Below are 57,671 nucleotides of genomic sequence, written 5' to 3' on the forward strand. Positions count from 1 at the left end.
AAGGTCGCCTACGGCAAGATCCAGGCCGTCAAGGGCATCTCCTTCACCGTCGAGGAGGGCCAGGTCGTCACCCTGATCGGCACCAACGGCGCCGGCAAGACCACCACCCTGCGCACCCTCTCGGGCCTGCTCAAGCCCCTCAGCGGCAAGATCACGTTCGCCGGCACCCCGCTCAACCAGGTCCCGGCCCACAAGATCGTCTCCATGGGGCTCGCCCACTCCCCCGAGGGCCGCCGCATCTTCCCCCGCCTCACCATCGCGGAGAACCTCCAGCTCGGCGCCTTCCTCCGCAAGGACACCGCGGGCATCCAGAAGGACATCCAGCGCGCCTACGACCTCTTCCCCATCCTGGGCGAACGCCGCAAGCAGGCCGCAGGAACCCTCTCCGGCGGCGAGCAGCAGATGCTCGCCATGGGCCGGGCCCTCATGTCCCAGCCCAAACTGCTCATGCTCGACGAGCCCTCCATGGGCCTCTCCCCGATCATGATGCAGAAGATCATGTCCACCATCTCCGAGCTGAAGGCCCAGGGCACGACCATCCTCCTGGTCGAACAGAACGCCCAGGCGGCCCTCTCCCTGGCCGACCAGGGCCACGTCATGGAGATCGGCTCCATCGTCCTGTCCGGCAGCGGCCAGGAACTCCTCCACGACGAATCGGTCCGCAAGGCCTACCTCGGCGAGGACTGATCCCGTACACGCCTGTACGTGCGTGAGGCCCGCCCCCTTCTCCAGGGTGCGGGCCTCACGCATGGGTCGGAGGGGCTCCGGATCAGCCCTTCGCCGCCTTCTTCTCCTCGGCGTCCTCGATGACCGCCTCGGCGACCTGCTGCATCGACAGGCGCCGGTCCATCGACGTCTTCTGGATCCAGCGGAACGCCGCCGGCTCCGTCAGCCCGTACTCCGTCTGCAGGACCGACTTCGCCCGGTCCACCAGCTTGCGGGTCTCCAGGCGCTGGGTGAGGTCCGCGACCTCCTTCTCCAGCGTCTTCAGCTCCGTGAAGCGCGAGACGGCCATCTCGATCGCCGGGACGACATCGCTCTTGCTGAACGGCTTCACCAGGTACGCCATGGCACCGGCGTCACGGGCCCGCTCGACGAGGTCGCGCTGCGAGAACGCCGTCAGCATCAGCACCGGCGCGATCGACTCCTCGGCGATCTTCTCCGCCGCGCTGATCCCGTCCATCTTCGGCATCTTCACGTCGAGGATCACCAGGTCGGGCTTGTGCTCACGGGCCAGCTCGATGGCCTGCTCACCGTCGCCGGCCTCACCCACGACGGTGTAGCCCTCTTCCTCGAGCATCTCTTTGAGGTCGAGGCGGATGAGGGCCTCGTCCTCGGCGATGACGACACGGGTCGTCAGCGGCGGGACGTGCGACTTGTCGTCGTCGGCGGGCTGGGTCGACTCGGGGCCGGTCACGGGGGCGCTCCTTGGGTGAGCAGGGCGGGGGTACTGCTGCGATACAGGGTACCTAGCTGCGGGTCAGCGGCATGAACCGGTACACTCACCGCAGTGCTGAGCCGGGTTGGTGGAACGGTATACACGGAGGTCTCAAACACCTCTGCCTGAGAGGGCTTGCGGGTTCGAATCCCGCACCCGGCACCCTGAAGCGGATGCTCACGTTCTCGTGAACATCCGCTTTTTGCTGCGTGGCGTCATCATCGGTCACGCAGTGTGCTCAGGTGAACCACCACAGCACAGAGGTACGACAGCGGGCCCTGATCCTGCTCAGGGGCGGGGCCAAGAACGCGGACGTGAGCCGGACGCTCAGCATCCCGCTGGGCACCATCGGCTACTGGAAACACGTGGACCGTGCCAAGCGCGGGGAGTGCCCCGGCGCACACAATCCAACGTGCCCACGGTGCGACGGCCGCGCCCTCGACCCGACCGCGTACTCCTACCTGCTAGGTCAGTACCTCGGGGACGGCCACATCAGTCACTACTCACAGCATCGCGTTCCCAGCCTCACCATTGCCGCCGCCGACGACTGGCCCGGCATCGCCGATGAGATAGCGCGCACCATGCGGGCAGTCTTTCCGGACAACGGCGTGCATCGCCTCCAGCGCACCGGATGCCAGAACATCAAGCTCTATTCGAAGCACCTGTCCTGCATGTTCCCCCAGCACGGGCCCGGCAAGAAACACGACCGCAAGATCGCCCTTGCCCCTTGGCAACAGGACATCGTCGACGCTCACCCCTGGCGCTTCATCGGCGGCCTGATCCACTCCGACGGCTGTCGTGTCACCAACTGGACGACCCGCCTCGTCGGCGGCGAGCGCAAGCGCTACGAGTATCCGCGCTACTTCTTCACCAACAAGTCGGACGACATCAGGCAGCTCTACACCGACACCCTCGACAAGCTCGGTCTCACCTGGACCCACTGCACCCGTCACGGCAACCCGTACAACATCTCGGTCGCCCGCAGAGCGGATGTCGCCCTCCTCGACCTCCACGTAGGCCCCAAACACTGACCCCGCACAGCGCGAGGGCCGCCCCGGCGAACGGGGGCGGCCCTCGACCACGTACGGCAGGCGCGCTACTTGGGGCTGTCGTCCTCGCCGATGTGGTGGACGCGGACCATGTTCGTCGAGCCGGAGACGCCGGGCGGGGAGCCGGCGGTGATGACGACGATGTCGCCCTTCTTGCAGCGGCCGATCTTGAGGAGCTGGTCGTCGACCTGGGCGACCATGGCGTCGGTGGAGTCGACGTGCGGGCCGAGGAAGGTCTCGACGCCCCAGGTCAGATTGAGCTGGGAGCGCGTCGCGGCGACCGGCGTGAAGGCGAGGAGCGGGATGGGCGAGCGGTAGCGGGAGAGGCGCTTGACAGTGTCGCCGGACTGGGTGAAGGCGACGAGGAACTTGGCGCCGAGGAAGTCGCCCATCTCGGCGGCGGCGCGGGCGACGGCGCCGCCCTGGGTGCGGGGCTTGTTGCGCTCGGTGAGGGGCGGGAGCCCCTTGGCGAGGATGTCCTCCTCGGCCGCTTCGACGATGCGGCTCATGGTCTTGACGGTCTCGATGGCGTACTTGCCGACGCTGGTCTCGCCGGAGAGCATCACGGCGTCGGTGCCGTCGATGACGGCGTTGGCGACGTCGCTGGCCTCGGCCCTGGTGGGGCGGGAGTTGTCGATCATCGAGTCGAGCATCTGGGTGGCGACGATGACCGGCTTGGCGTTGCGCTTGGCGAGCTTGACGGCGCGCTTCTGGACGATCGGGACCTGCTCGAGGGGCATTTCGACGCCGAGGTCGCCGCGGGCGACCATGATGCCGTCGAAGGCGGCGACGATGTCCTCGATGTTGTCGACCGCCTGGGGCTTTTCGACCTTGGCGATGACGGGGAGGTGGCGGCCCTCCTCGGTCATGATGCGGTGGACGTCCTCGATGTCGCGGCCGCTGCGGACGAAGGAGAGGGCGATGACGTCGGCGCCGGTGCGCAGGGCCCAGCGCAGGTCTGCTTCGTCCTTGTCGCTGAGGGCGGGGACGGAGACGGCGACGCCGGGGAGGTTGAGGCCCTTGTGGTCGGAGACCATGCCGCCTTCGACGACGGTGGTGTGGACGCGGGGGCCGTCGACCCGGGTGACTTCGAGGCTGACCTTGCCGTCGTCGACGAGGATGCGCTCGCCGGGGGTGACGTCGTCGGCGAGGCCGCTGTAGGTGGTGCCGCAGGTCTGGCGGTCGCCCTGGACGTCGTGTTCGACGGTGATGGTGAACTCGTCTCCGCGTTCAAGGAGTACGGGTCCTTCGCTGAAGCGGCCGAGGCGGATCTTCGGGCCTTGAAGGTCGGCGAGGACGCCGACGCTGCGGCCGGTCTCGTCGGAGGCCTTTCGCACGCGCTGGTAGCGCTCCTCGTGTTCGGCATAGGTGCCGTGGCTGAGGTTGAAGCGGGCTACGTCCATTCCGGCTTCTACGAGTGCCTTGATCTGCTCGTACGAGTCGGTGGCGGGGCCCAAGGTACAGACGATCTTTGCTCGGCGCATGATTCGAGCCTAGGCCCTACCGGTGGGTAGGGAATTGGATGGGTATGACTACTCAACGTCCTTTGCGTGAAGGGTTATTGACAAGCGTCGTTATTCTTTGAATTTGGGCGGCGCACTGCTCTGATGAGCATTTCACTCGCTCATTGCAGGTGGGGCGGGTGAAGGGTGAAGCGGGCGTTGACGGCGGCGTGGATGTGCTGGCGTTCGGGTTCGAGATCGAGGGCGGGCGCGGCGCTGTCGTCGACGGGGCCGCGGACCATGGCGGCGCGGGACATGCCGTAGGACATGGGGCGGTGGGTGTCCTCGGCGCCGGTGTCGGCGAGTTCGACGAGGGCGGCGAGGGTGGTGCCGAGCGCTTCGGCGTATTCGCGGGCGCGCTGGACGGCTTCGCGGACGGCTTGTTGGCGTGCGGCTGCGTGGAGGGGCGAGGTGGGGCGCAGGGACCACCAGGGGCCGTCGACGCGGGTGAGTTCCTGGTCGGCGAGTTTGGTGGTGAGTTCGCCGAGTGCGGTGAAGTCGGTGAGCTGGGCGGTGAGGTGGACGCTGCCGTGGTAGGTGCGGATGCGTTCGCCGCGGCCGTGTTTGGTGAATTCGGGGGTGAGGGAGAAGGCGCCGGTTTCGAGTGTGTCGATGGCTTCTCCGTAGGACTTGATGAGGTCGAGGGTGGCGGCGTTGCGGCGGGTGAGGTCGTCGAGGGTGGTGCGGCGGTCGGTGCCGCGGGCGGTGACGGTGACGCCGATGCGGGCGAGTTCGGGGTCGGTTTCGAGGTGGGCCTCGCCGCGGACGGCCAGGCGCGGGGCTTCGGGGGTTCCGTAGGGGACGCTGGGGCCGCTGAGGGGGTCGGTGTGGGTCATGGGTCCCACTTTGGCACTGTTCGTGTCGGGTGTTCGTGTTCGGCGGCGGGTCATCAGATAGAAACCTGCGGGGGCTGTTGCGAAGGGGGTGGGCTGGGCCAGAATCTACGCGCGTTGCCACTGAACTTCCCTGTAGGTCAGGAGCTTTCCCATGCCGTTGAACCGCAGATCTTTCCTGGGCAGGACCGCAGCGACCGGTGCCGGTGCGGCGCTGGCCGGTGCGGTGGCCGCGCCGTCGGCGGAGGCCCACGCGGGCAGGCCGCCCAAGAAGCAGAAGCGGTACGCGTTCACCGTCATGGGCACGACGGATCTGCACGGTCACGTCTTCAACTGGGACTACTACAAGGACGCGGCGTACACGGACTCGGCGGGCAACGCCCAGGGTCTGTCGCGGATCTCGACGCTGGTGCAGCGGATCCGCGCGGAGAAGGGCCGGCACAACACGCTGCTGATCGACGCCGGTGACACGATCCAGGGCACGCCGCTGACGTACTACTTCGCGCGGGTCGACCCGATCACGGCGGCGAACGGTCCGGTGCACCCGATGGCGCAGGCCATGAACGCGATCGGGTACGACGCGGCGGCGCTCGGCAACCACGAGTTCAACTACGGCATCGACACGCTGCGCAAGTTCGAGTCGCAGCTGCGTTTCCCGCTGCTCGGTGCGAACGCGGTGGACGCGAAGACGGAGCGGCCCGCGTTCAGGCCGTACGTCATCAAGAAGATGCGCACGCCGCACGGCAAGGATGTGCGGGTGGCGATCCTGGGCCTGACGAACCCGGGAATCGCGATCTGGGACAAGGCGTACGTGCAGGGGGTGCTGAAGTTCCCCGGGCTGGAGGAGCAGGCGGCCAAGTGGGTGCCGAAGCTGCGGTCGATGGGCGCGGACGTCGTGATCATCTCGGCGCACTCGGGCGCGTCGGGCACGTCGTCGTGGGGTGATCAGTTGCCGTACGTGGAGAACGCGGCGGCGAGTGTGGCGGCGAAGGTGCCGGGGATCGACGCGATTCTCGTCGGGCACGCGCATGTGGAGATCGCGCAGCAGTTGGTGACGAACGAGAAGACGGGGAAGACGGTCGTTCTCGCGGAGCCGCTGTGCTACGCGGAGCGGCTGGCGCAGTTTGACTTCGAGCTGGTGTGGGAGAAGGGCCGCTGGTCGGTCGAGTCGGTGTCGTCGAAGCTGCTGAACTCGAATGCGGTGGCGGACGACCCGAAGATCACGAAGCTGCTGAAGGCGGACCACGACCTGGTCGTGAAGTACGTGAACCAGGTGGTCGGGCAGGCGACGACGACGCTGACGACGGAGGACGCCCGTTACAAGGACGCGCCGATCATCGATCTGATCAACAAGGTGCAGGCCGATGTGGTGACGGACGCGCTGAAGTCGACGCAGTACGCGTCGCTGCCGGTGCTGTCGCAGGCGTCGCCGTTCTCGCGCACGTCGGAGATTCCGGCCGGGGACGTGACGATCCGGGATCTGTCGAGCCTGTACGTATACGACAACACGCTGGTCGCGAAGTTGATGACGGGTGCGCAGGTGCGGGCGTACCTGGAGTATTCGGCGGAGTACTTCGTGCGGACGGCGGCCGGTGCCGTGGTCGACGTGGAGAAGCTGACGAACGCGGGCAACCGGCCGGACTACAACTACGACTACGTGTCGGGGGTTTCGTACGACATCGACATCGCGCAGGCGGCGGGTTCGCGGATCAAGAACCTGAAGTTCAACGGTGTGGATCTGGACGACAGCGCGCAGTTCGTGTTCGCGGTGAACAACTACCGGGCGAACGGTGGCGGCGCGTTCCCGGGTGTGGCGACGGCGCAGGAGCTGTGGTCGGAGTCGATCGAGATCCGTACGCGGATCGCGGAGTGGGTGACGGCGAAGGGCGTCCTCGACCCGGCCGAGTTCGCGTCGGTGGACTGGCGGCTGACGCGGGACGGGACGCCGGTGTTCTCGTAGGGGCGGTGGTCAGCCCTGGAGTTTGACCATGGTGCCGCGCTCTCCTGCCTGGTTTCGTACGGGCTGGAGGGCGCGGTTTTCGTGGGCGAGGAGGCCGAAGCTGGTGAAGGCGGTGCGGTGGGGCTGCGGGTAGGGGTCCTTGCCCGTGAGGTTGTTGAGGATGGTGGCGCTGCGCCAGGCGGCGAGGCCGAGGTCGGGGGCGCCGACGCCGTGGGTGTGGCGTTCGGCGTTCTGTACGTAGACGTGGCAGCCGGTGGAGCTGACGGAGTCGTCGAGGACGAGCCGGAAGTGCTGGTCGATGCGGGGGCGTTCGGCCGAGTCGCGGCGGATGTAGGGGTCGAGTCCGGCGAGGAGCTGGCCGAGGGGGCGTTCCCGGTAGCCGGTGGCGAGGACGACGGCGTCGGTGGTGAGGCGGGAGCGGGTGCCCTGCTGGCGGTGTTCGAGGTGGAGTTCGACCTTGGTGGTGGCGACGCGGCCGGCGGTGCGGACGCTGACGCCGGGGGTGAGGGTGGCGTCGGGCCAGCCGCCGTGGAGGGTGCGCTGGTAGAGCTCTTCGTGGATGGCGGCGATGGTGTCGGCGTCGATGCCCTTGTGGAGCTGCCATTGGGCGGGGACGAGGCGGTCGCGTTCGCGTTCGGGCAGGGCGTGGAAGTAGCGGGAGTAGTCGGGGGTGAAGTGTTCGAGGCCCAGTTTGCTGTATTCCATGGGCGCGAAGGCTTCGGTGCGGGCGAGCCAGTGGATCTTCTCGTGGCCTGCGGGGCGGTTCCTGAGGAGGTCGAGGAAGATCTCGGCGCCGGACTGGCCGCTGCCGATGACGGTGACGTGGTCGGCGGCGAGGAGGGTGTCGCGGTGGGTGAGGTAGTCGGCGGAGTGGATGACCGGGACGCCGGAGGCTTCGGCGAGTGGTCTGAGCGGTTCGGGGACGTAGGGCTCGGTGCCGACGCCGAGGGTGACGTTCTTGGTGTAGGTGCGGCCGAGGGCTTCGGCTTCCCCGTCGGCGTCGAGCTGGGTGTAGTCGACTTCGAAGAGGTTGCGTTCGGGGTTCCAGCGGACGGCGTCGACCTGGTGGGAGAAGTGCATTCCGGGCAGGTTCTCGCTGACCCAGCGGCAGTAGGCGTCGTATTCGGCGCGCCGGATGTGGAAGTGCTCGGCGAAGTAGAACGGGAACAGGCGTTCGCGGGTCTTGAGGTAGTTGAGGAAGGTCCACTGGCTGGTCGGGTCGGCGAGGGTCACCAGGTCCGCGAGGAAGGGGACTTGGAGGGTGGCGCCGTCGATGAGGAGGCCGGGGTGCCAGTGGAAGGCGGGGCGCTGTTCGAAGAAGGCGGTGTCGAGTTCGGTGAGGGGGTGTGCGAGGGCGGCGAGGGAGAGGTTGAAGGGGCCGATGCCGATGCCGACGAGGTCGCGGGGTGCTTCGGTGGGCGGGGCGGGGTGCGGGGTGGGCGCGGCGCTCATCGGGGGGTGTGTCCTTCCACCAGTTTCAGCAGTGCGGTGAGGTCGTCGGGGGTGGTGTGCGGGTTGAGCAGGGTGGCTTTGAGGTAGAGCTGTCCGTCCATGCGGGCGCGGCCGAGGACGGCGCGGCCTTCGGCGAGGAGGGTGCGGCGGGTGGCGGCGAGGTGTTCGTCGGTGGCGCCGGTGGGGCGGAAGAGGACGGTGGAGAGGGTGGGGGTGTCGTAGAGCTCCAGGTCGGGGTGGGTGTCGACGAGGTGCGCCAGGTGGTGGGCGAGGGCAATGACGTGGTCGACGAGGGCGCCGATGCCGGTGCGTCCGAGGGCTTTGAGGGTGACGGCGGTCTTGAGGACGTCGGGGCGGCGGGTGGTGCGCAGGGAGCGGCCGAGGAGGTCGGGCAGCCCCGCTTCGGTGTCGTCGTCGGCGTTGAGGTAGTCGGCGGTGTGGGTGAGGGCGCGCAGGTCGTCGGCCGACCGGACGGCGAGGAGTCCCGCGGCGACGGGCTGCCAGCCGAGTTTGTGCAGGTCGAGGGTGGTGGTGTGGGCGCGGTCGAGGCCGCGGAGCAGGGGGGCGTGGCGGGTGCTGAAGAGGAGTCCTGCTCCGTAGGCGGCGTCGATGTGGAGGCGGGCGCCGTGGTGGTCGCAGAGGTCGGCGATGTCGGGGAGGGGGTCGATGAGGCCGGCGTCGGTGGTGCCTGCGGTGGCGGCGACGAGTTTGGGGCCGGGGAGGTCGGTGAGGGCTTCGTCGAGGGCGGCCGGGTCGAGGGTGCCGGTGGGGGCGGGCAGGACGACCGGTTCGGGCAGGCCGAGGAGCCAGGTGGCGCGGGCGAGGCTGTGGTGGGCGTTCTGTCCGACAAGGAGCTGGACGGGCTCGGGGTGGGGGTTGGTCTCGCGGGCGAGGAGGACGGCGAGCTGGTTGGCCTCGGTGCCGCCGGTGGTGACGAGGGCGTCGGGGCGGGTGGCGGTGGGGTAGGTCTCGCGGGCGAGGGCGGTGGTGAGGGCGGCTTCGAGGGCGGAGGCGGCGGGGGCCTGGTCCCAGGAGTCCATGGAGGGGTTGAGGGCGCTGGCGGCGAGGTCGGCGGCGGTGGCGACGGCGAGCGGCGGGCAGTGCAGGTGGGCGGCGCAGAGCGGGTCGGCGGGGTCGGCTGCGCCGGCGGCGAGTGCGGTGACGAGGGTGCGCAGTGCTTCCTCGGCTCCGGTGCCGTCGTGGGGCAGGAGGTCGCCGGTGGCGGCGAGGAGTTGGGTGGTGACGTGCTCGGGTCCGCCGGCGGGGAGGGGGCCCGCCCGGTGGAGGGCGCCTTCGTGGAGGGCGTCGAGGACGGTGCTGAGCAGGGGCCGCAGGGCGGCGGGGCCGTGGGGGCCACCGGCGAGGGGCGGGATGCTGCTCATGCGGGTCCTTCGCTGCGTCGGGGAACGGCTCCGGGCCCGCACGCGTGTGTGGCGGCCGGCTGACCGTGGTCGTTCTCAGCGTGGCCCGCTGTGTCCCGAAGCGCCCGGGGTACGAGGGAAGGGCACCCTAACGAGGGATGTGGCCTGTGGTGGCGGGAGTTGGTGTGGTATGGCCGCGCGGGGCGGGGCGGGAACGGACGCGCCCCCGGGTGCCGCTCGTGGCGGGCCGGGGGCGCGGGTGGTCGTGGGGCGCGGGGCTGTCGTGGGGCGCAGGGCTGTCGTGGGGCGCGGCGCTGTGTGGGGCTAGGGCTCCAGGGTCTCGCGGGCCTTCAGGACGCGTGTCAGGTCGTCGAGTTGGTCGGCGAGGCGGCGGCGCAGGGCCGGGGTGGGGTCGCCGTCGGCCAGGCACTGTTCGCCGAGGCGGAGGATGTCGGTGTCGACGGTGTGCTCGGGGAACGCGTAGCGGCCGACGGCGGCGGCGATGGCGGGGCCGCGCCGTTCGGCGAGGGCGGTGGCCTCGGTGAAGTAGCGGGGGACGTAGGAGCGCAGCAGGTCGGCCTGTTCGGGCTGCCAGAAGCCCTGGGCGGTGGCGGTGAACAGGTAGTTGGACAGGTCGCGGGCGGGGTCGGTGGGGAACAGGGCGTCCCAGGCGGCGGCCTTGGCCTGCGGGTCGGGCAGTGCGGCGTGGCAGCGGGCGGCGCCCTCCTGGCCGACGGCGCTGGGGTCGTGGGCGAGTTCGGCCTCGATGACGGCGTCGTCGACGGCGCCGAGGACGCTGAGGCGGCCGAGGATGCGCCAGCGCAGTTCGGGGTCGAGTTCGGGTCCGCCGGGCACGGCGCCAGAGTCGTACCAGTCGCGGATGACATCGGCGTACTGGGCGGCGTCGATGAGGTGGCGGACGGCGGTCAGGCGCAGGCCGGGGTGGCTGCCGTCCTCGGTGCGGCGGATGAGGGTCTCGCACAGGGTGGTGATGAGGGTGAGGGCGGCGGGGCGGTCGGCGGGGGCCGTGCAGCGGTCGGCGACCTGGGTGTGGGCGAAGGCGAGGACGCCCTGGACGACGGCGAGGTCGGTCTCGGCCGGCAGGTGGTCCTTGGCGGCCGCCAGGTAGGCGGCGGGTGCCAGTTGGCCGTCGCGGACCATGTCGCGCAGGGTGTTCCAGACGACGGCGCGGGTGAGGGGGTCGGGGATGCCGGACAGGCCGCGCAGGGCGGCTTGCTGGGAGGCCGTGTCGAGGCGGACCTTGGCGTAGGTGAGGTCCTGGTCGTTGGGGACGATCAGGGCGGGGCGGGTGCCGTGGAAGGTGCGGGGCGCGCCGGGCACGTCGACGTCGATGCGTTCGCGCAGGACGAGGGCGCGGTCGTCGGCGGGGTCGTGGTCGTAGAGGCCGACGGCGATGCGGTGCGGGCGGCTGCCCTGCCGGTCGACGGTGAAGGTCCAGCCGTCGCTGTCGGTGGTGCCGTGGCCGGCCCGGCCGGTGAGGGTGTCGACGCCGGTGGTGCGCAGCCAGATGTCGGCCCAGGCGTGGACGTCGCGGTCGGTGCCGGAGGCGAGCGACTCGATGAAGTCGGCGAGGGTGGCGTTGCCGAACTTGTGCCGTTCGAAGTGGGTGTTGATGCCGGCGAGGAAGTCCTTCTCGCCGAGCCAGGCGACGAGCTGGCGCAGTGCGGAGGCGCCCTTGGCGTAGGAGATGCCGTCGAAGTTGAGGAGGGCGGAGGCGGTGTCGGGGACGTCCTCGGGGGCGACGGGGTGGGTGGAGGGGCGCTGGTCGGCGTCGTAGCCCCAGGCCTTGCGGGAGATGCCGAAGTCGACCCAGGTGTCCTTGAAGCGGGTGGCTTCGGTGAGGGTCTGGTAGCCCATGTACTCGGCGAACGACTCGTTCAGCCAGATGTCGTCCCACCACTTCAGGGTGACGAGGTCGCCGAACCACATGTGGGCCATCTCGTGGGCGATCACCATGGCGCGCAGTTGGCGTTCGGTGTCGGTGACGGCGGAGCGGTAGACGAACTCGTCGCGGAAGGTGACCAGGCCGGGGTTCTCCATGGCGCCGGCGTTGAACTCGGGGACGAATGCCTGGTCGTAGGAGTCGAAGGGGTAGGGCTCGTCGAACTTCTCGTGGTAGCGGTCGTAGCACGCGCGCGTGGCGTCGAGGATCTCGTCGGCGTCGGCGTCGAGGTGGGGGGCGAGCGAGCGGCGGCAGTGCAGGCCGAAGGGGAGGCCGCGGTGTTCGGTGCGGATGGAGTGCCAGGGGCCTGCCGCGACGGCGACGAGGTAGGTCGACAGGAGCGGGGTCGTGGTGGCGCGCCATGTGCCGTCGCCGAGGTGTTCGGTGACGCCGTTGGCGAGGACGGTCCAGGTGTCGGGGGCGGTGACGGTGAGGTCGAAGACGGCTTTGAGGTCGGGCTGGTCGAACGCGGCGAAGACGCGCTGGACGTCGTCCATGAACAGCTGTGTGTAGACGTACGTCTCGCCGTCGGTGGGGTCGGTGAAGCGGTGCATGCCCTCGCCGGTGTGCGAGTAGCGCATGGCGGCGTCGAGGACGAGTTCGTGCTCGCCCGCGGTGAGTGCGGGAAGCGGCAGCCGGTTGTCGTCGAGGGTGGTGGGGTCGAGCGGCTGCCCGTCGAGGGTGACGGTGCGCAGCTCGGCCGGCTTGAGCTCGACGAAGGTGTCTCCCGCGGTGCGTGCGGTGAAGCGGATCGCGGTGCGGGAGTCGAAGGTGTCGGGGCCGCGGGTCAGGTCGAGGTCCACGGTGTAGTGGTGGACGTCGACGAGCTGGGCTCGGGTCTGCGCTTCGTCGCGCGTCAGTACGGGCATGGGGACATGCTGCCGTACGCCCCTGACGGTGCGCCCAGCCAGGGACGCGGGGACCGCCGCGACCAGCCACGACGGCGCCGCACTCGGCAACCGGGCCGAGGTCCCGGGCCCCGCTCCTCAATCCCCGCAGGGGCTCAGTCCGACTGCCCCGAACCGGCGGCGATCTGCTCGTGGTGCCGGATGACCTCGGAGATGATGAAGTTCAGGAACTTCTCGGCGAAGGCCGGGTCCAGTTTGGCGTTCTCGGCGAGCTGGCGCAGCCGTTCGATCTGGCGGGCCTCGCGGGCGGGGTCGGCCGGGGGCAGCGCGTGCTCGGCCTTGAGGTGGCCGACCTGCTGGGTGCATTTGAAGCGCTCGGCGAGCATGTGGACGACGGCGGCGTCGATGTTGTCGATGCTGTCGCGCAGCCGGTCGAGTTCGGCGCGGACGGCGGGATCGACTGCGGGCCGGGCCGTATCCGTCTGGGGATTGCTGGTGGTCATGACGGATCAGCCTACGTGGAGCATCGGCGGGTCGTCAGGGTCGGGGATCTTGTCCGACCAGCCGCCGGGGACGGCGCGGCCCTGCTGCTCGCGGAAGCGGACGGGTGCGGTGCCGACACGGCGGGTGAAGAGGCGGGAGAAGTAGGCGGGGTCGTCGTAGCCGACGCGGCGGGCGACGGCGGCGACGGGCAGTTCGGTGGCGGCGAGGAGTTCCTTGGCGCGGCCGAGCCGGATGCCGAGGAGGTAGTCCTTGGGGCTGCGGCCGGCCCCTCTGCGGACGGCGGTGCGCAGTTCGGCGGGGGTCATGCCGTGCCGGGCGGCGTGTTCGGCGACGGACAGCGGCTGGAAGGCGTCGCGGGCGAGCGCCTGGAGGACGGGGTCGCCGTCGGGGGCCATGTCGGCGCGGGCGCGGCGCAGGGCGACGAGGAGTTCGTGGACGGCGGCGCCGGTCTCGACCTCCAGGAGGGGGTTGCCGCGGCGGGCGGCGCGGGCGATGCGGCCGACGGCGGCGCGGGCCCCCGCGGCGTCGGAGAGGGGGACGACGGGCCGGTCGGGTTCGATGTAGCCGAGTTCGGTGTACGTGGCCGTGGCGGGTCCGGTGAAGTCGACGAAGCACTCGTCCCAGCCGGTGCCGGGGTCGGCGCCGTAGTGGTGGGGGCGGCCGGGGGTGAGCCAGATGAGGGCGGGTGCGGTGAGGGGGGTGCGGCGGCCGTCGGCGTCCTGGAACCAGCCGCTGCCCGCGGTGACGACGACGGCGACGTGGTGGTCGAGGGTGCGGGGGCCGACGCTGGGCAGCAGGCCGTGCTGGAGTCCGACGCCGAGGCAGACGAGGCCGAGCCGGTGGTGGGCGGGGCTGGGTGTGAAGTAGCGCATCCAGGTGTGGTACGCGGACATGGGCCCCTCCTGTGGTGTCCTGCGGTGTTCGCGCGGCGTCCCGTCTCCCCCGGGCCGCCTCTCCGGTGTCGTCGGCGGTCCAACAACAGCCGATCTTTGTCCATGGACCCGGTTGTCCGCCAGAGGTCACAGTGGCGGCCGGTGGGTGAGACGGCCCGCAGGCAAGAGGGAGCACGTGATGGCCGAGTTCAGGGTGGGCGAGGACGATTTCGAGGTGGACGGCCGGCCGGTGCGTCTGCTGTCGGGGGCGTTGCACTACTTCCGGGTGCACGAGGAGCAGTGGGCGCACCGGCTGCGGATGCTGCGGGCGATGGGCCTGAACTGTGTGGAGACGTACGTCCCGTGGAACCTGCACGAGCCGAGTCCGGGCGGGTTCGACGATGTGGCGGCGGTGGGGCGGTTCCTGGACGCGGCGCGGGAGGCGGGGCTGTGGGTGATCGTCCGGCCCGGCCCGTACATCTGTGCGGAGTGGGAGAACGGCGGGCTGCCGCACTGGCTGACCGGGCCCTTGGGGTCGCGGATCCGGACGCGGGATACGGAGTTCCTGTCCGCTGTGGAGCGCTGGTTCCGGGTGCTGCTGCCGTTCGTCGTGGAGCGGCAGATCGACCGGGGCGGTCCGGTGATCATGGTGCAGGTGGAGAACGAGTACGGCAGCTACGGCTCGGACGCCGCCTACCTGCGTTCCCTCGCCGACCTCCTGGTCGAGCTGGGGGTGAGCGTGCCGCTGTTCACGTCGGACGGGCCCGATGAGCACATGCAGTCGGGCGGTTCGATTCCGGGCGTGCTGGCGACCGCGAACTTCGGCTCGCGTGCGCGGGAGTCGTTCGCGACGCTGCGCAGGCATCGGCCGAAGGGGCCCTTGATGTGCGCGGAGTTCTGGTGCGGCTGGTTCGACCACTGGGGCGCGGAGCACACGGCGCGGGACGCGGGGGACGCGGCGCGGACGCTGGAGGAGATCCTGGCGTGCGGGGCGTCGGTGAACCTGTACATGGCGCACGGGGGGACGAGTTTCGGCGGCTGGGCGGGGGCGAACCGGGGTGGTGGCGCCCTGCACGTGGGTCCGCTGGAGGCGGATGTGACGTCGTACGACTATGACGCCCCGGTCGACGAGTTCGGCCGCCCGACGGAGAAGTTCTGGCTGTTCCGGGATGTGCTCGGCCGGTTCGCGGACGGGCCGCTGCCGGACGTGCCCCAGCAGCCCGCCGCGCTGTCGGCGCCCGTCGCGGCCGGTCTGCCGTCGTTCACGCCGCTCGACGGGGTGCTGGACGCGCTGGGCGGGCCGGAGGCGGAGCACGCCGTGCCGCCGTCGTTCGAGGAGCTGGACGTGGACCGTGGGCTCGTGCGGTACGCGGTGACGGTGCCCGGGCGGCGCGGGGCCTACGAACTGCGGGCGCAGGGGCTGCGGGATCTCGCGGTCGTGTACGTGGACGGGGAACGGGCCGGTGTGCTGACCGAGGAGGAGCCGGTGCTCGCCGCACAGGTGTCCGGGGACGCGCGCGTGGAGCTGTGGGCCGAGTCGCTGGGCCGGGTCAACTACGGGCCGCGCCTGGGCGAGTCGAAGGGGATCACGGGCGGCCTGATGCACGAACGGCAGTTCCTGCACGGGGTGCGGGCGCGGGGGCTGCGACTCGACGCGTTCACCGCGGAAACGGTGGCGGGGCTGCCGGACGCGACGCCGCGGGCGGGGGCGCGGGGCCTGTACCGGGGTGTGTTCGAGGTGTCCGGGGCCGGGGACGCGGCCCTGGAACTGCCGGGCTGGACACGGGGGTTCGTGTGGGTGAACGGCTTCTGTCTCGGCCGGTACTGGGCGGTGGGCCCGCAGGACTCGCTGTACGTTCCCGGTCCGGTGCTCCGCGAGGGCACGAACGAGGTGTGGGTCCTGGAGCTGGACCGGGCCGCCGATGAGGCCCGGGTCCGACTGACGTAGACGCCGGCTCGGCTCGTCGTCCGGCTGACGGCCGGTGGGGGCTTCTCGCGCGGTTCCCCGCGCCCCTGAGATGCGCACTTCGTGCGGCATCTCATCAGGGGAGGCGGCGCGAAGCGCCTGCCTCGGGGGCGCGGGGAACTGCGCGAGAAGCCCCCACCGGCCCGCAGGCGCGCTACAAGCGGAACCCTGCAGACGAAGCGGCGCGCGCCGCCGTACCCTGAGAACGCCGGGCCCGGGCACGGGCCCCGGAGGCACCAGGGGGTGCACGTGGCGAACGGCGGCCCGGTGAGACACGGCTACCCGCATCTGGAGACCGTGCGGTCGGCGATCACCGCACTGTACAAACGCCTCTCCTACGACACCGTGCACACCTTCGCGACCAGCGTCGCCCCGGTGGACGTGGCCTTCTGCGACCAGGACGACCTGCACATGGGAGCGCAGCGGGTGGCGCACGAACTGGTGCGGCACTACCACCTCCCGGACGCGCGGATGATCGTGAGCTTCCGGAAGATGGAGCACGCGGCGAGTGTGGAACTGGCGGCCGGACCCGAGTACTTCATCGACCTGAACGACCGCTTCCGCACGCACCGCAGGGACATCGGGGCGGCGCTCGCGCACGAGATCATGCATGTGTACCTGCACCGGCTCGACCTCTCCTTTCCGGGGACGCGGGACAACGAGATCCTCACGGACGCCGCCGCGACCTACCTGGGTGCGGGCTGGCTGCTGCTGGACGCCTATCGCGAGGACGCGGCGTCGTCGCAGAAGCTGGGCTATCTGACACCGGAGGAGTTCGGGTACGTGCTGGCGAAACGGTCACTGGCGTTCGGCGAGGCACCGGAGACCTGGTTCACCAGTCCGCAGGCGTACACGGCGTACACCAAGGGCTTGGCGCAGGCCCGTCTCGACGAGCAGCAGCCTCCGCTGACGGCCGCCGGCTGGGCCGGCCGGCGACGGTACGCCAAGGACCGGCGCTCCGCGCAGGCCCACGGGGCGCGGGGTCCGGTGCCCGCGGGTCCCTACGCGTTCTCGACGGACGGATCGCCGGGGGGCGACGGACTGCGGGTGGCGTTCCCGTGCCCGACATGCCATCAGCGGATCCGCGTTCCGGTCCGGGGGCGGGTCCGGGCCCGGTGCGGGCTGTGCCGGACGGTCCTGGAGTGCGACACGTGACGGACGGACGACGGCGGCGCGGCGCTCCCCTTCAGGCGCCGTACACCTCCCCCGGCACGGCGGCCCGCCCCAGAAGCTCCCGTGCCGCCTCCCCCGCGCCCGCCGGAGTCCAGCGTTCCCCCTTGTCGATCGTCGGGCCGGACCGCCAGCCCTCCATGACGGTGATACGCCCGGCCTCCACCTCGAAGACCCGTCCCGTCACCCCGTCGCTGGCTGCCCCGGAACCGAGCCACACCACGAGCGGCGACACGTTCTCCGGGGCCATCGCGTCGAACGTCCCTTCGCCGGGCGCGGCCATCGTCTCGGCGAACGTGGCCTCCGTCATCCGGGTCCGCGCGGCCGGCGCGATCGCGTTGACCTGGACTCCGTACCGTCCCATCTCCGCCGCGGCGACGAGGGTCAGTCCCAGGATTCCCGCCTTGGCCGCGCTGTAGTTCCCCTGCCCGACCGAACCCAACAGTCCTGCTCCGGACGAGGTGTTGACGACGCGTGCCGCCGGCGTCCGGCCCGCCTTGGCCTCCGCCCTCCAGTAGGCGGCGGCGTGCTGGAGCGGCAGGAAGTGCCCCTTGAGATGGACCCGCATCACGGCGTCCCAGTCGTCCTCGGCGAGGTTCACCAGCATCCGGTCCCGCAGGAACCCGGCGTTGTTCACCAGGGTGTCCAGGCGCCCGAATCCGTCGACGGCCGCCGCGACCAGCGAGGCGGCGCCCTGCGCGGTCGCTATGTCACCGCCGTGCGCGAGCGCCCGGCCTCCCGCGGCCCGTATCTCCTCGACCACCTGCGCGGCGGGACTGTCGGACGCGGGCGCTCCGTCGAGCCCCACGCCCAGGTCGTTCACCACGACCTTCGCCCCCTCCGCCGCGTAGGCGAGGGCGTGTGCGCGGCCGAGCCCCCGTCCCGCTCCGGTCACCGCGACCACTCGCCCCGCGCACAGCCCCGCACTGTCACCCGTGTCCGTCATCTCAGGCCTCCTTGTTGACCGTTGCGGCATCCAGGAACGCGGGGCGCTCCCCGCCACCGTGCACGAGCAGGCTCGCACCGGTGATGTACGCGGCCGCGTCCGACGCGAGGAACACGGCCGCCTCCCCTATCTCGCGCGGCTCCGCCAGCCGGCCGAGGGGCACGGTGGCGCCGACGGCGGCGATGCCGTCCTCGTCGCCGTAGTGCAGCGCGGAGAGTTCGGTGCGCACCATGCCGAGCACCAGCGTGTTCACCCGTATCCGCGGCGCCCATTCCACGGCCATGGTCCGCGCCAGACTGTCCAGGCCCGCCTTCGCCGCGCCGTAGGCCGCCGTGCCCGGCGAGGGGCGGGTGCCGCTCACACTGCCGATCATCACGATCGATCCGTGCGCGGCCGCGAGCTGCTCGCGGGCGGCGAGGGAGGCGGTCAGCGGCGCCGTCAGGTTCAGCTCGATCACCCGGGCGTGCCGCTCGGCGTCGCTCTCGCCGAGCAGGCGGTAAGGGGTCCCGCCCGCGTTGTTGACCAGCACGTCGACCCGGTCCAGCTGGGTGAACATCTCGCCCACGGCCGCGGCGTCCCGCAGATCCACGGACACGAACCGGCATCCCTCCAGCGGGACTTCGGGTGGTCTTCTGGCGCACACCACGACCCGCGCCCCGGTCCGCGCGAACGCCCCCGCGATCCCGGCGCCCACTCCCCTCGTACCGCCTGTCACCACCACTGTTCGCCCGCTCAGATCCGTCCTGTCCATCCCAGCACCCATTCCCTGGAATCCCGCTGCCTGCTACCGTCGTCGTCGTACCAAACAAACGTTAGGTGGAAAGGTAGCTGAACGCCATGGGTGTCTCCACCTCCTCACCCGAAAAGGGGATCGCGGTCGTCACGGTCGACTTCCCTCCGGTCAACGCGCTGCCGGTGCGGGGCTGGTACGACCTGGCGGACGCGGTGACCGCCGCCGGCCGCGACCCGGACATCACCTGCGTGGTACTCGCCGCCGCCGAGGACTGCCGTGGGTTCAGCGCGGGCGTGGACATCAAGGAGATGCAGCGGGAGACCGCGTCCGCGTCCGGCGGACCGGGCGGCCACACCGCCCTGATCGGCGCGAACCGCGGCTGCTACGAGGCGTTCTCGGCGGTGTACCGGTGCGAGGTCCCGGTGATCGCCGCGGTCGCCGGGTTCTGCCTGGGCGGCGGCATCGGACTGGTGGGGAACGCGGACGCGATCGTGGCCAGCGACGACGCCACCTTCGGCCTCCCCGAGCTGGACCGCGGCGCGCTCGGCGCCGCCACCCACCTCTCCCGCCTGGTCCCCCAGCACCTGATGCGCGCGCTCTTCTACACCTCGCGCACCGCCACCGCGGCCGAACTGCACGCCCACGGCTCGGTGTGGAAGGTCGTTCCGAGACCCGGCCTCCACGAGGCGGCGATGGAGCTGGCCCGTGAGATAGCCCGCAAGGACGGCTACCTCATCCGCCTGGCGAAGGCCGCGCTCAACGGCATCGACCCCGTCGACGTCCACCGCAGCTACCGCTTCGAGCAGGGCTTCACCTTCGAGGCCAATCTCAGCGGGGTCGCCGACCGCGTACGCGACACGTTCGGACAGGCCGGACAGGAGACCGACTGACGATGCCCGACACGACAGACGCCACAGACACGACGGACAGCACAGGAACGGCACGGGCAGCGGACGCGGCGCCCGGTCCTGACAAGAGGATGTCACCCGAGGAGGTCGTCGCCCGGCTGCGCAGCGGCATGACGATCGGCATCGGCGGCTGGGGCTCGCGCCGCAAGCCCATGGCGCTGGTGCGCGCACTGCTGCGCAGCGACATCACGGATCTGACCGTCGTCTCGTACGGCGGCCCCGACGTGGGGATGCTCGCCGCGGCGGGCAGGATCCGCAAGCTGGTCGCCGCGTTCGTCACGCTCGACTCCATCCCTCTCGAGCCCCACTTCCGGGCGGCGCGCCAGCGGGGCGCGTTCGAGCTGATGGAGGTCGACGAGGCGATGTTCATGTGGGGGCTGCACGCGGCGGCGAACCGGCTGCCGTTCCTCCCGGTCCGCGCGGGCCTCGGCTCGGACGTCATGCGGGTCAATCCGGAGCTGCGGACGGTCGTCTCGCCGTACGAGGACGGGGAGACGTTCGTCGCGATGCCCGCCCTGCGCCTGGACGCGGCGCTGGTCCACGTGAACCGCGCGGACCGCGCGGGAAACGGCCAGTACCTGGGCCCCGACCCGTACTTCGACGACCTGTTCTGCGAGGCGGCCGACACGGCGTACGTCTCCTGCGAGCGGATCGTCGACCCCGCGGACGGCTTCGGGAAGGACGTCGTGCCGCAGTCGCTGCTGGTGAAGCGGCATGCGGTCACCGGTGTCGTCGAGACGCCGAACGGCGCGCACGGCACGTCCTGCGCCCCGGACTACGACCGGGACGAGGCGTTCCAGAAGCTGTACGCGACGACCCCCTGGCCGGATTTCGCGGCCCGTTTCCTGCCGCGGGACGGCGACGAGAAGCAGTACCAGTCCGCCGTACAGGCCTGGCGCGAGGAGCAGAAGTGACCACGTCCGCAGCCACATCCGCAGCTGTCGTCACCCGGGCCGAGTACTGCGTGATCGCCTGCGCCGAGGCCTGGCGGGACAACGGGGAGGTATTGGCCAGCCCCATGGGCCTGATCCCGTCGATCGGGGCGCGGCTGGCCAAGCGGACCTTCGCGCCGGAGCTGATGCTCACCGACGGGGAGGCGATGCTGGTCGGTCTCGACGGCTCACCGGAGGGCTGGCTTCCGTACCGTCAGCATCTGGCGATGGTCACCGGCGGCGACCGGCACGTGATGATGGGCGCGAGCCAGCTCGACCGGTTCGGCAATCAGAACATCTCGTGCATCGGCGACTGGAGCCGTCCCGACCGGCAGTTGCTCGGGGTGCGCGGAGCGCCCGTCAACACGCTGAACAATCCGGTGAGTTACTGGGTGCCCAAGCACAGTACGCGCGTGTTCGTCGAGAAGGTCGACATGATCAGCGGGGTGGGCTACGACAGCGCGGCCGCCGCGGGCCCCTCGGCCACCCGGTACCACCGCCTGCCGCGCGTGGTCACGAATCTGGCCGTCCTCGACTTCGCGACGCCGGACCACTCGATGCGGCTGGCGTCCGTGCATCCGGGCGTCACGGTCGAGGAGGTGCGGGAGGCCACCGGATTCACGCTGGCGGTGCCGGAGAGCGGCGAGGTGCCGTTCACCCGGGAGCCGACGGCCGCGGAGCTGCGGCTGATCCGTGAGGTCATCGACCCGAAGGACACGCGCGAGCGCGAGGTCAGGTCCGTATGAGCGACGTCGGGCCCGCGCGGGCCGCGTTCACGATCCCCACCGCGTTCACGAAGCTCACCGGTGTGCGCCATCCTCTCGTGCAGACCGGGATGGGCTGGGTGGCGGGCCCCCGCCTGGTGTCCGCGGCGGCGAACGCGGGCGCGCTCGGCGTCCTCGCCTCCGCGACGATGACGCTGGACCAACTCCGCGCCGCGGTGCGGGAGGTGAAGTCCCGCACGGACCAGCCGTTCGGTGTCAATCTGCGGGCCGACGCGGGTGATGCGCGCGAGCGGGTCGCAGTGATCGTGGCCGAAGGGGTGAAGGTGGCCTCGTTCGCGCTCGCGCCGTCCCGCGAGCTGATCGCCGAGCTGAAGGACGCGGGGGTCGTCGTGATCCCCTCCGTCGGCGCGCGCCGGCATGCCGAGAAGGTCGCCGCGTGGGGCGCCGACGCGGTGATCGTGCAGGGCGGGGAGGGCGGTGGTCACACCGGAGAGGTGGCGACGTCCGTGCTTCTTCCGCAGGTGGTGGACGCTGTCGACATACCGGTGGTCGGCGCGGGCGGTTTCCGTGACGGGCGGGGGCTGGTCGCGGCGCTCGCCTACGGGGCGGCGGGGATCGCGATGGGGACGCGTTTCCTGCTGACCTCCGACTCCACCGTGCCGGACGCGGTGAAGGCGAAGTACCTGGCGGCGGGCGTCAAGGACGTGACGGTGACGACGGCCGTGGACGGGCTGCCCCACCGCATGCTCCGTACCGAGCTGGTCGACTCCCTGGAGAACAGCGGTCGTTCACGCGCGCTGCTGCATGCCGTCCGGCGTGCCGCCGCTTTCCGGAAGCTGTCCGGCCTGAGCTGGCCGCAGATGGTGCGGGACGGGCTCGCCATGAAGCACGGCAAGGACCTCAGCTGGAGCCAGGTCCTGCTCGCCGCCAACACCCCGATGCTTTTGAAGGCGTCCATGGTCGAGGGCCGCACCGACCTGGGCGTCATGGCGTCGGGTCAGGTCGCCGGGGTGATCGAGGACCTGCCCAGCTGCGCGGAGCTGGTGACCCGGGTGATGTCCGAGGCCCGGCAGGCGCTCATCACCCTGCCTGCGCCGGGGTGATGAGCGTTCTGCCGTACCGCTGAACGGCTGGTCAGGCGGCGGCCTGTCGCGGGCCGCGGCCGCGGCGGTTGCCGCCCGTGGTCGACCCGGATGCGGCCTTGGCGGCACCGGCCGCGCCGCCGCCCGAGCGGCGTCGGGCGCCGCCCGTGGCGGCACCGGCGGCCTTCGTCCCGCCCGCGGAGCGCTGGCGCTGCTGCGGCTGGCGCTGCTGTCCCTCGGCGGCGGCCGGCTTGCCCGCGCCACCGGCGCGCGAACCGCGCGAGCGGCGCGACCGGCGGGGCTTCGACGCGTCGCCCGCCGGGGCCACGGGCTCCGGGACGGCGATGGTCACGGCGACACCGGACGGCTCACGGGCACCGGTGATCTTCACCAGCTCCTCGTCCGTGGAGCGGACCTGGGTGGTGGTCGGCCGGATCCCCGCGTGCTGCATCAGGCGCTGCATCTCGCGCTTCTGCTCGGGGAGCACGAGCGTGACGACGCTGCCGGACTCACCGGCGCGGGCGGTACGGCCGCCGCGGTGCAGGTAGTCCTTGTGCTCGGTGGGCGGGTCGACGTTGACCACGAGGTCGAGGTCGTCGACGTGGATGCCGCGCGCGGCGACGTTCGTGGCGACGAGCGCGGTGACGCGGCCGTCCTTGAACTGCTCCAGGGTGCGGTTGCGCTGCGGCTGGCTGCGGCCGCCGTGCAGCGGGGCGGCGAGCACACCGCTGGCGAGCAGCCGCTTGGCGAGCCGGTCGGCGGAGCGCTTGGTGTCGACGAAGAGGATGACGCGCCCGTCGCGGGCGGCGATCCGGGCCGTGACGGCCTTCTTGTCGGTCTCGTCCTGCACGTGCAGGACGTGGTGCTCCATGGTGGTGACGGCGCCGGCCGACGGGTCCACGGAGTGCACGACGGGGTCGGTGAGGAACTGCTTGACGAGCCGGTCCACGTTGCGGTCGAGCGTCGCCGAGAACAGCATCGTCTGTCCGCCGGGCGCGACCTGCTTGAGGAGCGCGGTGACCTGGGGCATGAATCCCATGTCGGCCATCTGGTCGGCCTCGTCGAGCACCGTGATGCGGACCTGGCCGAGCGCCGCGTCGCCGCGCTCGATGAGGTCCTTGAGGCGGCCGGGGGTGGCGACGACGACCTCGGCGCCGCGGCGCAGTTGGCCCGCCTGCCGGGAGATCGACATGCCTCCGACGACGGTCGCCATCCGGAGGTGGAGCGCGGTCGCGTAGGGGGTGAGGGCGTCGGTGACCTGCTGCGCGAGTTCACGCGTGGGGACGAGGACCAGGGCGAGCGGGGTCTTCGGCTCGGCCTTGCTGCCGGCCGTGCGGGCGAGCAGCGGGAGCCCGAAGGCGAGCGTCTTGCCGGAGCCGGTGCGGCCGCGGCCGAGCAGGTCGCGTCCGGCGAGGGAGTTGGGGAGCGTCGCCGCCTGGATGGGGAACGGCGCGGTGACGCCCTGCGCACCCAGCGTCTTCAGGAGGGCGGCGGGCATGTCGAGGTCGGCGAAGTCCGCGACCGGCGGCAGTGCCGGAGTGGTGTTCTCCGGCATGGTGAACTCGCGCGGCGGCGTGGGCTGTTGCCTGCGCTGCTGCTCGGGGGCGCGACGCTTGCCCGCCGCGGGACGAGGGGTGCGGCGGCGGGACGGACGGGCGGAGCTGGTCATGCGGCAGGCCTTCCGGGGACGGGGACAGCATGAGCCGGGGCCCGCACCGACAGCGGTGCGGACCCCGGCCCGGAAATGCTCGATCAGGGGAGATCAGGCGGGGAGGATGTTCTCCGCCTGGGGGCCCTTCTGACCCTGGGTGACGTCGAAGGTCACCTTCTGGCCCTCCTGGAGCTCACGGAAGCCCGAGGTGGCGATGTTCGAGTAGTGGGCGAAGACGTCGGCGCCGCCGCCGTCCTGCTCGATGAAGCCGAAGCCCTTTTCCGAGTTGAACCACTTCACGGTACCGGTGGCCATGTCATTCTCCTTGAACAGGTAGCAGCCCCCATTCCGAGAACGCTCATGAGAACGCCGGATTCCGGGAACACACCCCGGAAAACAATAATGCGCCTGAGGAACATTCCCGTCAGGCGCACATAAAGTCTATGGGTACCAAAACTGCAACGCTTAGACCTTAGCACGGCCGACGTGGATCTTCACAGTCGCTCGATGATCGTCACGTTGGCCTGGCCTCCGCCCTCGCACATGGTCTGCAGGCCGTAGCGTCCACCGGTGCGCTCCAGCTCGTGGAGCAGGGTGGTCATCAGCTTCACGCCGGTCGCGCCGAGCGGGTGGCCGAGGGCGATCGCCCCGCCGTTCACATTCACCCTCGCCGGGTCGGCGCCGGTCTCCTTCAGCCAGGCGAGGACGACGGGCGCGAACGCCTCGTTGATCTCGACCAGGTCCATGTCGGCGATGCTCATGCCGGTCTTCTTCAGGGCGTACGCGGTCGCGGGGATCGGCGCGGACAGCATGCGGATGGGGTCCTCGCCGCGTACGGAGAGGTGGTGGACGCGGGCACGGGGAGTCAGGCCGTGCTCACGGACCGCGTGCTCGGAGGCGATGAGGAGGGCGGCGGCGCCGTCGGAGACCTGGGAGGAGCACGCGGCGGTGATGGTGCCGCCGTCGACGACCGGCTTCAGGGCGGCCATCTTCTCCAGGGTGGTGTCGCGGCGCGGTCCCTCGTCGACGGTCACGTCCCCGTAGACGACGGTCTCGCGCCCGAAGCGGCCCTCGTCGATGGCGCGCAGCGCGCGCTGATGGGACTGCAGGGCCCATTCTTCCTGGTCACGGCGGGTGATCCCCCACTTCTGGGCGATCAGCTCGGCGCCGTGGAACTGGTTCACCGGCTGGGTGCCGTAGCGGGCGCGCCAGCCCTCGCTGCCGAGGTAGGGGCCGTCGGTGAGGCCGAGGGGTTCGGCGGCCTGCCGGGAGGCGAAGGCGATGGGGATCTTCGTCATGTTCTGCACGCCGCCCGCGACGACGAGGTCCTGGGTGCCGGAGAGCACGCCCTGGGCGGCGAAGTGCAGGGCCTGCTGGGAGGAGCCGCACTGCCGGTCGACGGTGACTCCGGGCACCTCCTCGGGGAGGCCGGCCGCGAGCCAGCAGGTGCGGGCGATGTCGCCTGCCTGGGGGCCCACGGTGTCTAGGCAGCCGAAGACGACGTCCTCGACGGCGGCCGGGTCGACGCCGGTGCGGGTGACGAGTTCCTTGAGGACGTGGGCGCCCAGGTCGGCCGGGTGGACGCCCGAGAGGCCTCCCTTGCGCCGTCCGACGGGTGTGCGGACCGCTTCGACGATGTAGGCCTCGGCCATGACGGAACCCTTCCGTGTCTGGTGCGCTGCGGGTCTGTGGACCCGTACGGCTAGGTCGGCCGTACGGCGATGCCGTCCAGCACCATCGAGAGGTACTGGCGGGCGATCTCCTCGGGGCTGTGCTGTCCGCCGGGCCGGTACCAGGACGCGGCGACCCATACGGTGTCGCGGACGAACCGGTAGGTGAGGCGGATGTCGAGATCGGCGCGGAAGCTGTTGTTCTCGACCCCGCGCTCCAGGGTCGTCAGCCACGCTTTTTCGAACTTGCGCTGGGATGCCGCGAGGAATTCGAAGCGCTCCTGCACGGCGAGGTGTTTGGCCTCTTTCTGGTAGATCGCGACGGCGGCGCGGTGCCGGTCGATCTCCCGGAAGGACTCGGTGACGAGGGCCTCCAGGGTTTCCCTGGGCCCGTGTTCGGCTTCGAGTACGGAGTCGTAGCCGGACCACAGCTCGTCGAGGAAGGACCGCAGGATCTCCTCGAGCATCGATTCCTTGGAGTCGAAGTGGTAGTAGAGGCTGCCGGCGAGCATGCCCGCCTGATCGGCGATCTTGCGGACGGTGGTGGCGTTGTAGCCCTGGGCCGCGAAGACCTCCGCGGCGGTGTCGAGGAGTTCTCGGCGCCGCTCGGGCGATGCGGTCACCTGGGGCTTCTTCTTCGTAGGCACGCGACCATTGTGGTCCTCGTCGGATCGGTCATGGGTGCTGGCTGCTCACCGAGACGGTCTCGCCCGTCATGTACGAGGAGTAGCCGGAGGCGAGGAACACGATCACATTGGCGACCTCCCACGGCTCGGCGTATCTGCCGAAGGCCTCCTTGTGCGTCAGCTCCGCCAGCAGCTCGGGCGAGGTGACCTTCACCAGGTGGGGGTGCATGGCGAGGCTGGGCGACACCGCGTTCACCCGGACTCCGTACGCGGCCGCTTCCACGGCGGCGCAGCGGGTCAGCGCCATGACGCCCGCCTTGGCCGCCGCGTAGTGGGCCTGGCCCTCCTGGGCGCGCCAGCCCACCACCGAGGCGTTGTTGACGACGACGCCCGTGCGGCCGGTGTCGCGGTAGGCGCGCAGGGCGGCCCGGGTGCAGCGGAACGTGCCGTTGAGCGTCACGTCCAGGACCTTGCTCCACTGCTCGTCGGTCATGTCGACGAGGGCCGAAGTGCCGCCCAGTCCGGCGTTGTTGACGACGATGTCGAGTCCGTCGTGCAGGTCGTGGGCGCGGGCGAAGAGGGCGGCGACCTGCTCCTCGTCGGTGACGTCGCAGGGCAGTGACGCCACCTGCGAGGCGCCGAACTCCTCGGCGAGCGCCTGCTCGGACTCCTTGAGGCGACGGGCGTGCGCGTCGCTGATGAGGACGCGGGCGCCCTCCTCCAGGAATCTGCGGGCGGTGGCGCCGCCGATGCCGGCCCCGGCGGCCGCGGTGATCACGGCGGTGCGGCCGGCGAGCAGGTCGTGCGCCGGTTCGTATGCGGGGGTGGTCATGTCCGTGCCTCCTCGACTGGCCGTCTGCCGGGCGGTCGAGCGGATCTTTCGCCGGGAGACTCTCGACGCCGCTCGTGCCGCTACGGTAACCTACCAAACACTTGTTAGGGAAGGATGGCTCCGATGCCCGGACCAGACACCGACGCCGTACCGCCCGTTCTGTACGAGGTCAGGGGCCCGGTCGCGCATGTGACGCTGAACCGGCCGCGGTATCGCAACGCCCAGAATTCCGCGCTGACCTACGCCCTGGACGAGGCCTTCTACCGCGCCTCGGCGGACTCCGGGGTCAAGGTCGTGGTGCTCGCGGGCGCGGGCGAGCACTTCTCGGCCGGGCACGACATCGGCACCCCGGAGCGGGACGCGCACCTGCCGTTCGAGCGGCGCGCGGGACTGTGGTGGGACCACTCCGACAAGGAGGGCGCGGAGTCCCGGTTCGCGCGGGAGTCGGAGGTGTATCTGGGCATGTGCCGCCGCTGGCGGGAGCTGCCCAAGCCGGTGATCGCCTCGGTGCACGGGGCGTGCGTGGCGGGCGGGTTGATGCTGGCGTGGGTGTGCGACCTGATCGTGGCGAGCGAGGACGCGTTCTTCGCGGACCCGGTGGTGCGGATGGGGATACCGGGCGTCGAGTACTTCGCGCACCCGTGGGTGATGCCACCGCGGATCGCGAAGGAGTTCCTGTTCACGGGCGGCCGGATGAGCGCGCGGCGCGCGTACGAGGTGGGGATGGTGAACAAGGTGGTGCGGCGGGCCGATCTCGGTGCGGAGACGGAGGAGTTGGCGCGGCGGGTGGCCGAGATGCCGAGGCTGGGTCTCGCCCTGGCCAAGCGTGCGGTGAACCAGGCGGAGGACCTGCAAGGACTGCAGACGGGCATGGACTCGGTGTTCGGCCTGCACCACTTGGCGCACGCGCACAACGCGGAGACGGCGGCCGACTCCCTGGGCGGCATGGACGTGCGGGCGATGAAGCGGGCCGGGGCCGGAAGGGCGGGTGCGTGATGGATCTGGACTTCACCGCGGACGAGGACGGGTTCCGCGCCGAGGCGCGCACATGGCTGGCGGCGCACGTCCCGGCCGAGCCGCTGCCCTCCCTGGAGACGGAGGAGGGGTTCGCCGCGCACCGCGCGTGGGAGGCCGAGCTGTCCGCGGACCGCTGGTCGGTGGTGTCGTGGCCCGAGGAGTTCGGGGGCCGCGGTGTCGACATCTTCAAGTGGCTCGTCTTCGAGGAGGAGTACTACGCGGCGGGCGCCCCGGGCCGGGTCTCGCAGAACGGCATCAATCTCCTCGCCCCCACCCTCTTCGACCATGCGACGGACGAGCAGCGGGCGCGGGTGCTGCCGTCGATGGCGAGCGGTGAGGTGATCTGGGCGCAGGCCTGGTCGGAGCCGGAGGCGGGCTCGGATCTGGCGTCCCTGCGGTCGCGGGCGGTGCGCACGGACGGCGGCTGGCTGCTGCGCGGGCAGAAGACGTGGTCGTCGCGGGCCGCGTTCGCGGACCGGGCGTTCGGCATCTTCCGCACGGATCCTGACACGCCCAAGCCGCACCAGGGCCTCACGTATCTGATGTTCGATCTGCGCGCGCCCGGTGTCACGGTCCGCCCGATCGGCAGGCTCGACGGCAGACCGGCCTTCGCCGAGCTGTTCCTGGACGATGTGTTCGTGCCGGACGAGGACGTGATCGGCGAGCCCGGCCGGGGCTGGCGCATCGCGATGTCGACGACGGGGAACGAGCGGGGGCTGACCCTGCGCTCCCCCGGCCGTTTCCTCGCCTCCGCCGAGAGGCTGTCGCGGCTGTGGCGGGAGCGCGGCGCGGACCCGGCGGTGCGCGACCGGGTGGCGGACGCGCTGATCGGGGCGCGCGCGTACCAGCTGTTCACGTATGCCAACGCGTCGCGGTTCGCGGCGGGCGAGCAGATCGGTGCCGAGTCGAGCCTGAACAAGGTGTTCTGGTCGGAGTACGACATAGCGCTGCACGAGACGGCGCTCGATCTGCTCGGGTCGGACGGGGAGTCGGCGGCCGGCGAGTGGGCCGAGGGGTACGTCTTCTCGCTGGCGGGCCCGATCTACGCGGGGACGAATGAGATACAGCGCGACATCATCGCCGAGCGTCTGCTCGGCCTGCCGAAGGGGCGCCGCTGATGAGGTTCCTGCTGGACGCGGAGCAGGCCGAGTTCGGGCGCACCCTCGACCGGATGCTGGGCGCGGCGGACACCCCGTCGGCGGTCCGCGCATGGGCGGCGGGTGAGCCGGGTCCGGGCCGGGAGCTGTGGTCGCGGATCGCGGAGGCCGGCGTCTTCGCTCTCGCCGTGCCCGGGAGTCACGACGGCATGGGTCTGCTTCCGGTCGAACTGGCTCTGGCGTATGTGGAGCTGGGACGGCATGCGGTGCCGGGCCCGGTCGTGGAGACCGCGGCCGCGGCCGTGCTGCTGGCCGGTCTGCCGGAGGAGGGCGGGGCCGCGAAGGAGTGGCTGCCGAGGATCGCCGACGGCCGGGCCGTGGTGTCGCTGGGCGCGGAGCCCGATGCGCTCGTGCTGGACGCGGATGTCGCGGACGCGGTGTTCGTCGCGGCGGGCTCCGAGGTGCGGTGTGCCACGGTGCGGGGGGCGAGCGTGGCGTCCGCCGATCCGGCGCGGCGGCTGTTCCGGATCGAGGCCGGTGAGGTCGTCGCGGAGGATGCGGCCTCGGCCGTGGCGCGGGCCACCGATCTGGCCGCGCTGCTCACTGCCGCGCAGTCGCTCGGGGTCGGCCTCGAACTGCTGCGCAGAACCGTCGAGTACGTGGGGCAGCGCGAGCAGTTCGGGGTGCCGATCGGCTCGTTCCAGGCGGTCAAGCACCGGCTGGCGGACGCGCTGCTCGGCCTGGAGTTCGCGCGGCCGCTGGTGTTCGGGGCGGCGCTGGCCCTGGCGGGCCGGGACACCGTCGCCTCCGGAGCGGGGAAGGATGTGGCGGCGGCCAAGGTGGCGGCGGGTGAGGCGGCGTACCGGGCAGCCCGGGCGGCTCTGCAACTGCACGGCGCGGTGGGTTACACGGAGGAGCTGGATCTGTCGTTGTGGCTGCGGAAGGCGCGGCCGTTGCGGGATGCGTGGGGGACGCCGGCGCGGTGCCGGGCGCGGGTGCTGGCACAGGGGCGATGAAGGGCCGGTCCGCCCCTGACGGGGCGGGCGGGCCGGGAGGGGGATGACGATGTCGCTGGACGGCAAGGTCGTGATCGTCACGGGGGCCGGGCGCGGTCAGGGCGCCGCCGGGGCCCGGCTGTTCGCCGAGGCCGGGGCGCGGGTCGTGCTCACGGACGTACGGGAGGAGGAGGGCCGCGAGGTCGCCGCGTCGCTGGGTGGGCAGGGGCTGTTCGTGCGGCACGACGTGACGTTGGCCGACGACTGGGCCCGCGCCGTGCGGGCCGCGCTCGACACGTTCGGGCGGCTCGACGCACTCGTGAACAATGCGGCGCTGTGGCGGACCGCGTCGGTCGAGGACGAGACGTACGAGAACTTCGAGACGCTGCTCAGGGTGAATCTGCTGGGCCCGTTCCTGGGGATCCAGGCCGTCGTGCCCGCGCTCAGAACCGCCGGCGGCGGCTCGATCGTGAACATCTCGTCCACCGCCGGGCTCATCGGGATCAAGGGGCACGCGGCGTACGGGGCCTCGAAGTTCGGCCTGCGCGGGCTCACCAGATCCTCGGCTCTGGACCTCGCGCCGTACGGGATCCGGGTGAACTCCGTGCATCCGGGGGCCATCGACACCCCGATGGTGGCGACGGCGGTCACCGGGCGGGACTGGTCGCATCTGCCGCTGGGCCGGATGGGCCGCCCGGAGGAGGTGGGCCCGCTGGTGCTCTTCCTCGCGTCGGACGCGGCGTCGTACATCACGGGGGCGGAGTTCACGGTGGACGGTGGATCGACCACCGGCTGATCACGCGGTCGGCGTCGAACGGCAACAGCGCCGGCGGCGTGGACCCGCTGTCCGCCCACGGTACGGCCCCCGGCGCGCGGGGCGGAGCAGGTCAGGCGGATGGAGGGCCGGCCGGGACGGGGACGACGGCGGTGGGGCCCGTGGCGTGGAGCGGGGCGACCCCGGCGACGAGCGCGGCGTCGTACCGTCCGAGGACTCGGCCCGCGATCTCGGCCCCCTCCTCGCCGAGCGCCACGACGAGGGTCGCTTCGGGGCCGACTTCGAGGCGGCCGCGTACGACGGCGACGGACGGGGCCACGGGCAGTGCGTCGCGCCGCCACATGACATTGAGGTTGACGACGTTCCCGGCGCCGAGGAGCCGGCAGTCGGTGGCGACGTCGCCGGGCAGGTCCTGCGGCACGTACGGGCTGTCGACGAGGACGGACCGGTCGGCGACGGTCAGTTCCATGCCGTCGCCGTCGGCCATGGTGAGGGTGCGGTCGACGCCGGGGAACGCGGAGAAGGGGCCGTCGGCCGCGACCTCCGCGAGGCTCACCCGCCAGGCGAAGTCCGTCATGTCCGCGCCTTGCGGGTGGCAGAAGATCTCGCGGGTGACGCCGCCGCCGTTCTTCCAGGGGGCGGCGGTGCGGTCAGCGGCGGGGAGGTCCCGTACGTCGATGTCGATCACGGAGCCCGAGCGTACGGGACCGCTCCCGCGGCTCGACCAGGGCCTCTGCCCGCCGGGGCCCGCCTTGACCAGGGCTCCGGCCAGACCCACCCCTCGGTCACCCCGGCGAGAGCCCCACCCCGATCAGGCCCCCGGCCCCGATCAGGCCCGCGGCCCGGCCGGCCGGAAGGCGGGCAGGGCGAACACGCGGGCCTTGCCGGCTTCGGGCATCAGCTCGATCAGCGGCAGGACCAGCTCCCACAGGTTCCGCTCCTCCACGTCGAGGAGGAGCGCCGACAGGTCGGCCTCCGGCAGCCCGGCCGCCGTCGCGGCGATCACCGTACGGGACGCGGTCGGCAGCGCGTCCGCCAGCGGCAGGAACGCACCCCACAGGCCGCTCGCCACCACGGCCCGCACGGCGTCGGCGAGCAGCGCCGGATCGCGCAGCGCGGGCAGCGCGGCGACGGTGCGCAGGCGGTCGTCGTCGAGCAGCGCGACGAGCGGCAGCAGCGCCTGCCACAGCCTCTCGGCCGCCACGGTGGACAGCAGGGCCTCCAGTTCCTCCTGGGGCCGGTCGGCGGTGAGTTCCGCGATCTGGGTGCGCCGTTCGGCGTTGACCATGTCGGCGATGGCGAGCGCCTCCGGCCACAGCCCGGCGCCGGAGGCCGCCGCGACGACCCGGGCCAGCCGTTCCTGTCCCATCAGTTCGACGACCTGGCCGAGCCGGTCGCGCCGGTCGATGAGGAAGCCGGTCCGCAGCACGGCCGCGTCGTCGACCTGCGGAATGATCCGGAGCAGCGCCGAATCCCGCAGATGCCCGACGAACCGCCCCATCGTGAGGTGGTCCCCGCGTTCCGCGAGGTGCACCGCGATGCGCACGAGGAGGTCTTCGTCGAGCCGGTCGACGATGCCGGGGATCCGGCGCGGGTCGAGGTGGGCGCAGGCCTCCGCGGTGAAGGCGACCGGCAGTCTGTCGATGACGGCTGCGGCCCGCGCGGGTTCCATGCGGCCCGCGACGGCGCCGGCGAGCCGTGGCCCGAGGGCCTTCTGCGCGATGGCGGCGGAGACGGTCGCGGGCACCAGCCTGGTCGCGGCGGCGATCCGGTCGATCATGTCGGGGGCCCGGTCGAAGAGCGCGGCGACGGCTTGTTCGCGAAAGCGCCGCAGGTCGGCGGCGGACCGCCCGTCGAGAAAGGAGAGCCCGCCCGGGGCTACGGCGAGCACCCGCTCGATCTTGAGCACTTCGGCACGGCACTGCAGCCGCTCGGAGCCGTTGGCGGGCATGCGCCGCTCGGAGCTGGTGAAGGGCATGCGCCCCTCGAAGCTGTTCACAGTCGGTCGCCTCCTGACGGGCGGTCCGCCCGACGGGCCGACGTACGCGTCACAGAGCCGGCAGCCGGGCCGGCCGCCGGATGAGCCGCTGAGCCGGCCGCCGGACGAGCCGCCGAGCGGAACAGGATCCTGCGGACGGGCCCCCGGGCCGGCGCGGGCACCACCGTGAGCGCCTTCTCCGCGGCCTCGTTGAGGCCGGTGGCGCGGCGCTCGCGTTCCCGGCGCAGCGCGTAGCTCAGGACCGCGAGTTGCTCGTCGGTCAGCTCGGCGAAGGTGGCGGGAGGCCGGGCGCCCAGCTCCTCGCTCAACTCCCCCAGTCGCGCCAACGCTTCGATGCTCACAGGACCTCCGTGACCTGGTGTGCGGGAAGGGCGGCTCCGCCCGAGCCCGGCCCTCGACTGACTTCGAGTCAATGGTGGGCCGGGGCGGCGGGCGTCCACCCCGCTCCGGGGTGGAGGTGTCGTGGCTTTACTGTGTGCCGCATGAAACGCGCCGGATGCCTGTTCCTCTCCTTCATAGCCGTGGCCCCCGCCGCCACGGCGGCGTTCTACTTCCTGTCGCCCGGCAGCGAGACCGACGGCTCCGCCCGCCCCTCGGCATCCGCGTCGGCGCACTCCCCCGAGCAGGACAGGTCGGCCGCCGAGCGCAGGGCCGACGACAAGATGATCGCGAGCCTGCCGCCGGGCCTGGCCGGACCGCGGAAGAAGGAGCTGGCCCAGCAGATCGTCGCCAGTGCCGAGAACTCCACCCTCGACTGGCGCAGCGCGTACGGCTACATAGAAGACATCGGCGACGGGCAGGGCTACACGGCCGGCATCATCGGTTTCTGCAGCGGAACCCACGACCTCCTGACCCTGGTCGAGCGCTACACGAAGGCCCACCCGGACAACGGCCTCGCCCGCTATCTCCCCGCCCTGCGCAAGGTCGACGGCACGGACTCGCACGAGGGGCTGGACCCCGGCTTCCCGGCCGCCTGGAAGAACGAGGCCGCCCAACAGGCCTTCCGCGCAGCCCAGGACGAGGAACGCGACCGCGTCTACTTCGACCCCGCGGTCCGCCTCGCCAAGCTGGACGGCCTCGGCACGCTGGGTCAGTTCGTCTACTACGACGCGATGGTCTTCCACGGCCCCGGCACCGGCCCCACCGGCTTCTACGGCCTGCGCGAGGCGACGCTCAAGGAGGCCGACAGCCCGTCGCAGGGCGGCAAGGAGGGGGCGTATCTCGACATCTTCCTCGACCTGCGCCGCAAGGCGATGCGGACCACGAAGGCGGGCATCGACACCAGCCGCATCGACACGGCCCAGCGGCAGTTCCTCTACGACGGAAACCTTTCCCTCAAGACACCGCTGACATGGCAGGTGTACGGGGAGACGTACCGGGTGCCGTGAGACCGACGTTTCGACGGTGAACCCGTGCAACCAAACGTGAAGATGGTGTGTCTAAAGCGTGAAGCACGCGTGCGTACCGCTCTCACGGCACGCGCTCGCGATGCTCAACACCGTCTCTCCGCACGCCCGTTAAGGAACACCATGCAGATACGCCCGACCCTGGCCGCCGCCTCCGTGCTCTCCGTCTCCGCACTGGCGGCCGCTGCCCTGCTGACCGCGGCTCCCGCGTACGCGACGGAGTACAGCTCGGCGCTGAAGGTGCGAGGGGTGCAGTACGACGCCCCGGGCAGGGACGACAACCGCTGCTCCGGCGGCAACACGTACAAGGAGTACGTGACCATCAAGAACTACTCCAGGACCGCGACGGTGAACCTCAAGGGGTACGTGGTCAAGGACAAGACCGGCAACAAGTTCACGTTCACCAAGAGCCACACCCTCGAGCCCGGCGACTACGTCCGCCTGCGCGGCGGCAAGGGCACGGACTCGGACGCGAAGAACGTCGTGTACCGCAACAACTGCAACTTCATGTGGAACAACGACAAGGACACGATCTACCTCTACAAGCCGTCGGGCTCGCACGCGGACACCCACGCGTACACGAAGTCGGCCAACGACCGTGACGGGAACGGGTACATCAACTTCCACAGCTGATCGCGCGAGGCCGGTCCTCGCCACCTGCTCCAAGGCCCGGGCCCGGGACCTGACCATGGTCCCGGGCCCCCGCTCGGGCCGGTCAGGGAGGGGATCCGAACCTCGGCATCCCGCCGTGCACGTCGTCCGCCTCCTCGTCCCGCCCGAGTGCACGGAGGTTCATCTCCAGACGCGCCCGCGCGTTCTCGGTACCCGAGTAGTCCTTCCCTGCGACCCTCTCGAATCTCGGCACCAGGCCGGCGTTGACCGTGCGCGCCGTCTCGTAATCGCCGAGCTTGTGCAGGGTGATGGCGATGCTCGCCTGCGCGTCGAGTGCCGCCAGGGAATTCTCGCCCGTCACCCGGCTGTGCCGCCGGTGGACGTCCCGGTACAGCGTCAGCGCCATCTCCAGCTGCCCGAGCCCGAAGAGGCTGCCCGCGAGGTTCCCCGCGGCCAGGATCGTCGTCCTGTCGTCCCTGCCGAGACGTCGCTCACATCGCCGCACGATGCCGGTGTTCAGCTGGAACGCGGCGCGGAAGTCCTGGAGTCGATTGAGGCACGCGCCCAGGTTGCAGGCAGCGAGAAGGGTTTCCGGATGGTCGTCGCCGTGCGTCCTCGACCGGAGCAGGAGAATCCTCTCGAACACCGGCCGGGCCTGTTCCGAGTCGCCGTGTGCGTGCAGACAGGCGGCGAGTCGCGCGGCAGCCGCGAGTGTGTGGACGTGCGACTCCCCGATCGCCGGTTCCCAGTCGTTGCGGACGAGCTCCGCCAGGAGAACACCGGACTCCGCCCGGTCGGCCGCGTAGAGGTACCGCAGGACACGGATCACCAGGGAGCGGAACCGCTCCGGCTCGCTGTTGGGGACACCGGCCTCGCCCAGAAAGCCGATGAGTGACCGTACGTCCGCAGTGATCAGCTCGTACGAGGTCCAGGTACTCGGATCGTCGGGGTCGAGGGCCGGCAGGGCCGCGAGCCGGTCCCGGGCGGCCCGGCACACGGCGGCGAGCTCGTCGGCGGTGGCGGCGCGGAACAGTCTCACGACGTCCCTGTGCGCCTTCTCCACCGCGGGGTCGACCGGATGCGTCATGAGACCCACGTCCCGTCCGGACCCTCTTCGCGGGCGGCCGTCGCGACGAGCGCCGTCAGCCGGACGCCGTCCACGACGTCGGGTGCCGTACCCGAGGGCGAGGTACAGACGAGACCGCGGGCGACGGCCGAGCCGAGGACGGCCGGCGCGTCGGTGCCCAGGGCGTCGATCACGCTGCCCGGCGCGTGTTCCAGCAGCGCCATGGCGGAGGACCAGTTCCCCGATGCGGCTTCGTAGAACGTGCGCAGCGCCTCCCTCGGCGCGCGCTCGAGGAGGACGGGGAAGAGACGGAACTTCATGTAGCCGGGGATCCATTCCTCGCCCGGCCACCGGGACACGCAACGGCCGGCCGCGCGCAGGATGTCGACGGGATCCACCAGGTCACCGAGGAGTGGCGAGGTGGCCAGGGTGGACAGGGCGTCCACCCCGAGCGTGGAGCCGTCGTCGGCCGTGTCGACGAGCTCTTCGGCCAGTTCACGAAGTTCGCGCTCGTGTTCCGGCCTGGCTTCCGCGGCGAAGGCGAGCAGATCGGCGGCGGCCGGAACCGGGCCGTCGACGAGCAGCTTCCGGATGCGCCGGGTGAACCCGGAGCTGAGAGGCGCCCCGGGCTCCGGAGTCACGAGTTCCATGGCCGCGTCGTAGACCGGGTCGTCGAAGCGGATGCGGGAGGGCGTGGCGCGGTGGCCCGGTACGTCGCGGGCGATGCGGTGTTCCTGGTAGGCGGTCGTGGCCAGCCCGCTCTTCGTCGGCGCGTCGGTCCCTTTCAGATTCAGGTCCTTCATGGAGCTGAGGTTCTCCAGGTGGAGTCTGGTGAACTCCGGGTGCGGCCGCTTGCCCGCGATCACGTCATTGGCGTACACCGCGGATGCCCACATGGCCAGGGAGCGCCCCAGGGTGTGGCGGAGGTAGGCCACCCCTTCGAGGGTCAGATAGTCCTGCTTCCGACAGCCCAGGGCGCGTACCGCCAGTTCGAAGTGGACACGGTGATCGGGGCGGACGTAGGCGAGCGCGTATTGGTCCCCCACCGTGTCCCGTCGTTCGGCGACGCCGACGGTCCACCGGTAGGCCGGGAGTTCGCCGAGCGCTCGATCGATCTCCTTGGAGAAGACGTCCGCGTCGGGGCCGTGGTGCGTATCGCTGTGGTCGGGTCCGTGGGCGGCCCGGTGCAGATCGGCGAAGCCGATGGCGCGCTCCGCGGGGTCGGCGATCGCGCGCACGAGGGCCACCGCCCGGGAGAGGTCCCGATGTGCCAGCAGCGCCGCGATCCGGCGTACGGCTCCGGCCGCGGTGCCGTGGCCCCCCAGGTCGACGGCCCGGACCACATCGGCCGGTGCGCGGAAGAAGTGGCTTCGGGCGAACGCGGCCCAGTGCTGGTCGGCGTTGAACAGGCCCGGCAGAGCGTAGAGGTTGGCTTCTTCCAGGTTGTTCCTGGCAGGAGGCTCACTCGACTCGGGAACCGCGCTCGCGAGACCCTTGCCCCAGCCACCGCCGCCTTCGAGCGGTGCGGGGTCCGCGGCGCTCCGCAGCAGTTCCTCCAGGATCGCGGCGGCCGGAGCGTCCTGGCCGCGGGCGGCATGGAGATGTGCGATACCCGCGAGAAGCGAGTACCGGTCCTGCCCGTACACCTCCCTGGCCGCGTCGGTCTGCGTCCTTGCGCCACCGGCCCGCGGCCAGGGGTCGCTCCCGTGGTCGCTCCAGCCGGTCTGCTGGATTCCCATGGCCATCCGGGCGGCCCTGGCCAGGTCGTACTCGGCCATCCGCCGCACCACGGCGACGAGATCGCCGTCGCGCGCCCGGCTGCGCGAGGTGTTCGCCTGCGGGTCGAGGGGTGATGCGGGTATCGCCGCATGGATCCGTTCGATGATCCGCAGTTCCTCCGCCCGGTCCGACCGACCGAGCGCCTTCATGGCGTCGAGCCTCGCCCAGCCGTCTTCGGTCGTGGTCCGGCGCCGGTCGAGCAGAGCCCGCGCGCGCTCCGGCTCTCCCAGACGGGTCCAGAGCGCAACGCCACCGAGCAGCCCGCCGTGCACGTCCGTGTCCAGGCGGGCCAGCAGGAAACGGGCCGTGGTCGGGTCCACGTCCACCACCAGTTCAGCTGCCTCGACCAGTTGGCCGGTGAGTCCCGTGTCCCTTCCTGCCACGAAGAGCTGTGCGCGCACCTCGGCGAGGATGGCCCGGCTGGTGGCAGGGTCGTACGCCGCCCATGCGGCGGCCAGCCTCGCAAGGCCCACGAGACGGTCCTTCGAGTCCGCGTCCTCCAGCGCGGCCTCGGCCGTCGCCAACAGTTCGACGGCCTTCTCGGGGGTGGTACGCGCGGCCAGGTCCAGATAGTCCGCCCAGTGCTCACCGCTGATCATGCCGATGAGCGCGCGAGCCGTGTCCACGTCCTTCTCGGCGGCGGCCGTCGCGGCGGCGCGGTACACCTCGTCCGGCTCGTCCACCGGACCGTTCTGGTACGGAAATGCCTCCTGCCCGTGCTGCCACAGCCGCAGGGCGCGTTCGACGTCGTGAGGTGCCAGCAGGCGTGCGGCGATCTTGACGGCACTGCGCGCGTCGAGGTTTCCGAGGCGATCGCCGGTGGCCGGAACCGACACCGCGGACTCGACCACCATGTCCAGCAGCTCTTCGGCCGAGGGCGCATCCGGCCCGGGACTCGCGTATCGCGTGATCTCCGCGAAGGACACGACCCGCTGCAGCGACGGCCTGATCCCGTTCGCGTGCTCCAGTGCCTCCGGCATCCGCCCTGTCCTCGCCAGCAGCCCGATCACTCTCGGCGGCAGCGCACCGGTCGACTGCGCCGCCTGATGGCGTACGACACCGAGGTACGCCATCGTGGGCAGCCCGGAGGCGACGGGCGCCGAGTCGGCGATGTGGTGGGCGATGCTGTCGACGAGTTCGAGGAATCGGCGTTCGGCCCCGAACCCGGTTCTGACGGCGCGCCGCAGACCGGCGCACACCAGGTCGGCGGCCTCGGCGGAGACGCTCGGTCCCGAGTTCAGGACGTGGACGGCGAGGTGGGAGAGACCGTAGAGGTCCATGCGGGACCATTTCACGTCCGCCCAGTCGGGTGCGGCGCCCCGGTAGTGGCGGGCGATCCGCTCGTGCCAGCGCGTCTCGTCGACCCAGCACTCGGGATGTTCCTCGCGGGCCTTCGGCCCCACGAGGAACTCGCTGATGGAGGTGTGGAAGAAGGCGAACCGGTCGTCGCCGCGCTCCAGGAGCCAGCGCAGGCTCTTGAGGACCTTCCGGGCGGATCTGTCCCTCAGGCGCGTGCCCGACATGGCGGCGAGCTGTTCCCCCGTGAGCGCCTCTCTGGCCACGGTCAGTACGCCGATGATGGGCAGGCCCACCCCTTCCCAGCTGCCGGCGGACGCACCGGCGGCGTCCTGCCGCACGGGTTCGAGCTCCTGGCGGACCAGCTCCAGGAAGAAGCCGTACAGACTGGGCAGTTGGCCCGGTACGCCACGGAAGTCGAGCAGCTCGCCGATCAGTTCGTCGTCCCGTTCCTCGGCTGCGTCGATCAGCGCTCGGGCGTAGGTCGCCAGATAGAGGAAGTTTCCGGCGGCCCGGCGCACGGCGTGCCGCTTCGTGCCGCCCGGGAGGTTTCCCCTGGCGCGCTCGGCCTCCAGGATCGCCGGCCGTTCCAGGACGAGGTTCGCGTACGTGTGGAGGTCGCCCACGACCTGGGGCGAGGCCGCGTCGATGACCACGTCCGTGAGGCGTTCCTCCCGGGCCGACCGGAACAGCCGGAGCCCGGCGTGCGGCCGCGAAGCAATGACCACCTTGACGTTGGCGGGCAGCTCCGGGGAACGGGTCAGCCAGTGCAGGAGCCCCTTCCTCGGCTCGGTCGTGTGATCGTCGGCGATCTCGTCCAGCGCGTCGAGCAGGATGACGATCCTGGCCTCGGGGTCACGGTCCGCCAGGACCTGCGCGGGTCCGATCAGCGCCAGGTGGGCCAGGTTGTCGGGGTCGAGAAGCCGGGGCTCCAGATGGGCCGTGCCGATCTCGACGCCCGTGACCGTGCCCTCGACGTCGCGGACGCGCTGTCCGACCTCCAGGGAGGCGGTGCGGTGGAAGGGAGAGACCTTCAGGTCGTCGATACGGATGCCGGTCGCCCGGCCCTCTGCCTGCACGCTGTCGATGTGCTGCTGGACGACGATCGAGAGGTGTTCCAGTTCGAACAGTTCCGGCCGCGTCCGGGCCAGTTGATGTCCGATGCTCATCAGGAACGACTCGGTGTCGCCGCCGGTGACCGCGGTCCGGCTGTCGCGTCTGAAGAAGTAGCGCAGCCGTCCGGGGTGGGCCCGCGCGACACCGGCGAGCAGGCTGGTCTTGCCCGCCCCCGGCTCGCCCGTCACCAGGACGTACTGGCTCCCGTCCGCCGTCAGCGCCTGCTCGATCTCGTCGTACAGCCACGCACGCTCGACGAAGTCGGCCTCCGTACGGGCCCGGACCACGTCCTCGAAGGCGTGGCGCGGGTAGGTGGCGTGGGCGGCGGTCATCGCGTGTCTCCGGCGCTGCGGAGGTCCACGCCGACCGCTTCTCCACCGCGCGCCACGCGGCCGATGTCGGCGACGGCCTCGACGGGGTTGCGCACGGGCCCCTGCACACGCACCCCGATCGTGCGCCCGTGCACGGTGTCCACCTTCATCTCGCTCCGCACCGGATGCGCGCCGTGTCGCTCGTCCCTCAGCACGGCGGGGCTCAGGTCCAGCGTCCGTACGTCGGCGCCCGGAACCCAGATCCAGGCCGCACCCCGGTACTCCTTCTCCTCGATCGGCACCTGCCGGAACTCGTTCTCCCTCAGGGTGGTGTACGCCTTCCCCTGGACGACGTCCCGGAAGACGGTCTCCGAAAGACCGACCGCGAGCGGGGCCTGCGGCAACTGGTCCAGGGCGGCGCGCAGGGCCGCGCAGTCGCGGATGCGGCCGATCGCGACCGGGGCGCTGCCGGCGAAGCCGTTGGCGGCCGGCGAGGTCTCGCCGAAGTGGACGGCCGCCCTGAGCCTCAGCCACGCCTCCTGCTGCCGACCGAGGTTGAAGGTCTCCAGACCGGCCGTCAGGCTTCGCATGAAGGCATCGGCCAGGGCGGGCTCGTAGGCGCCCTCGGGCAGAACCGCGAAGAGCGAGTCCCCGGCCTCCTGTGTCAGCCATGCCTCGCGGTGCAACCCGGCTGTTCCGGCCGCCGCGTCCAGCAGGCGCACGATCGCTTCCTGGAACTGGTGCTGCCGGACCGTGTCGGCGCCGCCGTATCCCTTCGCGTCGACGGACAGAAGCAGTCTGCGCCCGAAGGCGCCCTCGCCGCCCTGCCCGTCCTCACCATTGGTCGCCATGACACCTCTCGGTACACGAAACTTCGGAGAAAATCCGCCGACTTCACTCAACCCGCCTGGAAAGCAGCGGAGTTGTGTCGCATCGCACCGGCGTCCGCTCCCCCTACGGACGCCGGCCAAGAAGTAGTACCTCCGAGTTCCGCCGAGGATCCTGTATTTCCACGTGGTTCCGCGCGGCTTCGCAGAAGGCGGGGGTTCGGGATCCGCGGTGCGGTCCATGGAGTTCGAGGGAATCCCGAGAACCCGCATAAGTGCCTGGTCCGGTGGCCGAGATCGCCCCTTACTGGACCTGGAGCCGGAACGGGCACCCGAACGGGCACCGGAACCGGACCGGACCGGCCGAACAAGCCGCCGTCGATCGGAGGAACTTCATGGCACCAACCGGGCAGACCGCCGGGAGCCGACCCGCGCAGTACATGTTCACCGCGCTGCACACGACCCATCAGCACGCGGACGCGAAGGCCGGGGTCCTGGCGGCGGCGCAGGTGGCGCTGGCCGGCACCGCGGGGGCGTGGAGCCAACGGGCGGCGCTCGTCTGGGACCGGGGCGGTGCGGCCGGGGTGTTCGCCGGGGCGCTGACGGCCCTGTTCGTCTGCGGTCTGATCGGTGGCGTGGTGAGCCTGGCGGCGTCGTTGCGCCCCCGGGTGCTACGGGATCCGGGCGTCAACCGGTACAGCTTCGCCCACCTGGCGTCGGGACCCGACATCCTGCCGCCCCCCGTCGAAGGCGCGGGGCCGGACGACGAGGCCGCGGACCGCCGGGAGTTGTCGCGCACGGTGCGGTTCCTCGCGCGCGTCGCGGTGCGCAAGTACCGCTGGATAGCGGCGGCGGTGGTGTGCACGGCCGTCATGGGGGCGAGCGCGGGCCTGAGCGTGGCCCTGCTGCCGCTGCTGGGCTGACGCCGCGGGACGGGCGTCGTCAGTGGGTCCGCGAGCCCGTGAACCCGTGAGTCCCTCCGAGAAGGTCCGCGAGCCGTTCGAGGCGGGGCAGGTCCCGGATGACGGTGGTGCGGTAGCCGGTCTCCAGCAGACTGTCGGCACGCAGTTCGCGCAGCACCTTGTGGATCGTCGTCTCGGCGGCGCCGACCATCGTGGCAAGCTCCGGCTGTGTCAGCCGACAGCCGATGACTACGCCCTCGGCGCCGGCCGAGCCGTAGAGCCCGGCGAGTTCCACGAGCAGCCGGGCGAGGCGCACCTTTGCCGGATACCCACGGAAGTCCAACCGCCTCCGGTTGGCCCAGCGCAGCCGGTCGGCGACCACCCCGGTGAGCGCCATGGAGATCTCCGGCCGGCGCTCCAGCAGCCTCCGCAGTTCGTCGCGCTGCGACACACGGGTGGTCAACGAGCCGCACGCGGTGACCGTCGCCGAGCGCGTGGTCCCGCTCATGGCCGCCATCTCGCCCACCGTGTCCCCGGCCGCCCTGACCGCGAGGAGAGAGATCTCACCGTTCTCCACGCCGGCCGTGATCTTGGCGAAACCGGACACCAGCAGAAAGACGTGCTGGTCGTCGTCGCCTTCCCTCAGCAGCACGGCACCCGCGTCGAACCGGACCTCCGTGCCCAGGCCGAGCAGATCCTGTCGGGCCGGGGCCGACAGCCTCCCCAACAGACTGCGCGTCGGCCACTCGTCCGCTCCGATGGGCTCTGGCACGGTGGCCCCTCCTGTCCTTGTCCGCGTCCGGGCGTGGGCACCCGAACATCATCGGGCCGGCACCGAGGGCTTCGGCCACCGGCCGGACCAGTTGATCGTCGGGTGTCGTCGCGCGTTGGACAACACCCCTGCGCGGAGGCCGTGTTGGACCGATAATGAGCGTCGGGACCGGTGGTGACGAGGGGGCGCGCGGGTGGCACAGGAGCAAGGTGGGAGCCCGGCACGGCGACGGGCTCTGCTGTTCGGCGTACCACGGACCCCCTACCTCGCGAAGGATCCCGAACTCGCCGCGACGTACCGGCCGCTCGATGCGGCCGAGCGGGACGTGACGATGTTGCGCGGGGTGCTCGAGGACTCCGGCTACGAGGTCGAGGCGCACATCGAGTACGAGGCCACCGGGATGAATCCGGTGCTCGGCGAGGTCTCCCGTTTCTTCGGCTCGTGCGAACCCGGTGACACCGCCCTGCTGTACTTCTCCTGCCACGGCGAGACGATCGGCGGGCTCGACCATCTCGTCCTCGCGGACGCCCAGCCCGAGTACGGGCTTCCCGACGGTGCCACCGGACTCAACCCGGCCACGTTGCTGCCCGCCGAGCCGGGCAGACTGCTGCGCCGTCTGCCCCAGGGTGTCACCGCGGTCGTCTGCCTCGACATCTGCCGCACGTCCGGCCCGCACGCCGTGCAGGAACCCGCAGAGCGCGGCACGGTGTCCGCGAGCCAGGACTCGTACTGGGTGTACAGCTGCGGCAGCGGGCAGCGTTCGTACGCGGATCCCGTCGAGGGCAGTTGGTTCGCGCGGGCCCTCGCGGACGCGCTGTCGCCGCTCACGCCGCCGCGCACCCTGCACGAGGTGGTCCACCACACCCAGGACGAACTGGACCGCACGGCCCACGGCCACTCCGGCGTCGAGCCGCCCGAGGTCACGTTGCGGGTGCCGCGGCCGGTGCGCGACGAGCAGGTCTCCGACCCGGTCGTCTGCGAGGGTTCCGAGCAGGTCTCGGTGTGGACCCACGCCATCCGTGAGTCCCCCTTGTGGAAGGACACCTCCGGCACCGACGAGACGCACCGCCGGGTCCAGGACCGGCTCGCCGAGCTCGTCCGGTGCGTGGCCGGCAGCGGGACCGGTTCCGGCGCCCTGCGCGACGACCCGTGGTACGACCCCGGTTACCCGGTCCGGGTCGCCGAGCGGCTGGCCGATCTGGTGGGCCGGGCCTCGCTCGACGGCGAGGAACGGCTCTCCCCCGCCGAGACGGCCTGCCTGCTGGCCGCGGCCGTCGTCCACCAGGGCATCGTGGCGGTCGCGCTGGACGAGCTGCGCACCCTGTTGCCGGGCCGGTTCGATCCCGGGCCGCGCGGCCGGGGCGAGGAACCGGACCCGCACCGCCGCCAGGTCCGCGACGCCGCCCGGGACGTGTGCCGCGCGCACTCCCTCGTGCTGCGCACCACCGAGACGCTGCGCGGACGCGGCCGGGAGGACGCGGCGAAGGCCGCCGACCACTGGCTGCGGCACCGCTTCGTCGCCGACTGGGACCGGGTGTGGTTCGGTGTCGCCCCGGAGTACCGGCCGGTCGAGGAACTGATCGACCTGACGGTCCGGGCGGTCACGGCGTCCGCCGACGCCTCGGCGCAGGCCGCGTGCACGGACGCCGAGCGCACGCAGATCGACCGCCAGTTGCGCCAGGTCCTCGGCCATCTGACGGTCAAGCCGGGACGCAGCCCGCGCATCAACTTCGAGGGCTACGGCGAGAAGTGGATCACGGACTGGCCGATGCCGGGCAACCAGTGGCGCGGCCCGCACCTCGCCCGTCTGCTGTGGACCGCGGCGCTGCTCGCGGCCGACCCGCGCCGGCTGTCCAGCGTCCTCGTCGACCATCTCGGCGCCCATGACCCGCTGGTGGCGGGGGACGTGGCGGGGGCGCTGAGCGGCTTCGGCTACGACCGGCGGGACCGGCCCGACGGAACGTACGAGATGACCGTACGGTTCCTCTGCCCGCATCCGGCGCTCCACGCGGCCGTGGAGGAGCTGGCGCTGACGGCCGACGCCGCCGTGCGCGCCTTCCGCGAGGATCCCACCCGGCCGGCCCTGCTGCGGGGCCTGCCGGTCCATGTCACGACCGACCACCTCAAGGCGGTGCCGGATCGCTACAAGGAGCCGCTGGAACGGTTCCGGCTGGCCGAGGACGAGATCCGCCCGCTCCTCATGGGCACGCAGCTGTACGGCGACCGCATGCTGGCGGTGCGCGAGCTGTACCAGAACGCGCTGGACGCCTGCCGCTACCGGGACATGCGCCGCCAGTACGGGAAGGCCCACTCGCCCTGGGAGGGTGAGATCGCCTTCACCCAGGGCCGGCACGACGGACGCCCGTACATCGAGTGCCTGGACAACGGTTCGGGCATGACGCGCACCCGTCTCACGTCGATGTTCGCGCGGGCCGGCAAACGCTACGAGCAGGACCCGGACTTCGTGCAGGAGCGCCGCAACTGGCGCCGCGCCGGAATCACCGACCGTTCCATGAACTCCCGTTTCGGCATCGGGGTGTTCAGCTACTTCATGCTGGCCGACGAGGTCGTGGTCTGGACGCGTCCGGTGGACCAGTACGGCAGCCCCGACACCGAGGCGCTGCGCGCCGACATCCAGTCGGGTTCGGGACTGCTGCAGATCAACACGTCGAGGGATCCGGAGGCGCCGGAGGGCGGGGGCACCCGGGTACGGCTCTATCTGGCCGAGGCCGCCGAGACGGAGAAGCGGGCGTCGGCGCTCGACACGCTGCGGGCGCTGTTGTGGGTGACGGAGCATCGGGTCTCGGTGGCCGAGGTGGGTGAGGACGGCGGGGCCAGAGAGCTCGTGTGGGAACCGGGTGTGCTCGCCGACCGCGACGAGTGGTACGGCAGTCCTGTCCCGCTCGGGCCCGCGAGGGACGCCGACGCCTGGATCGTGCAGGGCGACGGGCAGTTGCTCCTCGACGGGGTCGTGATCCAGGACGCACCCGAGGTGTTCGGGCAGGTCGTCAATCTGCGCGAGCGGCACGCTCCGGTGCCGAGCGTGGACCGCAAGCAACTTCTCTCCTACGAATCCGAGTTGGTGACGCAGGAGGTTCTGGGCCACATCAAGGACGCCGTCTCGAACTGCACGGACGTCTCCCTGCCCTGGCTGTGGGATCTGAGCCGGAAGGCTCCTCAGGTGGCCGTGGCGATGCTGGACGCACTGCCCGCGGAGACACTGGCCCGAACCGATTCGCAGGGAGGGAAGCGGCTGAGCCTGGGGCAGGTCAGGCTCGCGACGGTCGGCTGCCTGCCCCAGGACGACGAGGACAATCCGATCAGGTTCGACTCGGTCCGTGAGACGGAGTCCCGGCTCATGGCCAGGTGGCGCAGCACTCAGCTGAGCCTTCGGGAGGCCCACGAGGACTTCGCCCCACCGGGATATCCGAGCCCGCACGGCCTGGACGCGCTGTTGTTCCAGCGAAAACTGCCGGAGTCGTGGCACGCCGTGCTGCACGCGTCCGCCCAGGGACGCAGGCCGGTACGTGAGGTGCTGTGCGCTCTGCGCCGCTATGCGATCACGGGCGTCACCGTGCCCGCCACCGCGGACATCCGGGCCTTGGAGACCGTCCGCGTCACTCAGGCCGCGGCGGATCTGTGCAGTGCCTACGCGTCCGTGACCCGGATGATGGACCGCCAGCAGGCGGAGATGGACAGCCCCTGGGGCCGCTACGAGGCCGAGCTGTCGCTGCGGAACCCGCCTGCCCAGCACGCTCCCCTGCTCGCCGTGGCGGCCGTCCACGAGCTGTCCCTCGGCGAGGCGGCCGATCTGCTGGCCGGGCTGCACGACATCGATGCGGACCTGCCCTGCCCGCCGGTCCTCGATCCCGCACTCGCCTCCGTCCGCCCTTCCTTGGACGACGCCCTTCTTCTGGCCACGGACGACGCGTCGGACCTCACCGACTGGCTGGTCCACAGCAGATGGCACGCGGGCCGCCTCGGGCCCGTCGCGCTGATGACCCGTGCCAGGCAGCCCGACAGTCCGGCCGAACTGGTGAAGCGTGTCCGCACCTTCGCTCCGCTCGGCTTCGCCCTCACGGATTCGGTCCCCGACACCTTTGCGGAGTCGGCGACGCTGACGGCGGAGCAGGAGTTGCTGCTCTCCTTGGACGCGTACCGGATGGCACCGTGGTTCGAAGGAGCCATCGACACCGTGTACGTCCTGCGGATCTCGGAGCGCCTCGGCGCACCCGTGGCGGACACGATCCGGCAGATCAACACGGCGCGGGACATCAGCAAGGCCCACACCCGGACGGTCGACCTGCCGGACAAGGACTGGCAGGTTCCGTTCTGGGCCGTCATGGCCCTCGAGCAGCAGTACGAGCAGTGGATCGGTGCCCCCACGCCGCTGGCCCACCTCATCAGCACCGCGAACGTGTTCGAATCACCGCACGAGCTGGCGGAGACGGTCGCGGCGCTGGACGCCTGTGGGCTGGTCGACTGGAGCGGCACCCGGGCCACGCCCGGCCAACTCCCGTCGACCCCACGCCTGACCATGCCCGACCGCTACGCGCACGTCAGGGTCGATGTCACTCACCCCGGTGCACCCCTCGCCCGCGTGTTCATGGCCGCCGCCGCTTCAGGAGATCCGCTGGCGACGGTATCGGCCGACCTGGACGCCCTCGACCCGGCCCTCGAGCTGGATCACCCGCTCATTACGCATCCCGCCAGCCTGCTCCGCGTGACCCGGCGGGACCTGGAGGTCATGCAGGACTCCCGGTGGGCTCTGGACACGATGCCTCTACGCCTCAAGGAACGCCTGACCATCACCGACCTCCTCAAGCACGTGCAGCGGACCCACGGCACCCTCCACTCCACCGTCAGCCATCTGGGCAGCCTGGCCGCCCTGGGCGGCCCCGCCCTGCCCGGCCCCTTCCAGGGCGCCGCGGCCGAACACCTCAAGACCTTCGAGCCCGACGACTTCGACCACGCCGCGTTCGCCCCCGGCCTCCTCGGCCCCAACACCCTCGGCCCCCTGGAACTCGTCCTCGTGGCAGGCCGTTTCGGCTGGACCCTCGGCAAGGCCCACGACCGCTACGCCCCCTTCAGCTCCCTGGGCCTGGAGGTCACCGTCGAGGCCCCCGACCCCGCGGAGCGCTCCCTCGTCCCGGACTGGCGGGACGTCGTCGTGCTGACCGAGCAGCTCACCGGCCGCGCCCCGGCGCTCTGCGGGGACGTGCCGCGGGACCACATCACCCTGTGCGCGGAGGAGACCGACCTCGACGAGGGCGGGGTCCGCGAACGCCTCACCCGGTACGCACGCCTCTTCGACCTGACCCTGCCGGCCGACGACCCCGCGACGGAGCCTCCCGCATGACCTCCCCCGCCCCCTACCGGCGCCACCGCCACCCGACCACGCTCACCTTCACCTGGTCGGTGCAACAGGAAGACGGACAGCCCGAGTTGACGGCCAGTGGCACCTGCCCGGTCTGCAACTGCGCCACCGCCCGTTCCTTCGGGCCGGTCCAGCCGCTCATCGCCAAGGGCGGCTTCCTCGGCCGGCGCGAACAGCCCGACGACGCGCTCCCCTGGAACACGTCCTGCCAGTGCGACGGCTACCACCAGCCGCGCCCCGAGAACCGCCGAGGCTGCGGCGCGATGCTGACAGTGGCCGCGCCGCCCGCCCAACTGCTCCAGGGGAGTTGACCGACCAGGTGGCCTTCACCGACGAACAGCTGGCGAGCGCCGAGGACCGGGCCGTCGCCCTGCGCGACCCGCACCAGCAGCTCCGCCTCGCCCTGCACCAGGCCGAGGGCTACCGCACGTACCTCTCGTCCCTGACCGGACTGCTCGCCGCCGTGTTCGTGCTCAAAGGGCAGGAAGACCTGAGCAAGCTGCCCGACGGCGCGCGCTGGACGGTGATCCCGCTGCTCGCCGTCGGCTTCCTCGCGCTGGTCGTCGCCTCCTGGCTCAGCGTGGTCGCCGTGCACGGCCGCCCGGGCGAAGAGGTCTACAGCGAGCCGAACCGGCTCCTGACGTACGAGCGCCGGCGCACCCGCTCCATCTGGCGGCTCATCGAGGCGGCCCGCTGGCTGGGCCTGATCGGTGTCCTCGCCGTGGCGGCGGCCATCATCACCACCTGGGTCGCCCCCGCGAAGTAGCGGCCCCGAACGCACCGCGACGCCCGCCCAGTCGTCCGGTCGGGGACAGTGGGGCGAGCGTCGCGCTCTGTTCCGTACGCCGTTGTACGGGACGTCTATTGACGGAGCGTCACACCATGAGGGCGCGGTCCGTCGGCTTGATCGGGGCCGGGAGCTCCGAGGCGCCGGTCAGGAAGCGGTCCACGCCGCGGGCGGCCGAGCGGCCCTCTGCGATGGCCCAGACGATGAGCGACTGGCCACGGCCGGCGTCGCCCGCCACGAAGACGCCCGGCACGTTCGTCTGGAACTCGGCGTCGCGCGAGATGTTGCCGCGCTCGTCGAGGTCAAGGGCGAACTGCGAGACCAGGCCGTTGTCCTGGTCGGTGCCGGTGAAGCCCATGGCGAGGGTGACCAGCTGGGCGGGGATCTTGCGCTCCGTGCCCGGCTTCGGGGTCAGCTTGCCGTCGATGAACTCGACCTCGGTGAGGTGCAGCGCCTGGACGTTGCCGTCCTCGTCGCCCTCGAAGTGGGTCGTCGACACCGAGTAGACGCGCTCGCCGCCCTCCTCGTGGGCCGAGGTGACCTTGTAGAGCATGGGGAAGGTCGGCCACGGCTGCGAGACCGGGTTCCGGTCGTCGCCGGGGCGCGGCATGATCTCCAGCTGCGTGACCGAGGCGGCGCCCTGGCGGTGGGCGGTGCCCACGCAGTCGGCGCCGGTGTCGCCGCCGCCGATGACGACGACGTGCTTGCCCTCGGCGGTGATGGGGGGCTGCACGAAGTCGCCCTCCTGCACCTTGTTGGAGAGCGGCAGGTACTCCATCGCGAAGTGGATGCCGTTCAGCTCACGGCCCGGGACCGGCAGGTCGCGGGAGATCGTGGCACCGGCGGCGATCACGACGGCGTCGTGCCGCTTGCGCAGCTTCGAGGCGTCGAGGTCGCGGCCGATCTCCACGCCCGTACGGAACTTGGTGCCCTCCGCGCGCATCTGCTCGATGCGGCGGTTGATGTGGCGCTTCTCCATCTTGAACTCGGGGATGCCGTAGCGGAGCAGGCCGCCGATGCGGTCGGCGCGCTCGTAGACGACGACCGTGTGACCGGCCCGCGTCAGCTGCTGGGCGGCGGCGAGACCCGCCGGGCCCGAACCGATGACGGCGACGGTCTTGCCCGACAGGCGCTCGGGGATCTGCGGGGCGACGTCGCCCCGGTCCCACGCCTGGTCGATGATCGAGACCTCGACGTTCTTGATGGTGACGGGCGGCTGGTTGATGCCCAGCACACACGCCGACTCGCACGGAGCGGGGCACAGGCGGCCGGTGAACTCCGGGAAGTTGTTCGTGGCGTGCAGGCGCTCCTGCGCGGCCGACCAGTCCTCGCGGTAGGCGTAGTCGTTCCACTCGGGGATCAGGTTCCCCAGCGGGCAGCCGTTGTGGCAGAACGGGATGCCGCAGTCCATGCAGCGCGAGGCCTGCTTGCTGATGATGGGGAGCAGGGAGCCGGGAACGTAGACCTCGTTCCAGTCCTGGACGCGCTCGCCGACGGGGCGGGTCCGGGCGACTTCGCGTCCGTGGTTGAGAAAGCCCTTGGGATCAGCCATTGGTCGCCGCCTCCATCATCTTCTCGGTGATCTCGGTCTCCGAGAGACCGTCTCGCTCGGCGGCGTCCTTGGCGGCGAGCACTGCCTTGTACGTGCTGGGGATGATCTTGCTGAAGCGCTGCACGGCGGCGGGCCACTCGGCGAGCAGCTTCTCGGCGACCGTGGAACCGGTCTCCTCCTGGTGGCGGCGCACCACGTCGTGCAGCCACTGCTCGTCGGTGTCGTCCAGGGCCTCGACGGCGGAGACGCTCGCGGCGTTCACGTTGTCGGTGTCCAGGTCGATGACGTAGGCGATGCCGCCCGACATGCCGGCCGCGAAGTTGCGGCCCGTCTCGCCGAGGACCACCGCGTGACCGCCGGTCATGTACTCGCAGCCGTGGTCGCCCACGCCTTCCGAGACGACCGTGGCACCGGAGTTGCGGACGCAGAAGCGCTCGCCGGTGCGGCCGCGCAGGAACAGCTCGCCGCCCGTCGCGCCGTACGCGATGGTGTTGCCGGCGATCGTCGAGTACTCGGCGAGGTGGTCGGCGCCGCGGTCCGGGCGGACCACGATGCGGCCGCCGGACAGGCCCTTGCCGACGTAGTCGTTGGCGTCGCCCTCCAGGCGCAGCGTGACACCGCGCGGGACGAAGGCGCCGAAGGACTGGCCCGCCGAGCCGGTGAAGGTGATGTCGATGGTGTCGTCGGGCAGGCCCGCGCCACCGAACTTCTTCGTCACCTCGTGGCCGAGCATGGTGCCGACCGTGCGGTTGATGTTGCGGATGGCGACCTGGGCGCGCACCGGCTGGGCGTCGGTCTGGTCGTTCGCGGCGAGGGCGTCGGCGGCGAGCTTGATCAGCTCGTTGTCGAGCGCCTTCTCCAGGCCGTGGTCCTGGGTGATCAGCTGGTGGCGGACGGCGCCGTCGGGCAGCTCGGGAACGTAGAAGAGCGGCTCCAGGTCGAGACCCTGCGCCTTCCAGTGGTTCACGGCCCGCTCGGTGTCGAGGAGTTCGGCGTGGCCGACGGCCTCCTCGATGGTGCGGAAGCCCAGCTCGGCGAGGATCTCGCGGACCTCTTCGGCGATGAACTCGAAGAAGTTGACGATGTACTCGGCCTTGCCGGAGAACCGCTCGCGCAGCGTCGGGTTCTGGGTGGCGATGCCGACCGGGCAGGTGTCCAGGTGGCAGACGCGCATCATGACGCAGCCGGAGACGACGAGCGGCGCGGTCGCGAAGCCGAACTCCTCGGCGCCGAGCAGCGCGGCGATGACGACGTCGCGGCCGGTCTTCAGCTGGCCGTCGGTCTGGACGACGATGCGGTCGCGCAGGCCGTTGAGCAGCAGCGTCTGCTGGGTCTCGGCGAGGCCGAGCTCCCAGGGACCGCCCGCGTGCTTGAGGGAGGTCAGCGGGGAGGCGCCGGTGCCGCCGTCGTGACCGGAGATCAGGACCACGTCCGCGTGCGCCTTGGAGACACCCGCGGCGACCGTGCCGACGCCGACCTCGGAGACCAGCTTCACGTGGATGCGGGCCTGCGGGTTGGCGTTCTTGAGGTCGTGGATCAGCTGAGCCAGGTCCTCGATGGAGTAGATGTCGTGGTGCGGCGGCGGGGAGATGAGGCCCACGCCCGGCGTCGAGTGACGCGTCTTCGCGACCCACGGGTAGACCTTGTGGCCGGGCAGCTGGCCGCCCTCGCCGGGCTTGGCGCCCTGGGCCATCTTGATCTGGATGTCGTCGGCGTTGACCAGGTACTCCGAGGTCACGCCGAAGCGGCCGGAGGCGACCTGCTTGATCGACGAGCGGCGCGCCGGGTCGTACAGGCGGTCGGCGTCCTCGCCGCCCTCACCCGTGTTCGACTTGCCGCCGAGCTGGTTCATCGCGATGGCGAGGGTCTCGTGGGCCTCGCGCGAGATGGAGCCGTAGGACATGGCGCCGGTCGAGAACCGCTTGACGATCTCCGAGACCGGCTCGACCTCGTCGATCGAGATCGGCTGCCGGGCCGCGCCCTCGCCATTCTTGAAACCGAACAGGCCGCGCAGCGTCATCAGACGCTCCGACTGCTCGTTCACCCGGCCCGTGTACTTCTTGAAGATGTCGTAGCGGCGCGAGCGGGTCGCGTGCTGGAGCCGGAAGACGGTGTCCGGGTCGAACAGGTGCGGCTCGCCCTCGCGGCGCCACTGGTACTCGCCGCCGATCTCCAGGGCGCGGTGCGCCGGGGCGATGCCCGAGGCGGGGTACGCCTTGGCGTGGCGGGCGGCGACCTCACCGGCGACGACGTCGAGACCGGCGCCACCGATCTTCGTGGTCGTGCCGTTGAAGTACTTCTCCACGAAGGCCGCGTCGAGGCCGACGGCCTCGAAGACCTGCGCGCCGCGGTAGGAGGCGACGGTGGAGATGCCCATCTTGGACATGACCTTGAGGACGCCCTTGCCGAGCGCGTAGATCAGGTTCCGGATGGCCTGCTCCGGGCCACCGAGCTCTTCGGCATTGAGGAACGTACCCGCGCGGACCAGGTCCTCGACCGACTCCATCGCCAGGTACGGGTTGACGGCCGCGGCGCCGAAGCCGATGAGCAGGGCGACGTGGTGGACCTCGCGGACGTCACCGGCCTCGACCAGCAGGCCCACCTGGGTGCGCTGCTTGGTGCGGATGAGGTGGTGGTGGACGGCGGCGGTGAGCAGCAGCGAGGGGATCGGCGCGTGCTCGGCGTCGGAGTGCCGGTCGGAGAGCACGATCAGGTGGGCGCCGGCCTCCAGGGCGGCGTCGGCCTCGGCGCAGATCTCGTCCAGGCGGGCGGCCAGGGCGTCGCCGCCGCCGGAGACCCGGTAGAGGCCGGACAGCGTCGCGGCCTTCATGCCGGGCATGTCGCCGTCGGCGTTGATGTGGATGAGCTTGGCCAGCTCGTCGTTGTCGATCACCGGGAAGGGCAGGGTGACCGAGCGGCAGGAGGCGGCCGTGGGCTCCAGGAGGTTGCTGCCCGGGCCGAGGGAGGAGCGCAGCGAGGTGACGAGCTCCTCGCGGATGGCGTCCAGCGGCGGGTTCGTGACCTGCGCGAAGAGCTGGGTGAAGTAGTCGAAGAGCAGGCGCGGGCGGGCCGAGAGGGCCGCGATCGGGGTGTCCGTGCCCATCGAGCCGATCGGCTCGGCGGCGGCCTTGGCCATCGGCGCGAGGAGGATGCGCAGCTCTTCCTCGGTGTAGCCGAAGGTCTGCTGGCGGCGCGTGACGGAGGCGTGCGTGTGCACGATGTGCTCGCGCTCGGGCAGGTCGGAGAGCTCGATCTCACCGGCCTCAAGCCACTCCGCGTAGGGCTGCTCGGCGGCGAGTCCGGCCTTGATCTCGTCGTCCTCGATGATGCGGTGCTCGGCGGTGTCCACGAGGAACATGCGGCCGGGCTGCAGGCGGCCCTTGCGGACGACCTTCGCCGGGTCGATGTCGAGGACGCCGACCTCGGAGCCGAGGACGACCAGGCCGTCGTCGGTCACCCAGTAGCGTCCGGGGCGCAGGCCGTTGCGGTCGAGAACGGCGCCGACCTGGGTGCCGTCGGTGAAGGTGACACAGGCCGGGCCGTCCCAGGGCTCCATCATCGTGGAGTGGTACTGGTAGAAGGCGCGCCGGTCCGCGTCCATGGAGTCGTGGTTCTCCCACGCCTCCGGGATCATCATCAGGACGCTGTGCGGAAGCGAACGGCCACCGAGGTGGAGCAGCTCCAGGACCTCGTCGAAGGAGGCCGAGTCCGACGCGTCCGGCGTACAGATCGGGAAGATCCGGTCCAGGGTCGCCTGCGACGAGCCGAACAGCTCGGAGGCGAGCTGCGACTCACGGGCGCGCATCCAGTTGCGGTTGCCCTTGACGGTGTTGATCTCACCGTTGTGGGCGACGAACCGGTACGGGTGCGCGAGCGGCCACGACGGGAAGGTGTTCGTCGAGAAGCGCGAGTGGACCAGGGCGATCGCCGACGCGAAGCGGCGGTCGGACAGGTCGGGGAAGAAGGGCTCCAGCTGGCCGGTGGTCAGCATGCCCTTGTAGACGATCGTCCGGGCGGAGAGCGACGGGAAGTAGACACCGGCCTCACGCTCGGCGCGCTTGCGCAGGACGAACGCCTTGCGGTCGAGCGCGATGCCCCGAACAGCAGCCGAGGTGCCGTCGGCGACGAAGACCTGACGGAAGACGGGCATCGTCGAGCGGGCCATGGAGCCGAGCAGCTGCGGGGCGACCGGGACCTCGCGCCAGCCGAGGACGCTCAGGCCCTCCTCGGCGGCGATCGTCTCGATCTGCCCGGCGAAGGACTCGGTGTCCTGCTCCGGCAGGAAGGCGATACCGACGGCGTACGCACCGGCCTCGGGCAGGTCGAAGTCGACCGACTCGCGCAGGAAGGCGTCCGGAACCTGGGACAGGATGCCCGCGCCGTCACCCGAGTCGGGCTCGGAGCCGGTGGCACCGCGGTGCTCCAGGTTGCGCAGAACGGTGAGCGCCTGCTCGACCAGCGTGTGGCTCGCCTCACCGGTGAGGGTGGCCACGAAGCCGACGCCGCAGGCGTCGTGCTCGTTGCGCGGGTCGTACATGCCCTGGGCAGCAGGGCGAGCATCCATGTGCGACCAGTTCTGGCCGGCGGAATGCTGGGACGGCTGGCGCGGCGTACGCATCGGCTCTCCCGTCGTCGTCGTGGCATTTGCAAGTGCCGAGGGACGACGTTGGCCCTCTGCTGAGTACTGCGAAATACATGCTGCTGCAAAATTTCGTGCAGGTTACATGATGGAGCGATTCCCGAGAAGTGGATACTTCGTTCCAGCATGCGGACGCCGCGGGTGGCGGCGGGAGACGGCCCGGCGGGCAGATCGGTGACCGGGAGAGCCGACGGTGCGCCGCGGGCCTCATTGCCCACAGCGCTTACGGCTCATGCCCCGTGGTCAAGTACTCGAAACCGTCCAGTAACGACTACTTATGCAAGGCCCTGTATAGCCATCATCCGGCCGTGACCTGGCGGCCGTCAACCTATCGCCGTACCGAAAAGGCTGCCCAGGAGATAGGTCACACCGGCCGCGGCCCCGCCCAGGGCCAACTGCCGCAATCCGCTGAACCACCACGAGCGGGCCGTCACCTTGGCCACGACCGCGCCGCACGCGAAGAGCCCGACGAGGGCGAGCACCACGGCCGGCCACAGGTCGCTCGCACCGAGCAGATAGGGCAGTACGGGGATCAGGGCGCCCAGCGCGAACGCCCCGAAGGACGAGACGGCGGCGACCGTCGGCGAGGGGAGGTCCCCCGGGTCGATGCCCAGCTCCTCGCGGGCGTGGATCTCCAGGGCCTGCTCGGGGTCCCGGGACAGCTGTTCGGCGACCTGGCGGGCGAGCTCGGGCTCGACCCCGCGCGAGATGTAGAGCTCGGCCAGCTCCCGCTCCTCGTCCGCCGGGTGCTTCCTCAACTCCCGCCGCTCGACGTCGAGTTCGGCCTCGACCAGCTCGCGCTGGGAGGCGACGGAGGTGTACTCGCCGGCCGCCATGGAGAAGGCGCCCGCGGCCAGTCCCGACAGTCCGGTGATGATGATCGTCTGCTGCGCGACGGCGCCGCCCGCGACACCGGCCATCAGCGCGAAGTTGGAGACCAGGCCGTCCATCGCGCCGAACACCGCGGGGCGCAGCCAGCCGCCGTTCACATCGCGGTGCGTGTGGTTGTCCCGGTGCGCGTCGTGGAGCGTCGCCTCGGTCTCGATGATGGCCATGCCGCTGATCCCCGTCCCCTGTGTCGCCTGCGTTCCTTGCTCCCTACGGCCTCGAAAGTACGCGCGAAGAATCGCCTCCGCTAGCAAGGAAGGCCGTACTTACCTGCGCTTTTGCGTCCTGCGCAACAGCCTCACGGACTCACCCGTGAGATGGATCACGCGAGCGTTCCGTTGACCGGGAGGGAAATATGACCGCAACATCTGTAAACGTTTCCAGATCAGGGAAACGTTTACAGGAGCCGGGATCTCCCGGACACACCTGGCACAAACGACGTGCGGCACAGCCGGACGAGCGACACAGCCGTGAACGTATGGGGGCAGCGCGATGGGTACGAGCACCGGTCAACCGACGATCGTGTCGATCGCGGAGCGCGCCGGCGTCTCCATCGCCTCCGTCTCCCGGGTCCTGAACGGCGTGGGGGCCCGCCGCGACACCGTCCTCAGGGTCGAGCGCGCCGCCGCCGAACTCGGATACGTGCCGAACGCGGTGGCCCGCTCCCTCAAGGGCGGCCGCACCCGCCAGCTCACCTTCGCCATGCCCGACATCGGCAACCCGGTGTACGTGGCGATGGTCCGCGCCATCCAGACCGTCGCCAAGGCCGCCGGCTACCGGCTGCTCCTGCACTCCACGGACGCCGTCGTCGACGACGAACTCGCGGTGCTGCGCAGCCTCGGCGACCGCACCAGCGACGGCCTCATCCTCTGCCCGATCCGCATCACGGACGCCCACATCGAGGCGCTGCGCACCGCGGCGGGTCCGGTGGTGGTCATAGGTTCGCTGCCCGACGGAGTGCCCGTGGACAGTGTGCGTGCCGACTCCGTCGCGGGCGCCGCGCTCGCCGTGCGCCATCTGCACGACACGGGCCGCCGCCGGATCGCCTTCGTCAACGGCCCCGCGGACACGGTCCCCGGCCGCAACCGCGACGAGGGCTACCGGACGGCCCTGGCCGACTGCGGACTCGTATACGACCCGGACCTCGTCGTGCACACGGACTTCGGCATCGAGTCGGGTGCCGAGGCCGCCGACCGGCTGCTCGCGGGCGGCCGCCCCGACGCGGTCTTCTGCGCCAACGACCAGCTCGCGCTCGGCGCCGCCCGCGCCCTGCACGCCCGCGGGCTGCGCATACCCGAGGACGTCGCCGTCGCCGGGATGGACGACAGCGTGCTGGCGCAGGCCGGCTGGCCGCCGCTGACCAGCGTCGACCTGGGCTCCACCGAACGCGGCCGGCGCGCCGCCGAACTTCTCCTCCACCGCCTCGACACCACCG

General features: G+C 71.1%; 45 protein-coding genes and 1 tRNA gene (2 of these 46 cut by a window edge). 21 read left to right on the forward strand and 25 right to left on the reverse strand.

The genetic code is table 11. The annotated features are described in order from the left end of the window. A protein-coding gene (locus ABT127_RS00505) for an ABC transporter ATP-binding protein (protein ID WP_351443634.1) crosses the window boundary here: on the forward strand, positions 1-687 show its 3' portion. It extends 30 nt beyond the left edge of the window; only the last 687 of its 717 coding nucleotides appear in the window; its start codon lies off the left edge, out of view; its stop codon occupies positions 685-687. An 82-nt stretch (positions 688-769) separates the two neighbouring features. Here ABT127_RS00505 and ABT127_RS00510 read toward each other — a convergent pair whose 3' ends face one another. Then, positions 770-1,417: an ANTAR domain-containing response regulator gene (locus ABT127_RS00510; protein WP_351443635.1), complete on the reverse strand. Its 648-nt coding sequence runs from the start codon at positions 1,415-1,417 to the stop codon at positions 770-772. A 100-nt stretch (positions 1,418-1,517) separates the two neighbouring features. Between ABT127_RS00510 and ABT127_RS00515 the strand changes: the two genes are divergently transcribed. Both ABT127_RS00515 and ABT127_RS00520 read left to right on the forward strand, forming a co-directional pair. Then, a tRNA-Leu gene (locus tag ABT127_RS00515) sits at positions 1,518-1,600 on the forward strand. 80 nt (positions 1,601-1,680) lie between these two features. Further along, positions 1,681-2,469, forward strand: a complete 789-nt coding sequence (locus ABT127_RS00520; protein ID WP_351443636.1) for a helix-turn-helix domain-containing protein — start codon at positions 1,681-1,683, stop codon at positions 2,467-2,469. Between the two features lie 65 nt (positions 2,470-2,534). Here ABT127_RS00520 and pyk read toward each other — a convergent pair whose 3' ends face one another. Both pyk and ABT127_RS00530 read right to left on the reverse strand, forming a co-directional pair. Then, entirely contained in the window at positions 2,535-3,971 is a 1,437-nt protein-coding gene (gene pyk / locus ABT127_RS00525; RefSeq protein WP_351443637.1) for a pyruvate kinase, read from the reverse strand. A 140-nt stretch (positions 3,972-4,111) separates the two neighbouring features. Further along, entirely contained in the window at positions 4,112-4,825 is a 714-nt protein-coding gene (locus ABT127_RS00530; RefSeq protein WP_351443638.1) for an SIMPL domain-containing protein, read from the reverse strand. A gap of 151 nt (positions 4,826-4,976) precedes the next feature. On the opposite strand from ABT127_RS00530, the gene ABT127_RS00535 reads away from it, so the two are divergent. Continuing rightward, positions 4,977-6,782, forward strand: coding sequence for a bifunctional metallophosphatase/5'-nucleotidase (locus ABT127_RS00535; RefSeq protein WP_351443639.1), 1,806 nt, complete (start codon positions 4,977-4,979; stop codon positions 6,780-6,782). A gap of 9 nt (positions 6,783-6,791) precedes the next feature. Here ABT127_RS00535 and ABT127_RS00540 read toward each other — a convergent pair whose 3' ends face one another. The 5 genes from ABT127_RS00540 to ABT127_RS00560 form a co-directional block, all read right to left on the reverse strand. Beyond that, positions 6,792-8,234 carry a lysine N(6)-hydroxylase/L-ornithine N(5)-oxygenase family protein gene (locus tag ABT127_RS00540; RefSeq protein ID WP_351443640.1) on the reverse strand — a complete coding sequence of 481 codons (1,443 nt, stop codon included), beginning with the start codon at positions 8,232-8,234 and terminating at the stop codon, positions 6,792-6,794. Beyond that, positions 8,231-9,616, reverse strand: a complete 1,386-nt coding sequence (locus ABT127_RS00545) for a pyridoxal phosphate-dependent decarboxylase family protein (protein ID WP_351443641.1) — start codon at positions 9,614-9,616, stop codon at positions 8,231-8,233. The genes ABT127_RS00540 and ABT127_RS00545 overlap by 4 nt, the downstream gene beginning before the upstream one ends. A gap of 303 nt (positions 9,617-9,919) precedes the next feature. Continuing rightward, on the reverse strand, positions 9,920-12,427 hold the full coding sequence (gene pepN / locus ABT127_RS00550; RefSeq protein WP_351443642.1) for an aminopeptidase N: 2,508 nt from the start codon (positions 12,425-12,427) through the stop codon (positions 9,920-9,922). Between the two features lie 134 nt (positions 12,428-12,561). Beyond that, positions 12,562-12,909 (reverse strand): chorismate mutase, encoded by a 348-nt coding sequence (locus ABT127_RS00555; RefSeq protein ID WP_351443643.1) that lies wholly within the window; start codon positions 12,907-12,909, stop codon positions 12,562-12,564. 6 nt (positions 12,910-12,915) lie between these two features. Beyond that, positions 12,916-13,803, reverse strand: a complete 888-nt coding sequence (locus tag ABT127_RS00560) for a helix-turn-helix domain-containing protein (protein ID WP_351443645.1) — start codon at positions 13,801-13,803, stop codon at positions 12,916-12,918. Between the two features lie 178 nt (positions 13,804-13,981). On the opposite strand from ABT127_RS00560, the gene ABT127_RS00565 reads away from it, so the two are divergent. Together ABT127_RS00565 and ABT127_RS00570 are read left to right on the forward strand one after the other, a co-directional pair. Continuing rightward, positions 13,982-15,730 (forward strand): glycoside hydrolase family 35 protein, encoded by a 1,749-nt coding sequence (locus ABT127_RS00565; RefSeq protein ID WP_351443646.1) that lies wholly within the window; start codon positions 13,982-13,984, stop codon positions 15,728-15,730. Between the two features lie 267 nt (positions 15,731-15,997). After that, positions 15,998-16,903: a hypothetical protein gene (locus tag ABT127_RS00570; RefSeq protein WP_351443647.1), complete on the forward strand. Its 906-nt coding sequence runs from the start codon at positions 15,998-16,000 to the stop codon at positions 16,901-16,903. A gap of 31 nt (positions 16,904-16,934) precedes the next feature. On the opposite strand, the gene ABT127_RS00575 is transcribed toward ABT127_RS00570, so the two are convergent. Next, on the reverse strand, positions 16,935-17,864 hold the full coding sequence (locus ABT127_RS00575) for an SDR family oxidoreductase (protein ID WP_351443648.1): 930 nt from the start codon (positions 17,862-17,864) through the stop codon (positions 16,935-16,937). 1 nt (position 17,865) lies between these two features. Further along, positions 17,866-18,615 (reverse strand): SDR family oxidoreductase, encoded by a 750-nt coding sequence (locus ABT127_RS00580; RefSeq protein ID WP_351443649.1) that lies wholly within the window; start codon positions 18,613-18,615, stop codon positions 17,866-17,868. Positions 18,616-18,701: 86 nt separating this feature from the next. Here ABT127_RS00580 and ABT127_RS00585 point away from each other — a divergent pair, with 86 nt between their 5' ends. The 4 genes from ABT127_RS00585 (at position 18,702) to ABT127_RS00600 (ending at position 22,265) form a co-directional block, all read left to right on the forward strand. Beyond that, positions 18,702-19,487 (forward strand): enoyl-CoA hydratase family protein, encoded by a 786-nt coding sequence (locus ABT127_RS00585; RefSeq protein ID WP_351443650.1) that lies wholly within the window; start codon positions 18,702-18,704, stop codon positions 19,485-19,487. Between the two features lie 89 nt (positions 19,488-19,576). Further along, entirely contained in the window at positions 19,577-20,419 is an 843-nt protein-coding gene (locus ABT127_RS00590; protein WP_351444037.1) for a CoA transferase subunit A, read from the forward strand. Next, positions 20,416-21,183, forward strand: a complete 768-nt coding sequence (locus ABT127_RS00595; RefSeq protein ID WP_351443651.1) for a CoA-transferase subunit beta — start codon at positions 20,416-20,418, stop codon at positions 21,181-21,183. The genes ABT127_RS00590 and ABT127_RS00595 overlap by 4 nt, the downstream gene beginning before the upstream one ends. 32 nt (positions 21,184-21,215) lie before the next feature. Beyond that, positions 21,216-22,265, forward strand: a complete 1,050-nt coding sequence (locus tag ABT127_RS00600) for an NAD(P)H-dependent flavin oxidoreductase (protein ID WP_351444038.1) — start codon at positions 21,216-21,218, stop codon at positions 22,263-22,265. Between the two features lie 31 nt (positions 22,266-22,296). On the opposite strand, the gene ABT127_RS00605 is transcribed toward ABT127_RS00600, so the two are convergent. From ABT127_RS00605 to ABT127_RS00625, 5 genes are all read right to left on the reverse strand, one after another. Beyond that, positions 22,297-23,913: a DEAD/DEAH box helicase gene (locus ABT127_RS00605; RefSeq protein ID WP_351443652.1), complete on the reverse strand. Its 1,617-nt coding sequence runs from the start codon at positions 23,911-23,913 to the stop codon at positions 22,297-22,299. A gap of 93 nt (positions 23,914-24,006) precedes the next feature. Beyond that, positions 24,007-24,210, reverse strand: coding sequence for a cold-shock protein (locus ABT127_RS00610; RefSeq protein ID WP_005318814.1), 204 nt, complete (start codon positions 24,208-24,210; stop codon positions 24,007-24,009). A gap of 179 nt (positions 24,211-24,389) precedes the next feature. Then, entirely contained in the window at positions 24,390-25,547 is a 1,158-nt protein-coding gene (locus ABT127_RS00615) for an acetyl-CoA C-acetyltransferase (RefSeq protein WP_351443653.1), read from the reverse strand. Between the two features lie 50 nt (positions 25,548-25,597). After that, positions 25,598-26,212: a TetR/AcrR family transcriptional regulator gene (locus ABT127_RS00620; RefSeq protein ID WP_351443654.1), complete on the reverse strand. Its 615-nt coding sequence runs from the start codon at positions 26,210-26,212 to the stop codon at positions 25,598-25,600. 28 nt (positions 26,213-26,240) lie between these two features. Beyond that, the gene (locus ABT127_RS00625) at positions 26,241-27,023 is read right to left on the reverse strand and encodes an SDR family oxidoreductase (RefSeq protein WP_351443655.1); all 783 of its coding nucleotides are present in this window, start codon (positions 27,021-27,023) and stop codon (positions 26,241-26,243) included. A 123-nt stretch (positions 27,024-27,146) separates the two neighbouring features. On the opposite strand from ABT127_RS00625, the gene ABT127_RS00630 reads away from it, so the two are divergent. Genes ABT127_RS00630 through ABT127_RS00645 form a run of 4 tightly spaced genes read left to right on the forward strand, consistent with a single transcriptional unit; the run spans position 27,147 to position 30,928 of the window. Next, positions 27,147-28,019 (forward strand): enoyl-CoA hydratase, encoded by an 873-nt coding sequence (locus tag ABT127_RS00630; protein ID WP_351443656.1) that lies wholly within the window; start codon positions 27,147-27,149, stop codon positions 28,017-28,019. Beyond that, complete coding sequence (locus ABT127_RS00635; protein ID WP_351444039.1) at positions 28,019-29,158, forward strand: acyl-CoA dehydrogenase family protein; 1,140 nt, start codon at positions 28,019-28,021, stop codon at positions 29,156-29,158. The genes ABT127_RS00630 and ABT127_RS00635 overlap by 1 nt, the downstream gene beginning before the upstream one ends. Further along, entirely contained in the window at positions 29,158-30,153 is a 996-nt protein-coding gene (locus tag ABT127_RS00640; protein WP_351443657.1) for an acyl-CoA dehydrogenase family protein, read from the forward strand. Before ABT127_RS00635 ends, ABT127_RS00640 begins: the two co-directional genes overlap by 1 nt. A gap of 49 nt (positions 30,154-30,202) precedes the next feature. Beyond that, complete coding sequence (locus ABT127_RS00645; protein WP_351444040.1) at positions 30,203-30,928, forward strand: glucose 1-dehydrogenase; 726 nt, start codon at positions 30,203-30,205, stop codon at positions 30,926-30,928. 91 nt (positions 30,929-31,019) lie between these two features. On the opposite strand, the gene ABT127_RS00650 is transcribed toward ABT127_RS00645, so the two are convergent. The 3 genes from ABT127_RS00650 to ABT127_RS00660 all read right to left on the reverse strand — a co-directional run bounded on the left by ABT127_RS00650 (position 31,020) and on the right by ABT127_RS00660 (position 33,247). Further along, positions 31,020-31,595, reverse strand: a complete 576-nt coding sequence (locus ABT127_RS00650; protein WP_351443658.1) for a HutD/Ves family protein — start codon at positions 31,593-31,595, stop codon at positions 31,020-31,022. 141 nt (positions 31,596-31,736) lie between these two features. Beyond that, on the reverse strand, positions 31,737-32,906 hold the full coding sequence (locus ABT127_RS00655) for a hypothetical protein (RefSeq protein ID WP_351443659.1): 1,170 nt from the start codon (positions 32,904-32,906) through the stop codon (positions 31,737-31,739). Next, on the reverse strand, positions 32,903-33,247 hold the full coding sequence (locus tag ABT127_RS00660) for a hypothetical protein (RefSeq protein WP_351443660.1): 345 nt from the start codon (positions 33,245-33,247) through the stop codon (positions 32,903-32,905). Before ABT127_RS00660 ends, ABT127_RS00655 begins: the two co-directional genes overlap by 4 nt. 141 nt (positions 33,248-33,388) lie before the next feature. Here ABT127_RS00660 and ABT127_RS00665 point away from each other — a divergent pair, with 141 nt between their 5' ends. Continuing rightward, on the forward strand, positions 33,389-34,294 hold the full coding sequence (locus tag ABT127_RS00665) for a chitosanase (protein WP_351443661.1): 906 nt from the start codon (positions 33,389-33,391) through the stop codon (positions 34,292-34,294). Between the two features lie 141 nt (positions 34,295-34,435). After that, positions 34,436-34,945: a lamin tail domain-containing protein gene (locus ABT127_RS00670; RefSeq protein WP_351443662.1), complete on the forward strand. Its 510-nt coding sequence runs from the start codon at positions 34,436-34,438 to the stop codon at positions 34,943-34,945. Between the two features lie 82 nt (positions 34,946-35,027). Here ABT127_RS00670 and ABT127_RS00675 read toward each other — a convergent pair whose 3' ends face one another. The 3 genes from ABT127_RS00675 to ABT127_RS00685 are packed head-to-tail and all read right to left on the reverse strand — an operon-like array spanning position 35,028 to position 41,343. Next, positions 35,028-36,011, reverse strand: coding sequence for a tetratricopeptide repeat protein (locus ABT127_RS00675; protein ID WP_351443664.1), 984 nt, complete (start codon positions 36,009-36,011; stop codon positions 35,028-35,030). Further along, positions 36,008-40,513: a hypothetical protein gene (locus tag ABT127_RS00680; RefSeq protein ID WP_351443665.1), complete on the reverse strand. Its 4,506-nt coding sequence runs from the start codon at positions 40,511-40,513 to the stop codon at positions 36,008-36,010. The genes ABT127_RS00675 and ABT127_RS00680 overlap by 4 nt, the downstream gene beginning before the upstream one ends. After that, complete coding sequence (locus tag ABT127_RS00685; protein ID WP_351443666.1) at positions 40,510-41,343, reverse strand: hypothetical protein; 834 nt, start codon at positions 41,341-41,343, stop codon at positions 40,510-40,512. Before ABT127_RS00685 ends, ABT127_RS00680 begins: the two co-directional genes overlap by 4 nt. Before the next feature lie 371 nt (positions 41,344-41,714). On the opposite strand from ABT127_RS00685, the gene ABT127_RS00690 reads away from it, so the two are divergent. Continuing rightward, a complete protein-coding gene (locus ABT127_RS00690) occupies positions 41,715-42,242 on the forward strand; it encodes a Pycsar system effector family protein (protein WP_351443667.1) in 528 nt (175 codons plus the stop codon). A gap of 19 nt (positions 42,243-42,261) precedes the next feature. Here ABT127_RS00690 and ABT127_RS00695 read toward each other — a convergent pair whose 3' ends face one another. Continuing rightward, on the reverse strand, positions 42,262-42,993 hold the full coding sequence (locus tag ABT127_RS00695) for a Crp/Fnr family transcriptional regulator (protein WP_351443668.1): 732 nt from the start codon (positions 42,991-42,993) through the stop codon (positions 42,262-42,264). Positions 42,994-43,186: 193 nt separating this feature from the next. On the opposite strand from ABT127_RS00695, the gene ABT127_RS00700 reads away from it, so the two are divergent. From ABT127_RS00700 to ABT127_RS00710, 3 genes are read left to right on the forward strand one after another with little or no spacing between them, the layout of a single operon-like run. Next, positions 43,187-48,352 carry an HD domain-containing protein gene (locus ABT127_RS00700; protein WP_351443669.1) on the forward strand — a complete coding sequence of 1,722 codons (5,166 nt, stop codon included), beginning with the start codon at positions 43,187-43,189 and terminating at the stop codon, positions 48,350-48,352. After that, positions 48,349-48,681, forward strand: a complete 333-nt coding sequence (locus ABT127_RS00705; protein ID WP_351443670.1) for a hypothetical protein — start codon at positions 48,349-48,351, stop codon at positions 48,679-48,681. Before ABT127_RS00700 ends, ABT127_RS00705 begins: the two co-directional genes overlap by 4 nt. After that, on the forward strand, positions 48,678-49,136 hold the full coding sequence (locus ABT127_RS00710; RefSeq protein ID WP_351443671.1) for a hypothetical protein: 459 nt from the start codon (positions 48,678-48,680) through the stop codon (positions 49,134-49,136). Before ABT127_RS00705 ends, ABT127_RS00710 begins: the two co-directional genes overlap by 4 nt. A 109-nt stretch (positions 49,137-49,245) precedes the next feature. Here ABT127_RS00710 and ABT127_RS00715 read toward each other — a convergent pair whose 3' ends face one another. From ABT127_RS00715 to ABT127_RS00725, 3 genes are all read right to left on the reverse strand, one after another. Continuing rightward, complete coding sequence (locus tag ABT127_RS00715; protein WP_351443672.1) at positions 49,246-50,709, reverse strand: glutamate synthase subunit beta; 1,464 nt, start codon at positions 50,707-50,709, stop codon at positions 49,246-49,248. Further along, on the reverse strand, positions 50,702-55,327 hold the full coding sequence (gene gltB, locus ABT127_RS00720) for a glutamate synthase large subunit (protein ID WP_351443673.1): 4,626 nt from the start codon (positions 55,325-55,327) through the stop codon (positions 50,702-50,704). Before gltB ends, ABT127_RS00715 begins: the two co-directional genes overlap by 8 nt. Before the next feature lie 344 nt (positions 55,328-55,671). Then, entirely contained in the window at positions 55,672-56,403 is a 732-nt protein-coding gene (locus ABT127_RS00725; protein ID WP_351443674.1) for a VIT1/CCC1 transporter family protein, read from the reverse strand. Positions 56,404-56,728: 325 nt separating this feature from the next. Here ABT127_RS00725 and ABT127_RS00730 point away from each other — a divergent pair, with 325 nt between their 5' ends. Beyond that, positions 56,729-57,671, forward strand: the 5' portion of a protein-coding gene (locus tag ABT127_RS00730) for a LacI family DNA-binding transcriptional regulator (RefSeq protein ID WP_351443675.1). It continues 95 nt past the right edge of the window; only the first 943 of its 1,038 coding nucleotides appear in the window; its start codon is at positions 56,729-56,731; the stop codon falls past the right edge of the window.

Source organism: Streptomyces sp. NPDC001904 (assembly GCF_040297005.1).
Classification (GTDB): domain Bacteria; phylum Actinomycetota; class Actinomycetes; order Streptomycetales; family Streptomycetaceae; genus Streptomyces.

What these genes read in the sequence shown, in the direction of transcription:
- ABT127_RS00535 (WP_351443639.1), top strand. Translation starts at nt 4,977, where the DNA reads ATGCCGTTGAACCGCAGATCTTTCCTGGGCAGGACCGCAGCGACCGGT.
- ABT127_RS00640 (WP_351443657.1), top strand. Translation starts at nt 29,158, where the DNA reads ATGAGGTTCCTGCTGGACGCGGAGCAGGCCGAGTTCGGGCGCACCCTC.
- ABT127_RS00630 (WP_351443656.1), top strand. Translation starts at nt 27,147, where the DNA reads ATGCCCGGACCAGACACCGACGCCGTACCGCCCGTTCTGTACGAGGTC.
- ABT127_RS00590 (WP_351444037.1), top strand. Translation starts at nt 19,577, where the DNA reads ATGTCACCCGAGGAGGTCGTCGCCCGGCTGCGCAGCGGCATGACGATC.
- ABT127_RS00635 (WP_351444039.1), top strand. Translation starts at nt 28,019, where the DNA reads ATGGATCTGGACTTCACCGCGGACGAGGACGGGTTCCGCGCCGAGGCG.
- ABT127_RS00585 (WP_351443650.1), top strand. Translation starts at nt 18,702, where the DNA reads ATGGGTGTCTCCACCTCCTCACCCGAAAAGGGGATCGCGGTCGTCACG.
- ABT127_RS00555 (WP_351443643.1), bottom strand. Translation starts at nt 12,909, where the DNA reads ATGACCACCAGCAATCCCCAGACGGATACGGCCCGGCCCGCAGTCGAT.
- ABT127_RS00675 (WP_351443664.1), bottom strand. Translation starts at nt 36,011, where the DNA reads ATGACGCATCCGGTCGACCCCGCGGTGGAGAAGGCGCACAGGGACGTC.
- ABT127_RS00685 (WP_351443666.1), bottom strand. Translation starts at nt 41,343, where the DNA reads ATGGCGACCAATGGTGAGGACGGGCAGGGCGGCGAGGGCGCCTTCGGG.
- ABT127_RS00615 (WP_351443653.1), bottom strand. Translation starts at nt 25,547, where the DNA reads ATGGCCGAGGCCTACATCGTCGAAGCGGTCCGCACACCCGTCGGACGG.
- ABT127_RS00725 (WP_351443674.1), bottom strand. Translation starts at nt 56,403, where the DNA reads ATGGCCATCATCGAGACCGAGGCGACGCTCCACGACGCGCACCGGGAC.
- pyk (WP_351443637.1), bottom strand. Translation starts at nt 3,971, where the DNA reads ATGCGCCGAGCAAAGATCGTCTGTACCTTGGGCCCCGCCACCGACTCG.
- ABT127_RS00580 (WP_351443649.1), bottom strand. Translation starts at nt 18,615, where the DNA reads ATGGACAGGACGGATCTGAGCGGGCGAACAGTGGTGGTGACAGGCGGT.
- ABT127_RS00565 (WP_351443646.1), top strand. Translation starts at nt 13,982, where the DNA reads ATGGCCGAGTTCAGGGTGGGCGAGGACGATTTCGAGGTGGACGGCCGG.
- gltB (WP_351443673.1), bottom strand. Translation starts at nt 55,327, where the DNA reads ATGCGTACGCCGCGCCAGCCGTCCCAGCATTCCGCCGGCCAGAACTGG.
- ABT127_RS00610 (WP_005318814.1), bottom strand. Translation starts at nt 24,210, where the DNA reads ATGGCCACCGGTACCGTGAAGTGGTTCAACTCGGAAAAGGGCTTCGGC.
- ABT127_RS00670 (WP_351443662.1), top strand. Translation starts at nt 34,436, where the DNA reads ATGCAGATACGCCCGACCCTGGCCGCCGCCTCCGTGCTCTCCGTCTCC.
- ABT127_RS00645 (WP_351444040.1), top strand. Translation starts at nt 30,203, where the DNA reads ATGTCGCTGGACGGCAAGGTCGTGATCGTCACGGGGGCCGGGCGCGGT.
- ABT127_RS00665 (WP_351443661.1), top strand. Translation starts at nt 33,389, where the DNA reads ATGAAACGCGCCGGATGCCTGTTCCTCTCCTTCATAGCCGTGGCCCCC.
- ABT127_RS00625 (WP_351443655.1), bottom strand. Translation starts at nt 27,023, where the DNA reads ATGACCACCCCCGCATACGAACCGGCGCACGACCTGCTCGCCGGCCGC.
- ABT127_RS00530 (WP_351443638.1), bottom strand. Translation starts at nt 4,825, where the DNA reads ATGACCCACACCGACCCCCTCAGCGGCCCCAGCGTCCCCTACGGAACC.
- ABT127_RS00545 (WP_351443641.1), bottom strand. Translation starts at nt 9,616, where the DNA reads ATGAGCAGCATCCCGCCCCTCGCCGGTGGCCCCCACGGCCCCGCCGCC.
- pepN (WP_351443642.1), bottom strand. Translation starts at nt 12,427, where the DNA reads ATGCCCGTACTGACGCGCGACGAAGCGCAGACCCGAGCCCAGCTCGTC.
- ABT127_RS00705 (WP_351443670.1), top strand. Translation starts at nt 48,349, where the DNA reads ATGACCTCCCCCGCCCCCTACCGGCGCCACCGCCACCCGACCACGCTC.
- ABT127_RS00540 (WP_351443640.1), bottom strand. Translation starts at nt 8,234, where the DNA reads ATGAGCGCCGCGCCCACCCCGCACCCCGCCCCGCCCACCGAAGCACCC.
- ABT127_RS00605 (WP_351443652.1), bottom strand. Translation starts at nt 23,913, where the DNA reads ATGACCAGCTCCGCCCGTCCGTCCCGCCGCCGCACCCCTCGTCCCGCG.
- ABT127_RS00715 (WP_351443672.1), bottom strand. Translation starts at nt 50,709, where the DNA reads ATGGCTGATCCCAAGGGCTTTCTCAACCACGGACGCGAAGTCGCCCGG.
- ABT127_RS00560 (WP_351443645.1), bottom strand. Translation starts at nt 13,803, where the DNA reads ATGTCCGCGTACCACACCTGGATGCGCTACTTCACACCCAGCCCCGCC.
- ABT127_RS00690 (WP_351443667.1), top strand. Translation starts at nt 41,715, where the DNA reads ATGGCACCAACCGGGCAGACCGCCGGGAGCCGACCCGCGCAGTACATG.
- ABT127_RS00680 (WP_351443665.1), bottom strand. Translation starts at nt 40,513, where the DNA reads ATGACCGCCGCCCACGCCACCTACCCGCGCCACGCCTTCGAGGACGTG.
- ABT127_RS00575 (WP_351443648.1), bottom strand. Translation starts at nt 17,864, where the DNA reads ATGACGGACACGGGTGACAGTGCGGGGCTGTGCGCGGGGCGAGTGGTC.